The 57,445-nt window shown below is 71.0% G+C and carries 49 protein-coding genes, 3 tRNA genes and 1 pseudogene (2 of these 53 only partly in view); 33 read left to right on the top strand and 20 right to left on the bottom strand.

Annotated features, from left to right (window positions below; all coding sequences use genetic code 11):
* On the top strand, positions 1–1,585 hold the 3' portion of the coding sequence (locus AB0N78_RS11740; RefSeq protein WP_363390180.1) for a SpoIIE family protein phosphatase. The gene continues 719 nt to the left of window position 1, outside the view; 1,585 of the gene's 2,304 nt are visible here — the last part of the coding sequence; its start codon lies off the left edge, out of view; the stop codon is at positions 1,583–1,585.
* Between the two features lie 54 nt (positions 1,586–1,639).
* Here the strand turns inward: AB0N78_RS11740 and AB0N78_RS11735 are convergent, their stop codons facing one another.
* From AB0N78_RS11735 to AB0N78_RS11725, 3 genes are all read right to left on the bottom strand, one after another.
* Positions 1,640–2,266, bottom strand: a complete 627-nt coding sequence (locus AB0N78_RS11735; protein WP_363390177.1) for an FMN reductase — start codon at positions 2,264–2,266, stop codon at positions 1,640–1,642.
* A gap of 14 nt (positions 2,267–2,280) precedes the next feature.
* A complete protein-coding gene (locus AB0N78_RS11730; protein WP_363390174.1) occupies positions 2,281–3,456 on the bottom strand; it encodes an LLM class flavin-dependent oxidoreductase in 1,176 nt (391 codons plus the stop codon).
* Positions 3,457–3,525: 69 nt separating this feature from the next.
* Positions 3,526–4,824 carry an APC family permease gene (locus AB0N78_RS11725; RefSeq protein ID WP_363390171.1) on the bottom strand — a complete coding sequence of 433 codons (1,299 nt, stop codon included), beginning with the start codon at positions 4,822–4,824 and terminating at the stop codon, positions 3,526–3,528.
* A gap of 133 nt (positions 4,825–4,957) precedes the next feature.
* On the opposite strand from AB0N78_RS11725, the gene AB0N78_RS11720 reads away from it, so the two are divergent.
* From AB0N78_RS11720 to AB0N78_RS11710, 3 genes are all read left to right on the top strand, one after another.
* Positions 4,958–6,814, top strand: a complete 1,857-nt coding sequence (locus tag AB0N78_RS11720; RefSeq protein WP_363390168.1) for a PKD domain-containing protein — start codon at positions 4,958–4,960, stop codon at positions 6,812–6,814.
* Positions 6,815–7,208: 394 nt separating this feature from the next.
* Positions 7,209–15,707, top strand: coding sequence for an IPT/TIG domain-containing protein (locus tag AB0N78_RS11715; protein ID WP_363390165.1), 8,499 nt, complete (start codon positions 7,209–7,211; stop codon positions 15,705–15,707).
* Positions 15,708–15,869: 162 nt separating this feature from the next.
* The gene (locus AB0N78_RS11710; protein WP_363390163.1) at positions 15,870–16,508 is read left to right on the top strand and encodes a M15 family metallopeptidase; all 639 of its coding nucleotides are present in this window, start codon (positions 15,870–15,872) and stop codon (positions 16,506–16,508) included.
* A 199-nt stretch (positions 16,509–16,707) separates the two neighbouring features.
* Here the strand turns inward: AB0N78_RS11710 and AB0N78_RS11705 are convergent.
* Positions 16,708–16,995 (bottom strand): annotated as a pseudogene (locus AB0N78_RS11705) (metalloregulator ArsR/SmtB family transcription factor); the annotation flags it as partial.
* 95 nt (positions 16,996–17,090) lie between these two features.
* On the opposite strand from AB0N78_RS11705, the gene AB0N78_RS11700 reads away from it, so the two are divergent.
* Complete coding sequence (locus AB0N78_RS11700) at positions 17,091–17,243, top strand: hypothetical protein (protein ID WP_363390160.1); 153 nt, start codon at positions 17,091–17,093, stop codon at positions 17,241–17,243.
* A 71-nt stretch (positions 17,244–17,314) separates the two neighbouring features.
* A complete protein-coding gene (locus AB0N78_RS11695) occupies positions 17,315–17,950 on the top strand; it encodes a hypothetical protein (protein WP_363390158.1) in 636 nt (211 codons plus the stop codon).
* Between the two features lies 1 nt (position 17,951).
* On the opposite strand, the gene AB0N78_RS11690 is transcribed toward AB0N78_RS11695, so the two are convergent.
* The 4 genes from AB0N78_RS11690 to AB0N78_RS11675 all read right to left on the bottom strand — a co-directional run bounded on the left by AB0N78_RS11690 (position 17,952) and on the right by AB0N78_RS11675 (position 23,912).
* The gene (locus AB0N78_RS11690) at positions 17,952–20,270 is read right to left on the bottom strand and encodes a transglycosylase domain-containing protein (RefSeq protein ID WP_363390155.1); all 2,319 of its coding nucleotides are present in this window, start codon (positions 20,268–20,270) and stop codon (positions 17,952–17,954) included.
* Positions 20,271–20,370: 100 nt separating this feature from the next.
* Positions 20,371–20,754: an ATP-binding protein gene (locus tag AB0N78_RS11685; RefSeq protein ID WP_363390152.1), complete on the bottom strand. Its 384-nt coding sequence runs from the start codon at positions 20,752–20,754 to the stop codon at positions 20,371–20,373.
* A 39-nt stretch (positions 20,755–20,793) separates the two neighbouring features.
* On the bottom strand, positions 20,794–23,022 hold the full coding sequence (locus AB0N78_RS11680; protein ID WP_363390149.1) for an LLM class flavin-dependent oxidoreductase: 2,229 nt from the start codon (positions 23,020–23,022) through the stop codon (positions 20,794–20,796).
* Positions 23,019–23,912, bottom strand: coding sequence for an LLM class flavin-dependent oxidoreductase (locus AB0N78_RS11675; RefSeq protein WP_363390147.1), 894 nt, complete (start codon positions 23,910–23,912; stop codon positions 23,019–23,021). Before AB0N78_RS11675 ends, AB0N78_RS11680 begins: the two co-directional genes overlap by 4 nt.
* 88 nt (positions 23,913–24,000) lie before the next feature.
* On the opposite strand from AB0N78_RS11675, the gene AB0N78_RS11670 reads away from it, so the two are divergent.
* Positions 24,001–24,492: a MarR family winged helix-turn-helix transcriptional regulator gene (locus AB0N78_RS11670; protein ID WP_363390144.1), complete on the top strand. Its 492-nt coding sequence runs from the start codon at positions 24,001–24,003 to the stop codon at positions 24,490–24,492.
* 87 nt (positions 24,493–24,579) lie between these two features.
* Here AB0N78_RS11670 and AB0N78_RS11665 read toward each other — a convergent pair.
* The 3 genes from AB0N78_RS11665 to AB0N78_RS11655 all read right to left on the bottom strand — a co-directional run bounded on the left by AB0N78_RS11665 (position 24,580) and on the right by AB0N78_RS11655 (position 24,891).
* Positions 24,580–24,652: transfer RNA gene (locus tag AB0N78_RS11665), tRNA-Phe, on the bottom strand.
* Positions 24,653–24,700: 48 nt separating this feature from the next.
* Positions 24,701–24,774: transfer RNA gene (locus AB0N78_RS11660), tRNA-Asp, on the bottom strand.
* 44 nt (positions 24,775–24,818) lie between these two features.
* Positions 24,819–24,891: transfer RNA gene (locus tag AB0N78_RS11655), tRNA-Glu, on the bottom strand.
* Between the two features lie 99 nt (positions 24,892–24,990).
* Between AB0N78_RS11655 and AB0N78_RS11650 the strand changes: the two genes are divergently transcribed.
* Both AB0N78_RS11650 and AB0N78_RS11645 read left to right on the top strand, forming a co-directional pair.
* On the top strand, positions 24,991–25,335 hold the full coding sequence (locus tag AB0N78_RS11650; protein WP_363391433.1) for a metallopeptidase family protein: 345 nt from the start codon (positions 24,991–24,993) through the stop codon (positions 25,333–25,335).
* 9 nt (positions 25,336–25,344) lie between these two features.
* Positions 25,345–26,232, top strand: a complete 888-nt coding sequence (locus AB0N78_RS11645) for an LLM class flavin-dependent oxidoreductase (protein WP_363390141.1) — start codon at positions 25,345–25,347, stop codon at positions 26,230–26,232.
* Here AB0N78_RS11645 and galE read toward each other — a convergent pair.
* Complete coding sequence (gene galE, locus AB0N78_RS11640) at positions 26,220–27,179, bottom strand: UDP-glucose 4-epimerase GalE (protein WP_363390138.1); 960 nt, start codon at positions 27,177–27,179, stop codon at positions 26,220–26,222. The two genes, AB0N78_RS11645 and galE, sit on opposite strands and share 13 nt — an antisense overlap.
* A gap of 177 nt (positions 27,180–27,356) precedes the next feature.
* On the opposite strand from galE, the gene AB0N78_RS11635 reads away from it, so the two are divergent.
* Genes AB0N78_RS11635 through AB0N78_RS11610 form a run of 6 tightly spaced genes read left to right on the top strand, consistent with a single transcriptional unit; the run spans position 27,357 to position 32,373 of the window.
* Positions 27,357–28,460, top strand: a complete 1,104-nt coding sequence (locus tag AB0N78_RS11635; RefSeq protein ID WP_363390136.1) for a polyprenyl synthetase family protein — start codon at positions 27,357–27,359, stop codon at positions 28,458–28,460.
* Complete coding sequence (locus tag AB0N78_RS11630) at positions 28,457–29,335, top strand: squalene/phytoene synthase family protein (RefSeq protein WP_363390133.1); 879 nt, start codon at positions 28,457–28,459, stop codon at positions 29,333–29,335. The genes AB0N78_RS11635 and AB0N78_RS11630 overlap by 4 nt, the downstream gene beginning before the upstream one ends.
* Entirely contained in the window at positions 29,332–30,912 is a 1,581-nt protein-coding gene (gene crtI, locus AB0N78_RS11625) for a phytoene desaturase family protein (protein WP_363390131.1), read from the top strand. Before AB0N78_RS11630 ends, crtI begins: the two co-directional genes overlap by 4 nt.
* A complete protein-coding gene (locus tag AB0N78_RS11620) occupies positions 30,903–31,232 on the top strand; it encodes a lycopene cyclase domain-containing protein (protein ID WP_363390128.1) in 330 nt (109 codons plus the stop codon). The genes crtI and AB0N78_RS11620 overlap by 10 nt, the downstream gene beginning before the upstream one ends.
* Positions 31,229–31,519 (top strand): lycopene cyclase domain-containing protein, encoded by a 291-nt coding sequence (locus AB0N78_RS11615; RefSeq protein WP_363390125.1) that lies wholly within the window; start codon positions 31,229–31,231, stop codon positions 31,517–31,519. The genes AB0N78_RS11620 and AB0N78_RS11615 overlap by 4 nt, the downstream gene beginning before the upstream one ends.
* A complete protein-coding gene (locus AB0N78_RS11610) occupies positions 31,516–32,373 on the top strand; it encodes a prenyltransferase (protein ID WP_363390122.1) in 858 nt (285 codons plus the stop codon). Before AB0N78_RS11615 ends, AB0N78_RS11610 begins: the two co-directional genes overlap by 4 nt.
* A gap of 157 nt (positions 32,374–32,530) precedes the next feature.
* Here the strand turns inward: AB0N78_RS11610 and AB0N78_RS11605 are convergent, their stop codons facing one another.
* Positions 32,531–33,295, bottom strand: a complete 765-nt coding sequence (locus tag AB0N78_RS11605) for a 5'/3'-nucleotidase SurE (RefSeq protein WP_363390119.1) — start codon at positions 33,293–33,295, stop codon at positions 32,531–32,533.
* Positions 33,273–34,268, bottom strand: a complete 996-nt coding sequence (locus AB0N78_RS11600) for a PfkB family carbohydrate kinase (protein ID WP_363390116.1) — start codon at positions 34,266–34,268, stop codon at positions 33,273–33,275. The genes AB0N78_RS11605 and AB0N78_RS11600 overlap by 23 nt, the downstream gene beginning before the upstream one ends.
* Positions 34,269–34,390: 122 nt before the next feature.
* On the opposite strand from AB0N78_RS11600, the gene AB0N78_RS11595 reads away from it, so the two are divergent.
* The 4 genes from AB0N78_RS11595 to AB0N78_RS11580 all read left to right on the top strand — a co-directional run bounded on the left by AB0N78_RS11595 (position 34,391) and on the right by AB0N78_RS11580 (position 38,831).
* The gene (locus tag AB0N78_RS11595; RefSeq protein WP_363390113.1) at positions 34,391–36,082 is read left to right on the top strand and encodes a mechanosensitive ion channel domain-containing protein; all 1,692 of its coding nucleotides are present in this window, start codon (positions 34,391–34,393) and stop codon (positions 36,080–36,082) included.
* Between the two features lie 166 nt (positions 36,083–36,248).
* Positions 36,249–36,536 (top strand): hypothetical protein, encoded by a 288-nt coding sequence (locus AB0N78_RS11590; protein ID WP_363390110.1) that lies wholly within the window; start codon positions 36,249–36,251, stop codon positions 36,534–36,536.
* Positions 36,537–36,674: 138 nt separating this feature from the next.
* The gene (gene lysS, locus AB0N78_RS11585) at positions 36,675–38,156 is read left to right on the top strand and encodes a lysine--tRNA ligase (protein WP_363391430.1); all 1,482 of its coding nucleotides are present in this window, start codon (positions 36,675–36,677) and stop codon (positions 38,154–38,156) included.
* A 342-nt stretch (positions 38,157–38,498) separates the two neighbouring features.
* Entirely contained in the window at positions 38,499–38,831 is a 333-nt protein-coding gene (locus AB0N78_RS11580; protein ID WP_363390107.1) for an Lsr2 family protein, read from the top strand.
* Positions 38,832–38,889: 58 nt separating this feature from the next.
* On the opposite strand, the gene xylB is transcribed toward AB0N78_RS11580, so the two are convergent.
* Together xylB and xylA are read right to left on the bottom strand one after the other, a co-directional pair.
* The gene (xylB, locus tag AB0N78_RS11575) at positions 38,890–40,290 is read right to left on the bottom strand and encodes a xylulokinase (protein ID WP_363390104.1); all 1,401 of its coding nucleotides are present in this window, start codon (positions 40,288–40,290) and stop codon (positions 38,890–38,892) included.
* A 67-nt stretch (positions 40,291–40,357) separates the two neighbouring features.
* Complete coding sequence (xylA, locus tag AB0N78_RS11570) at positions 40,358–41,545, bottom strand: xylose isomerase (protein WP_363390102.1); 1,188 nt, start codon at positions 41,543–41,545, stop codon at positions 40,358–40,360.
* A gap of 72 nt (positions 41,546–41,617) precedes the next feature.
* Here xylA and AB0N78_RS11565 point away from each other — a divergent pair, with 72 nt between their 5' ends.
* From AB0N78_RS11565 to mshA, 4 genes are read left to right on the top strand one after another with little or no spacing between them, the layout of a single operon-like run.
* On the top strand, positions 41,618–42,841 hold the full coding sequence (locus AB0N78_RS11565; protein WP_363390099.1) for an ROK family protein: 1,224 nt from the start codon (positions 41,618–41,620) through the stop codon (positions 42,839–42,841).
* Positions 42,842–42,894: 53 nt separating this feature from the next.
* On the top strand, positions 42,895–43,935 hold the full coding sequence (locus AB0N78_RS11560; protein WP_363390097.1) for a lactonase family protein: 1,041 nt from the start codon (positions 42,895–42,897) through the stop codon (positions 43,933–43,935).
* Positions 43,932–45,305, top strand: coding sequence for a sugar porter family MFS transporter (locus AB0N78_RS11555; RefSeq protein ID WP_363390094.1), 1,374 nt, complete (start codon positions 43,932–43,934; stop codon positions 45,303–45,305). Before AB0N78_RS11560 ends, AB0N78_RS11555 begins: the two co-directional genes overlap by 4 nt.
* Before the next feature lie 6 nt (positions 45,306–45,311).
* Positions 45,312–46,556 carry a D-inositol-3-phosphate glycosyltransferase gene (gene mshA, locus AB0N78_RS11550; RefSeq protein WP_363390091.1) on the top strand — a complete coding sequence of 415 codons (1,245 nt, stop codon included), beginning with the start codon at positions 45,312–45,314 and terminating at the stop codon, positions 46,554–46,556.
* Here the strand turns inward: mshA and AB0N78_RS11545 are convergent.
* On the bottom strand, positions 46,553–46,990 hold the full coding sequence (locus tag AB0N78_RS11545; protein ID WP_363390088.1) for a nitroreductase family deazaflavin-dependent oxidoreductase: 438 nt from the start codon (positions 46,988–46,990) through the stop codon (positions 46,553–46,555). The genes mshA and AB0N78_RS11545 overlap by 4 nt on opposite strands.
* A gap of 88 nt (positions 46,991–47,078) precedes the next feature.
* Here AB0N78_RS11545 and AB0N78_RS11540 point away from each other — a divergent pair, with 88 nt between their 5' ends.
* Complete coding sequence (locus AB0N78_RS11540) at positions 47,079–47,819, top strand: phosphoglyceromutase (RefSeq protein WP_363390085.1); 741 nt, start codon at positions 47,079–47,081, stop codon at positions 47,817–47,819.
* 58 nt (positions 47,820–47,877) lie between these two features.
* On the opposite strand, the gene phoU is transcribed toward AB0N78_RS11540, so the two are convergent.
* Entirely contained in the window at positions 47,878–48,540 is a 663-nt protein-coding gene (gene phoU / locus AB0N78_RS11535) for a phosphate signaling complex protein PhoU (protein WP_363390082.1), read from the bottom strand.
* Between the two features lie 193 nt (positions 48,541–48,733).
* Between phoU and AB0N78_RS11530 the strand changes: the two genes are divergently transcribed.
* The 6 genes from AB0N78_RS11530 (at position 48,734) to pstB (ending at position 54,759) form a co-directional block, all read left to right on the top strand.
* Positions 48,734–49,936 (top strand): ATP-binding protein, encoded by a 1,203-nt coding sequence (locus AB0N78_RS11530; RefSeq protein WP_363390079.1) that lies wholly within the window; start codon positions 48,734–48,736, stop codon positions 49,934–49,936.
* Positions 49,933–50,652, top strand: coding sequence for a response regulator transcription factor (locus AB0N78_RS11525; protein ID WP_363390076.1), 720 nt, complete (start codon positions 49,933–49,935; stop codon positions 50,650–50,652). Before AB0N78_RS11530 ends, AB0N78_RS11525 begins: the two co-directional genes overlap by 4 nt.
* A gap of 138 nt (positions 50,653–50,790) precedes the next feature.
* Entirely contained in the window at positions 50,791–51,897 is a 1,107-nt protein-coding gene (gene pstS / locus AB0N78_RS11520; protein WP_363390073.1) for a phosphate ABC transporter substrate-binding protein PstS, read from the top strand.
* 85 nt (positions 51,898–51,982) lie between these two features.
* Positions 51,983–52,984 (top strand): phosphate ABC transporter permease subunit PstC, encoded by a 1,002-nt coding sequence (gene pstC / locus AB0N78_RS11515; protein ID WP_363390070.1) that lies wholly within the window; start codon positions 51,983–51,985, stop codon positions 52,982–52,984.
* 10 nt (positions 52,985–52,994) lie between these two features.
* Entirely contained in the window at positions 52,995–53,942 is a 948-nt protein-coding gene (pstA, locus tag AB0N78_RS11510) for a phosphate ABC transporter permease PstA (RefSeq protein WP_363390067.1), read from the top strand.
* A gap of 37 nt (positions 53,943–53,979) precedes the next feature.
* Complete coding sequence (gene pstB, locus AB0N78_RS11505) at positions 53,980–54,759, top strand: phosphate ABC transporter ATP-binding protein PstB (RefSeq protein WP_363390064.1); 780 nt, start codon at positions 53,980–53,982, stop codon at positions 54,757–54,759.
* Between the two features lie 72 nt (positions 54,760–54,831).
* Here the strand turns inward: pstB and AB0N78_RS11500 are convergent, their stop codons facing one another.
* Positions 54,832–55,332, bottom strand: coding sequence for a hypothetical protein (locus AB0N78_RS11500; RefSeq protein WP_363390062.1), 501 nt, complete (start codon positions 55,330–55,332; stop codon positions 54,832–54,834).
* 319 nt (positions 55,333–55,651) lie between these two features.
* Here AB0N78_RS11500 and AB0N78_RS11495 point away from each other — a divergent pair, with 319 nt between their 5' ends.
* The 3 genes from AB0N78_RS11495 to ispF are packed head-to-tail and all read left to right on the top strand — an operon-like array spanning position 55,652 to position 57,284.
* Positions 55,652–56,134, top strand: a complete 483-nt coding sequence (locus tag AB0N78_RS11495) for a CarD family transcriptional regulator (protein ID WP_013769765.1) — start codon at positions 55,652–55,654, stop codon at positions 56,132–56,134.
* On the top strand, positions 56,131–56,802 hold the full coding sequence (ispD, locus tag AB0N78_RS11490) for a 2-C-methyl-D-erythritol 4-phosphate cytidylyltransferase (protein ID WP_363391427.1): 672 nt from the start codon (positions 56,131–56,133) through the stop codon (positions 56,800–56,802). The genes AB0N78_RS11495 and ispD overlap by 4 nt, the downstream gene beginning before the upstream one ends.
* The gene (gene ispF, locus AB0N78_RS11485; protein WP_363390058.1) at positions 56,799–57,284 is read left to right on the top strand and encodes a 2-C-methyl-D-erythritol 2,4-cyclodiphosphate synthase; all 486 of its coding nucleotides are present in this window, start codon (positions 56,799–56,801) and stop codon (positions 57,282–57,284) included. Before ispD ends, ispF begins: the two co-directional genes overlap by 4 nt.
* Here the strand turns inward: ispF and AB0N78_RS11480 are convergent.
* On the bottom strand, positions 57,182–57,445 hold the 3' end of the coding sequence (locus AB0N78_RS11480; protein ID WP_363390055.1) for an EamA family transporter. It continues 744 nt past the right edge of the window; 264 of the gene's 1,008 nt are visible here — the last part of the coding sequence; the start codon falls outside the window, past its right edge; its stop codon occupies positions 57,182–57,184. The two genes, ispF and AB0N78_RS11480, sit on opposite strands and share 103 nt — an antisense overlap.

Here is a 57,445-nt window from a genome sequence, read left to right as displayed (position 1 = left end):
GGTGCCGGTGGTCCCCGCCCTGCCGCAGCCGCTGGACCTGACCTACGCCAGCCTGCGGTCGGTTTCCCCGATCCACTGCGAGTACCTGCGGAATATGGGTGTGCGGGCGTCGATGTCGATCTCCCTGCTCCGGGACGGGAAGCTCTGGGGAATGATCGCCTGCCATCACTACGCCGGTCCGCATGCGCCCTCCTACGGGGTGCGGGCCGCGGCGGAGTTCCTGGGCGTCGCGCTGTCCCTGCGGTTGATCGCCCAGGTCGACCAGGATGCGTTGGACGCCTCACGCCGGTCGTCGGTGATCTTGGCCCGGCTGGTCGCCGCCTCCCGGGACGAGGAGCGCCCGCTGGCCGAGGCGTTGACCGCCGACGACGATCTGCTGGACCTGGTCCCTGCGGACGGGGTGCTGGTCTGTGCCGACGGGGAGTTCGCTGGTCGGGGTCGGATCCCCGAGCAGGCTGAGGCGTTGGTGCACTGGGCCGCCGAGGCCGCGGCACGGGCCACCGACACCGCGGGCAGTCTGGTGCCGGGCGGGCCGTCGACGTCGACGTCGGCGGAGCGGGGCGGGGTGCTGGTGCTCGATCAGCTGCCCGCGGACGCCCCGCAGACCCCCGGGGTCGCTGGTGTGTTGGCCCTGGCGCTGCCGGACGGGGGCGCGGTGGTCTGGCTGCGGGACGAGGTGATCCGCACCGTCGACTGGGGTGGGGACCCGACCGGCAAGGAGCTGGTCCAGGAGGGTGACCGGTTCCGGCTGAGCCCGCGGCGGTCCTTCGACCTGTGGCGGGAGCTGGTGCGCGGCCGGTCGCTGCCCTGGGAGGACAGTCAGGTCAGCGCCGCCGACGAGCTGCGCGGGCACCTGGTGGAGGCGCTGTTCCGGCGTGGGCAGCGGGAGATCCGCGCGGCCCAGGCGGTGCAGCGCTCCCTGCTACCCGCGCGGATGCCGGTGCTGGACGGGTGGCAGGTGACCGCGCACTACCGACCGGCCGACGGGGGTCGGGTCGGTGGGGACTGGTTCGACGTGCTGCGGCTGCAGGACGGCCGACTGGCGGTGGCGGTGGGTGATGTCACCGGACACGGGCTGGCCGCGGTGGGGGCGATGGGTCAACTGCGTAACGCCGTGCGCGCCTACATGGCTGACTCGGCCTCCCCGGCCCGGGTGCTGCATCGGCTCGCCGGGTTGGCGCGGTGGGCGCTGCCCGGGCAGATGGCCACGTTGGTGCTGGTGGTGATCGATCCGGCCACCGGGCGCTACGAGTACTCCACCGCTGGGCACCTGCCCCCGATCCGGGTCGGCGCGGACGGCGTGAGCTGGTTGCGGGTGTTGGGGTCACCGCTGATCGGACTGTTGGACGGGCCGCCCGCGGAAGAATTCGGGACGGTGGCACCGGGCGAGCGGCTGGTGCTGCTCTCCGACGGGGTGATCGAGCGGCGGGGCGAGTCGCTGCGCGTGGCGATGGACCGGTCCCTGGGGGTGCTCGCGGGTGCGGAGCAGGTGGCCGTGCCCGGGGATGTGGACGGGCTGGTGCAGGCGCTGCGTGACCCGGAGTCTGACGATGACGCAACGCTGGTGCTGATCGCGCGGGGATGAGCACAGGCCGGGCCGCCCCGGGTGGGACAGCCCGGCCTGGCCGGGGTGGTGCGCTCAGTTGCCGTTCAGCAGCGCCGCGAAGTCCGGTGTCCCGGCGAACGGGTCTGCGACGGTCCGGGGTTCACGGGCGGCCACGGTCCGGGCCAGCTCGGCACCGGCCCGCTCGATCCGGGTGGGCAGGGTGTTCGGCTCCCCGGCGTTGGACCCGGCGGCCCAGTCGTCGGTGGCGGCGAACACGCTGGTGGTCGACACGTCAGCCCGCAGGTAGGTGAACAGGGGTCGGACCGAGTACTCCAGCGCCAACGAGTGCCGCGGGGTCCCGCCGGTGGCACCGAGCAGCACCGGCAGCCCGGTGATCGAGTCCTTGTCCAGGATGTCGATGAAGCTCTTGAACAGCCCGGAGTAGGTGGTGGTGAACAGCGGGGTGACGGCGATCAGGCCGTCGGCACCGGTCACCGCGTCGATCACCTCGGTCAGGGCGGTGCTGGCCACCCCGCCGGTGAGCATGGCGTTGATGATGTCGTGCGCGACATCCCGGAGCTCTATCACCTGCACCTGGGCGTCGGCACCCTCCCCGGCGAGTGCGGCCCGGGTGGACTCGGCCAGGCGGTCGGCGAGCAGGCGGGTGGAGGACGGCTGGGACAACCCGGCCGAGATGGCGACGATCTGACGTGCGGTCATGATGGTGATTCTCCTCAACGGGTCACCGCGTCAGCGGCGTCCATGTCGTCCTCGGCGGTCTTGCCGGTCCAGTGGTCGGCGGCCGCTGCCTGCTGCTCGTGCACCTGTCCGGCGGCCCGGGCGGCGGCGACGCGCTCGGCGTGGCTCGGCGGGTCGGAGGGCACGTGGGCCGGGCGGTCGGACTCCATCTCCTTGCGGAGCACCGGCACGACCTCACCGGCCAGGATGTCCATCTGCTCGAACACCGTCTTGAGCGGCAGGCCCGCGTGGTCGATCAGGAACAGTTGGCGCTGGTAGTGGCCGACCTCGTGCCGCATGGCGGCGTAGCGGTCGATCACTTGCTGCGGCGATCCGACGGTCAGCGGGGTCTGGTCGGCGAACTCCTCCAGCGAGGGACCGTGGCCGTAGACCGGCGCTACATCGAAGTAGGGGCGGAACTCGTTCACCGCGTCCTGGGAGTTCTTGCGCATGAACACCTGGCCGCCGAGCCCGACGATGGCCTGGTCCGCCTGGCCGTGGCCGTAGTGCTCGAACCGCTGGCGGTAGAAGTGGACCATCTGCTTGGTGTGGCTCATCGGCCAGAAGATGTTGTTGTGGAAGAAGCCGTCGCCGTAGAACGCGGCCTGCTCGGCGATCTCGGGGGAGCGGATCGAGCCGTGCCACACGAACGGCGGTACCCCGTCCAGCGGGCGCGGCGTGCTGGTGAAGCCCTGCAACGGGGTGCGGAACTTGCCCTCCCAGTTCACGACGTCCTCGGTCCAGAGCCGACGCAGCAGCGCGTAGTTCTCGATCGCGAGCGGGATGCCCTGGCGGATGTCCTGGCCGAACCAGGGGTAGACCGGACCGGTGTTGCCGCGGCCCATCATCAGGTCCATCCGGCCGTCGGAGATCACCTGGAGCATCGCGTACTCCTCGGCCAGGCGAACCGGGTCGTTGGTGGTGATCAGTGTGGTGGCGGTGGACAGCTGGATGTTCTTGGTGCGTGCGGCCAGGTAGCCGAGCATCGTGGTCGGTGAGGACGCGACGAACGGCGGGTTGTGGTGCTCACCGGTGGCGAAGACGTCCAGACCGACCTCGTCCGCGTGCTCGGCGATCGCCAGGATGTTGCGCACCCGCTCGGTGTCGTCGGGCACCCGGCCGGTGTGGGGGTCAGGGGTGATGTCGCTGACCGTGAAGACTCCGAACTGCATGGCGTGCTCCTGGGGATCAAAGTCGATGCGTTTGCATGTACTTGCGCCCCAACCAGCCCTGTCGAGGATCTATTCCCCGGCGCGGGAGAACCGTCGGGTCACCAGGTGCAGCACCAGTCCCACGGCCACCAACACCCCAGCCAGCGCCCAGTGCCGCGCCTCCTGCTGGGTGAGCAGCCCGACGCAGGTCGCCGCCGCGAGGACCGGGATCGGCGTCCACACCCGGAAGTGACTCTGCTCCACCCGGTCCCGGCGCAACACCAGCACGGCGATGTTGGTGCTGAGGAACACGAACAGCAGCAACAGGACCACTGTCGACGCCAGATCCACCAGCGATCCGGTGGCGGCCAACACCATCGCTACGCCGGTGGTGACCACAATCGCCACCCACGGGGTCTGGCGGCGGGGCAGTACCCGACCCAGCGCCGGTGGCAGCAGTCCCTCCCGGGCCATCCCGTAGGTCAACCGACTGGCCATGATCATGGTCAGCAGCGCCCCGTTGGCGACGGCGATCAGTGCGATCACGGAGAACAGGGTCAGCGGCACCCCGCCCGCGGCCTTCACCACCTCCAGCAGCGGGCCACTGGACCCGGACAGGGTCTGCGGGTCCACCACTGCCGGTGCCACGATCCCGACAGCGAGGTACACCACCCCCGCGGCGATCAACGCGCCGAACAGCGCACGCGGGTACAGCCGGCGGACATCGGTGACCTCCTCGGCCAGATTCGCCGAGGTCTCGAACCCGACAAAGGAGTAGAAGGCGATCAACGCTCCGCCCAGCGCCGCCATGGCCCAGGAGGTGTCCGCCGGGAGCTCGGTCAGTCGGGACAGATCTCCCTCGCCGCGGCCCAGGACCAGCGCACCGAGGACTACGACCAGCAGCAGACCACTGACCTCGATCACGGTCATCACCACATTGGCCCGCAGCGACTCCTTGATTCCGCGCGCGTTCAGGGCGGCGATCAGCGCCAGGAACACCAGGGCAGCCGGCACCCGTGGCACGTCCCAGAACGTGCCCAGGTAGTCCCCTGCGAAGGCCAGCGACAGTCCGGCAGCGGAGGTCACTCCCGCGGCGAGCATGCAGAAGCCGACCAGGAAGGACAACAGCGGACTGCCGAACGCCCGCTGCGCGAATACCGCCGATCCGCCCGCCTTCGGGTACTTGGTGACCAACTCCGCGTAGGAAGCTGCGGTGAGCAGTGCCATCAGCAGCGCCACGATCAGCGGCAGCCAGATCGCACCGCCGGATTCCACGGCCAACTCGCCCACCAGCGCGTACACACCTGCGCCGAGCACGTCGCCCAGGATGAACAGGAAGAGCAAGGGGCCCGTGACGGCGCGACGCAGCCCGGTGGGGGAATCGGTCATCGGAGCATGCTCGCGGCAATCAGGCGGTTCCGCGCGACGAGTCGGTCGGTCCGGGGCGATGCTGGGTGTGGACACCCGATCCGGCCGCCGAGGCGGTCGCACTCCGCGACATCCGCGATCAGGAAGCCTTGCCATGTCCGTCCCTCGATTCCGGGCGGTGGCCGTGTTGGCGTTGCTGCCGCTGCTGAGTTCGCCCGCGCCGGTGGGCAGTGCGGAGCCGGTGGTGGGCGGGCCCTCCGCTGTCGCTGCTGACCCTCAGGCGGTTGCCGACGGCCCCGGATTCCGCCTCGGGGCGCATGTCGACCAGGGCGCGGCCACGAATGCCGCCGAGGCTGTCACTGGTCTGGAGGATCAGCTCGGTCGACGCCTGGACCTGGTGCGCTGGTACTCGCGGTGGGATGACGCGCAACCATCGCCGTCGGTTGTGGCGGCGGTGGCGCGCGGTCGCTCGCCGCTGCTGTCGATCTGGCCCCTACGCCGGGACGGCACGGTGGTGTCCTGGGCGACCATCGCCTCCGGTGCGGTGGACGACCGGATCCGGGCGCAGGCCGCCGGGATCGCCGAGCTGGACACCACGGTCTGGTTGACGCTGCACCACGAGCCGGACATCGCGCAGGGCTGGGGTAGCCCGGCGGAGTATCGGGCGGCGTGGCGGCACTACGTGGGGGTGTTCCGGGCCGCCGGGGTCGAGGTGCGCTGGACCTGGGTGCTGACCCCGGGCAGCTTCGGCAGTGCGCAGACCACGGCGGGGGCGGACGCGTTCTACCCGGGCGACGACGTGGTGGATCGGGTTGGGCTGGATGCCTACAACTGGTACGGCTGCGCCCCGGACAAACCGCCGAACTGGCGCTCGCTGGCCACGGTGGCCGGGCCCTTCCGGCAGTGGGCGAGCGCGCGGTCGAAGATCCCGCTGCTGGCGGAGTTCGGGTCCGCACCCGACCCGGCTGATCCGACCCGGCGCCCCACCTGGCTGCGGGAGGCGGTGGACTGGTTGGCGGCGTGGCCGGAGCTGGAGGCGGCCGCACTGTTCGAGGGGGTGGGCACCTGCGACTGGCGAATCACCGGGGGTGACGCAGCGTCGGTGGCGGCGTTCTCGGCGGCGGTCCGGCAGGCAGCGGTGCGCGCGGTGCCGAGTGCCTGGCTGCGGCCGTCCACCACCATCGGGGCCGCGCCGCTGTCGGTGGCGGTGGACGGGGCCGGGAGCACCGGATCGGGGTCGGTGCCGGGGTCGGGGATCGCCTCCTGGCGGCTGGACTGGGGCGACGGCTCGACGCCGGAGACCGGCACCGGGCAGCCCGGGACGCTGCGGCACGTGTACCCGGCAGGGGACTGGACCGCGGTGTTGACCGTGACCGACGCCGCCGGGCGCACCGCCACCGACTCCCGCCGGGTGGTCGCCAGCGCCCTGACCGCGCTCAGTGGATCAGAGACGGTCGGCGGTGCCCCCGGTGCGTCGCCGAGTGTGACCCTGCGGGCGTGGGCCGATCCGCACGGGCTGCCAGGAACGCTGGTGCTGCGCTGGGGGCCGGAGGGCGGTCCGCTGCTCGGTCAGGTGCAGTGGACGCTGGCGGCGACCCAGTACGCCCAGGCCTTCACGCACACCGTCACCGGGCTGACCCCCGGGACTCGGTATGTCTGGACCGCTAGTGCGAGCACCGCCGCTGGGGCGGCCACCCTGACCCGGACCGTGGCCACGCCGGGGCCGCCAGCGATCCGGGCGCTCGCGGCCACCGGGGTCGGGCGGACGACGGCGACTATCCCGTTGCGGGTGCATCCACAGGGGCTGGAGACCCGGGTCTGGGTGGAGTGGGGTGCTGGATTCGCATACCGCAGTCCGGTGCAGACCCTGGCGCCGGCGAGCTGGGAGCGGGCGTCGACACAGGTGCTGGATGGCTTGCTGCCCGGGACCCTCTACCCGTTCCGGGTGGTCGCCAGCAACGCACTGGGCACGGTCACCGGCCCGGCGCAGTCGCTGCGCACCCTGCCCTGACCACCCGTTCGGTCGATCGAAACCGGGAGAATCGGACGGTTCGGGCGATCCGTGACTCAATCGTGACCTCGGATGGGTGGGGGGCGCTGACCTGGGGAAACGCTTGCCCGTGCGCATTGTCCGGTCCGGGAACTGTGTCCGTTTCATCCTGAATCGGGCGGGTCGACGGTGCGGGGCCATTGGCGTCGGGACTGAAACCTGGGTGAAATCTGCCCACTGATCAATCCGTAGCGATGAAGATCGCTTCGCAGGGGGTACGGACATGGTGGGTGTTGCGTCCACGCGCGCCTGGAAGGCGCTTTCCGCGGCGGTAGCCGTCGTTCTGGCATTCGCGTGGGTGGTGATCACTCCACAACCCGCGCGAGCGGCACCCGGCGACGCGAGCGCCAGCGGCGTGACCCTCGGGCTCAGCGCGAACCTGCTCGGCATCCCGCTGCTCAACCTGTCCGGCACCGTCGGCACCGCGGTCGCCCCCGCGGGCGGCGGCACCAGCTCCAGCGGCCTGCTCGATGTCGGAGCCGTCCTCGGTGCCGGGCTCGGTGTGACCGCCGGCGGCTCGGTGACAGACGTCACGGCCACCCGCAGCGCCACCCAGTCCTCAGCCCGGGCAGAGATCGCCGGGGTCAACGTCGGGCTGCTCGGCATCACCGCCGTCCAGACCGATGCGGTGTTCGCGCAGGCCACCTGCCCGGTCGGCGGCACCCCTACCGCCACGGCAGCGGTGACCAATCTCCGGCTGCTCGGCCAGGCGGTCACCCTGAACGCCACCACCCCCACGGTCAGCCTGTCGACCGGGGTCAACGTCGCCGGGCTGGTCGGGGCGCGGGTCGCCGCCACCGCGCAGCAGATCACCACCACCACCGCCACCGGTGCCACCGCCAGCGCCGTGGTCGTCAGCCTCACGCTGACCGCGACCATCGGTCTGCCCACCACACTGAACCTCGGCACCATCCAGCTCGCCAGCGCGAACTGCACCGCCCCGAACGCGTCGGCGACCAACCTCGCGCCCACCAGCGGGCCCACCCGCGGCGGCACCGCGGTCACCATCACCGGCGCCGGACTGCAGAACACCACCGGCGTGACCTTCGGTGGCGTCCCGGCGGCGTCCTTCACCCCCTCCGCCGACGGCACCACCGTCACCGCGGTCGCCCCGGCCTCCGAGACCGCCGGTGCCGTGCCGGTCACCCTGGTCCGGCCAACCGGGAACCTGACGCCCGGGAACTTCACCTACATCGCCCCGACCATCACCGCCGTCGCGCCACCGCAGGGCAGCACCGCGGGTGGCACCACCGTCACGCTGACCGGCACCGGCCTGCTCGGGGCCACCGGCGTCACCTTCGGCGGCACCCCCGGCACGCTGGTCGGCACCCCGACCGAGACCTCGATCACCGTCACCACCCCGGCCCGCACTGCCGGAACGGTGCCCGTGGTCGCCGTGCTGCCCGGTCTGGACGCGACCATCGCCGGAGGGTTCACCTTCGTCACCCCGACCGCGCCCACCATCGCCAGCTACACCCCGACCCAGGGTCCCGCCGGTGGCGGCACCACGGTCACCTTTACCGGCACCAACCTCGCGAATGTCAGCGCGGTGACCTTCGGCGGTAGCGCGGCCACCATCGTCGGCACGCCCACCGCCACCTCGCTGACCGTTACCACCCCGGCGCACGCCGTCGGCGCGGTGCCGGTGGTGCTCACCAACCCGGGCGGCAGCACCACCGCCGCCACCCCGTTCACCTACCTGGACGACGGCTCCGGTTCCACCTTCACCGGCGTCACCCCGACCACCGTCCCGACCTCCGGCGGCACCACGATCACCATCGCGGGCACCGGACTGGCCGGAGCCACCGGCGTCACCGTCGGCGGCGTGGTCGCCACCAACGTGATCGCCACCGCCACCAGCGTCACCGCCACCGTCCCGGTCTCCGAGACCGCCGGACCGGCCACGGTGTCCGTGCAGTTCCCGGCCGGTACCCGCACTGCGGGCACCGTGACCTACCAGGAACCGACCATCACCGCGGTCACTCCGGCCACTGGCCCGACCTCCGGTGGCACCACGCTGACATTGACCGGCACCGGACTGGCGCCGGTCACCGCAGTCACCGTCGGCGGGACACCGGCCACCATCGTCGGCACCCCCACCGCCACCACGATTACCGTCACCACCGCTGCGCACGCCGCCGGTCTGGTCGACGTGGTGGCCGTGCTGCCGGGAGCTGACGCCACCGCGGCCGGGGCCTTCACCTACCTGGACGACGGCACCGGTGCCACGATCACCGGCGTCGCACCGGCTACCAGCCCCACCTCCGGCGGTAGCACCATCACGGTCTCCGGCACCGGACTGGGCGGGGCCACCGCGCTGACGGTCGGCGGTGTCGCGGTGAGCGACCTGGTGGTCGCACCGGATGGCACCACCGTCTCCGGCACGATTCCGGCCAGCAACACCGCGGGCTCGGCGGCGGTGCAGCTGACCTTCCCCGCCGGCACCGTCGCGGCGGGCAGCATCGTCTACGTCGCCCCGGCGATCACCGACGTCACTCCCTCGCAGGGCCCGGATGACGGTGGCACCGATGTCACCCTGACCGGCACGGGCTTCACCGGTGCCACCGCGCTGCTGGTCGATGGCACCTCGGTGCCCTTCACCGTCGACTCCGACACGTCGATCAGCTTCACCACCCCCGCCCACGCGGCTGGGCCGGTGGATCTGACCGTGGTGCTGCCCGGTCTGGACGCCACCGCCCCCGGCGGCTTCGCGTACCTGCTGGACGGTGTCGCCGTCGTCGACGCGATCACCCCGGACGAGGGACCGACCTCCGGTGGCACCACGGTGACGATCACCGGGGAGAACCTGAGCACGGTCACCGAGGTGCTCTTCGACGGGGTCCCGGCGACCATCGTCGGCACCCCCACCGCGACCTCGCTCACTGTGACCAGCCCGGCACACCCGGAGCCCGGCCCGGTCACCCTGACGCTGACCAATGAGGGCGGCGACTCCTGGGTCCCCGGCGGCTTCACCTACCTGGCCGACGGCACCGGCGTCGACGTCACCGACATCGACCCGGCGCAGGTGCCCACCGCGGGCGGGATCACCGTCACCCTGACCGGCACCGGGTTCTCCGGTGCCACCGGGATCACCGTCGGGGGGCAGGCCGCGGGTGACGTGGTCGTCGCCGCGGACGGCTCGTCGATCACCTTCACCGCACCGCCCACCGAGGACCCGGGTGCTGCGCCGATCGTGATCGAGTTCCCGCTCGGCACTGCCGCTGCGGGTGACCTGACCTACATCGCCCCGACGCTGGACGACATCGACCCGGCACAGGGTCCGATCTCCGGTGGCACCACCGTCACCCTGACCGGCACCGGCCTGGAGCGCGCCACCGGCGTGACCTTCGCCGGGACCCCGGCCACCGACCTGACCGTGGTCGGCCCGGGCGTCATCACCGTCAGCACCCCGCCGCTGCCCGCAGGCACCGTCGACGTGGTGGTCCAGCTGCCCGGCGCGGATGCCACGGCGACGGACGCCTTCGAGTACCTGGACGACGGCTCCGAGGCGGATGTCACCGACGTCAGCCCGGCGACCCTGCCCACCTCCGGCGGCACGGTGACCATCACCGGCACCGGGCTGGGCGCGGCCACCTCGGTCACGGTCGGCGGCATCGAGCTCACCGACCTGGACGTCTCCGACACCGTGATCAGCGGTGTTCTGCCGCCCAGTGAGGTCGACGGCGCGCAGCCTGTGGTCATCGTCTTCCCGGCCGGGACCGTCGACGCCGGACAGATCACGCTGGTCGCTCCGGAGCTGACCACGGTGTCGCCGACCTTTGGCATCAGCTCCGGTGGGAACACGCTGACCCTCACCGGCACCGGCCTGACCGGGGTCACCGAGGTGCTGGTCGGCGGCACACCCGCCACCGTGCTGACCGCCACCGACACTGAGATCACCGTCACCGCACCGGCGCACGTCCCTGGCGTGGTCGACATCGCGGTCATCCTGCCCGGTGTGGACGCGGTGCTCACCGCCGCGTACACCTACCTGGACGACGGCACCGGGGCTACTGTCACCGGCATCGCCCCCACCGATGTGCCCACCTCCGGCGGCGTCCAGGTCACCGTGACCGGCACCGGATTCGACAACGTCTTCGGCGTCACCGTCGGTGGCGTGCTGGCCGATGACCCGCAGGTGAGCGCCGACGGCACCACCGTCACGCTCCTGGTCCCGGCAGCCGAGGCCGCCGGACCGGCCACCGTCACCCTGTGGTTCCCCGCGGGCACGGTGGTCGCCGGACAGATCACCTACGTCGGACCGACCGTCACTGCGGTCGATCCTGCGCAGGGGCCGACCTCCGGCGGCACCATCGTCACGCTGACCGGCACCGGACTGGGCACTGCCACCGGCGTCCTGGTCGACGGGCAGCCCGCCGATGTCCAGGACGTCACCGACACCACCGTGGTGATCACCACTCCGGCCGGGATCGCCGGTCCGGCGGACATCGTGGTGACCCTGCCCGGTGCGGACGCCACCGTCACCGACGGCTTCACCTACCTGGAGGATGGCAGCGGGGTGGAGGTCACCGACCTCAGCCCGACGACCAGCCCCACCGCGGGCGGCGGCACGCTGACCCTCACCGGCACCGGACTGGCCGCGGTCACCGGCGTCACCATCGGTGGCGTCGAGGCCGAGGACCTGACCGTGAACGGCGACGGCACCCAGCTGACCGTCACCATCCCGGCCTCCGAGGCCGCAGGTGATGCGCCGGTGGTGCTGATCCTCCCGGCCGGGACCGAGGACGCGGGCAGCATCGAGTACCTCGCGCCCACCGTCGCCGACCTGGACCCGATCGAGGGCCCGGCCGCCGGCGACACCACGGTCACGGTCACCGGCACCGGGTTCACCGGGGCCACCGGTGCGACCCTGGGCGGCGCCGCGGTGCTCGGCTTCACCGTGGTCTCCGACACCGAGATCACCTTCACCACCCCGGCCCATGCGCCGGGTGCGGTGGAGCTGGTCATCGCTCTGCCGGGCGCGGACGCCACCCTGGCTGACGCCTTCACCTACCTGGACGACGGCTCCGGTGCGGACATCACGGATGTCACCCCGGGCACCAGCCCGACCTCCGGCGGCGGCACGCTGACCATCACCGGCACCGGTCTGGCCGGTGCCACCGGGGTCAGTGTCGGCGGCGTCGAGGCCGAGGACTTCACCGTGAACGGTGATGGCACCGTCCTCACCGTCACCATCCCGGCCAGCGACACTGCCGGTCCGGCACCGATCGTGATCGCCTTCCCCGCCGGGGAGGTCGACGCGGGCGAGCTGGTGTACGTCGCCCCGGAGCTGACCGGCATCGACCCGGCGCAGGGTCCGACCGCCGGTGGCACCGAGGTCACCCTGACCGGCACCGGGCTCAGCGCCGCCACTGCGGTCACCTTCGGCGGCGTCGCCGGGGTGGACCTCACCGTGGTCTCCGACACCGAGATCACCGTGCTCACCCCGTCGCACCCGGCCGGTCCGGTGGACGTCGTGATCCAGCTGCCCGGCGCGGACGCCACCGTGACCGACGGCTACGAATACCTGGACGACGGCACCGGAGTGGTGGCCGAGGGCATCGACCCCGGCACCAGCCCGGTGGCCGGCGGCGGCACGCTGACCATCACCGGCACCGGTCTGGACGCGGTGACCACCGTGACCATCGGCGGCGTCGAGGCCACGGACCTGACCGTGAACGGCGATGGCACTGAGCTGACTGTCACGATCCCGGCCAGCGAGGTCACCGGTCAGGTGCCGGTCACCCTCACCACCCCGGACGGCGACGTGCTGGCCGGTGGACTGACCTACGTCGGCTCCACGGCCACCGAGGTCGACCCGGTGGAGGGCCCGATCTCCGGTGGCACTAGCGTCACGGTGACCGGCACCGACCTGGGCGCGGTCACCGCGGTCGAGGTCGACGGCCTGGCCGCCGCGGATGTGGTGGCCACCGACACCACCGTCACCTTCACCACCCCGGCCCATGCGGTCGGCCCGGTGACGGTCGTGCTGATCCAGCCGGGTCTGGACGTCACGCTGACCGATGCCTTCACCTACCTGGACGACGGCAGCCTGGCCACGGTGGACGGGATCGACCCGGACACCGTGCCGCTGGCCGGTGGGACCACGGTGACGATCACCGGCACCGGTCTGGAGAACGCCACCGGCGTCACGGTGGACGGTGTGCCCGCTGAGGACGTGGTGGTCGCCGAGGACGGCACCACGATCACCTTCACCGCTCCGCCGGGCACCTACCCCGGTGCCGTGCCGGTCGTGGTGACTTTCCCCGCGGGTGAGGTCGCCGCTGGTGATCTGACCTACGAGGACGACGGCAGCCAGGCGACTGTGGACGGGATCGACCCGGACACCGCGCCATTGGCCGGTGGCATCACGGTGACGATCACCGGCACCGGTCTGGGCAATGCCACCGGCGTCACGGTGGACGGCGTGGACGCCACCGATGTGGTGGTCTCCGACGACGGCACCGAAATCACCTTCACCGTGCCGCCGGGCACCGCCCCGGGCATCGTGCCCGTGGTCGTGGTCTTCCCGGCCGGTGAGGTCGCCGCTGGTGATCTGACCTACGAGGACGACGGCAGCCAGGCCACCGTGGACGGGATCGACCCCGACACCGTGCCGCTGGCCGGTGGCACCACGGTCACCATCACCGGCACCGGTCTGGAGAACGCCACCGGCGTGACCGTCGGCGGTGTGGCTGCTGAGGATGTGGCGGTGTCCGAGGACGGCACCACGATCACCTTCACCGCTCCGCCGGGCACCGCTCCGGGTGTGGAGCCGGTCGTCGTGATCTTCCCTGCGGGTGAGGTCGCCGCTGGTGATCTGACCTACGAGGACGACGGCAGCCGGGCCACCATCGGTGGCATCGACCCGGACACGGTTCCGCTGGCCGGTGGCATCACGGTGACGATCACCGGCACCGGTCTGGGGAACGCCACCGGCGTCACGGTGGACGGTGTGCCCGCTGAGGATGTGGTGGTCTCCGAGGACGGCACCACGATCACCTTCACCGCCCCGCCGGGCACCGACCCGGGTGCGGTCCCCGTCGTGGTGACCTTCCCCGCGGGTGAGGTCGCTGCGGGTGACCTGACCTACGAGGACGACGGTGCGGGTGCTGTGGTGGACGGGATCGACCCGGACACCGTGCCGCTGGCCGGTGGCACCACGGTCACCATCACCGGCACCGGTCTGGAGAACGCCACCGGCATCACCGTCGGCGGCGTCGAGGCCGAGGACGTGGTGGTCTCCGAGGACGGCACCACGATCACCTTCACCGCCCCGCCGGGCACCGAGCCGGGCAGCGTCCCGGTGGTGATCGTCTTCCCCGGTGGCCAGGTGCCCGCGGGTGACCTGACCTACGAGGACGACGGCTCGCTGGCCACCTTCGGGTCGATCACCCCGGCGCTGGTCCCGACCTACGGCGGCACCGAGGTCACCATCACCGGCACCGGCCTGCAGAACGTGACCGGCGCGACCGTGAACGACCAGCCCGCCACCGATGTGCAGGCCAGCGAGGACGGCACCACGGTGACCCTTGCGGTCCCGCCGTCGGAGATCGGTGGCCCGGTCGACGTCGAGCTGACCTTCCCGGCCGGCACCCGCTCCGCCGGGCAGCTGACCTACGAGCAGCCGGCGATCTACACGGTCGACCCGCCGCAGGGTCCGGACGACGGTGGCACCGAGGTGACCATCGTCGGCGGGAACCTCGGCCCGGCCACTCAGGTGCTCTTCGACGGGGTGCCCGGCACGGATCTGGTGGTGCAGCCCGCGCTGGGCCGTGCCATCGCCACCACCCTGACGGTCACCGCACCGCCGCAGGAGCCTGGTCTGGTCGACATCACCGTGGTCCTGCCCGGTGACGACGCTGAGCTGGCCGACGGCTACGGCTACCTGGCCGACGACGGTCCGACCATCGAGGCCATCGACCCGGCACAGGGCCCGACCGCCGGAGGCACCGAGGTCACCCTGACCGGCACCGGTCTGGACACCCTGACCGAGGTCACCTTCGACGGGCTGCCGGCGACCATCGTCAGCACCAGCCCCTCCACCGCCGTGGTCACCACCCCGGCACACCCGGAGGGTCCGGTGGACGTCGCCTTCACCAACGCCGACGGCACCACGGTGCTCCCGGGGGCGTTCACCTACACCGACGGGACCACCCCGGGCGGCGGTGAGGATCCGCTCACCGTCACCGGGTACACCCCGCGGGTCGGTCCGACCTCCGGCGGCCAGACGGTCACCATCACCGGGACCGGGTTCCTGCCCGGCGACACGGTCGTCACCTTCGACGGCATTCCCGGCACGGTGACGGTGCTGGACGGTGAGACGCTGCTGGTCATCACCCCGCCGCATGAGGCCGGTGTGGTTCCGCTGGTGGTCATCGCCGGGACGCAGGAGTCGGCACCGCTGCGCTACCAGTACACCGCCGACGCCACCCTGCCCGGCCCGCCGGTGGTGACCGGGGCCAACCCGGACACCATCCCCACCGGTGGCGGCATCACGGTGACCATCGGGGGCTCCGGGTTCATCCCCGGTCAGACCTCGGTCTACCTGTGCGGCGTGCTGATCGGTGTCGACCAGGTGACGGTGGCCCCGGACGGGACCGCGCTGACCTTCATCGCACCCCCGTGCGCCGCAGGTCCGCAGACCGCCACCGTCATCACCCCGGGCGGCACCAGCTCCCTGACCCTCACCTACGTGAACGGTCTTTCACCGTGGCGACTGGCCACCACCGGTAGCCAGACCGGAGGAACGCCCTGGGTGGCGCTGCTCCTGGTGGCTGCCGGGGCCGGTCTCCTCCTGACCCGGCGGACCGTCGTGCTCCGCCGGAACCGGTCAGCGGTCCCGCCCCGCTGACCCACCCCGGGGCCCCGCCACCCGCCGACCGGCGGGGCCCCACCTGGACCGCCGCTGCCCCGCTTCCGTCCGCACCCGGGAACGGGGCAGTGGCTTGTCCTGCCTCAGTCCGACCCGTTCCCCGCCGATGGGAAGGGCGGAGCACAGGAGGGCAGTCCTTTCATGACCGACGGCATCGCCGGTATCACCAGCCGGATCGCCGCCATCCAGGCGGACATCGCGGCACTCGGCACGCGGGTGACCAGCAGCAGCGGGGTTGCCTTCGCGCAGACCCTGGCGGCGCAGGCTCTGGCGGTCCAGGGCGTTGCTGTGCAGGCAGCCGGAACCGTTGATGGCACGCGGGTCGGCACCACGTTCGGTGCTGCGGGCCCGGCGGCAGGACCGAACGCCGACGCCACTCGCACCGTCGACGGGGTGCCCGCCGCCCTCGTCGGCTACGGCAACGGGAAGATCCCTGCGGACGCTCTGCAGCAGGTCGGCGACACCGGACACCGCCTCTGGGCACCCGCCGCGACGGCGCTGACCCGGCTGATCGCGGACGCCCGCACCCAGGGGGTCAGCATCGGCATCACCGACTCCTACCGCTCCTATGCGGCGCAGGTCGACGTCGCCGCCCGCAAGGGCCTGTACTCCGAGGGCGGCCTGGCCGCGGTCCCGGGCACCAGCGACCACGGCTGGGGGATGGCCGCTGACCTCAAGCTCGACGCCACCGCGCAGTCATGGATGCGGGCGAATGCCGCCCGGTACGGGTTCACCGAGGACACCCCGCGCGAACCGTGGCACTGGGCGTACACCGGCTGAGTCACTCCCGACCGTGATCGACCACCCGCCGCGCCTCCAGATCCCACGCCTGAAAGACTCGCTCACCACCACCCGTCGCGCGCTCCGCCGAAGAGTCAGTTCCTGAGGCGATTCGGGCGCTATGCGGCTCAGAAACTGACTCCTCGGTGCTCGTGGGCGGGGTGAGGGGGTCGTCGGTGGGGCGGAATGCTGCATTGCGGCGCTGGCGTTCGATCCACATGGTCAGCAGGTCGAGTTGCTCGACCTCCAGGTGTGCGGGGCGGCGCTGGGCGTCACGGCGACGGCTGACCAATCCAGCCTGCTCGAGGACGCGCAGATGCTTGGACACTGCCTGGGGGGTGATCGCGTAGGGCGCGGCGAGTTCTCCTGCAGTCGCGTCGCCGTTCGCCAGGCGGGCGATCAGGTCGCGTCGGGTGGGATCGGCCAGGGCGGCGAGCACGGCAGTGAGGGCGTCCACACAGTCGATCCCATCACCCACCGCGAGCATTGAGCAACCGCGCGGTTGAACAACCCGAAACGGAAATCGGACACGCGGGGGCGATGGGCGGAGGAGTGTCAGACCCCGGGCCTACCGTCGGAGTCATGAGCGCACATGTCTGCACCTACTTCGATGACGGCGACGGTGTCGAGCTGGTCTGTATCTGCGGCACCCGCGCCATGCTGCTGCTGACCGACGCCGGCGAGGAGCTGGTGCTGCTGGAGGACGAGGCCCCGGCGCTGAGCCGCACCGCCTGAGCACGCCGACAGGGGCCGCGGCTAACCTGACCTGGCCGCAGCAGTCCGCCATGCCGCGTGAAGGGTGCCCCGTGTCGACATCGAGGATCGAACGTCGCCGCCGACAGGTCGAGTCCGAGGTGGACGCGGTCGTCGCCGGTCTCGGTGGATCGATCGACGACCGCCGGGCCGCAGCGAATCTGCTCCAGCGCATGGTCAGACGCGAACTGCCGGGCGGGCTCGACCCGCTGCGCGAGTCATTCATGGGCGGGCCCGTGCGTGATCATGTGGCCCACGTGCTCGGTGACACCGAGGACCCCCGGACGTGCACCGATCTGCTGGCCGCCATCGGCTTCGCCCGGGATCGGCTGCTCAGCCACGCGACGTGGAGCGACCGCACTGCTCCGGGGGATCTGGACGAGTGGGACCGGTGGGTGCGGCCGCTGGCGCTCCGACACCTGGACGGCGAGGACTCCGTCGCGGTCCGCGCGGCCACCGTGCTCGCCCAGGCGGGTGCGGACGAGGGATGGCAGGGCTGGCAGGCCGTCTTGGCCCGATCACTGCGGGATCTGGCGCTCTTCGACTACGTCCTCGTCACCTGTCCGCCACCGGGGCAGGAACGGGCAGCCGCGCTCTCGGCGACTCTGGCGCACAAGCGCTCCCGGGTGCGCGCGTCCGGCACGCTCGCGGATATCGACCGGGTGCTCAGCCGCCTCGTACAGTCCTGACTCAGCCGGTCGGTGCGGCTCCACCGGCGGACAGCACCAGGCTGACGGTCGTCCCGGGCGGTGCAGTGCCAGAGGGTGACTGCTGGATCACCGTGCCCGCCGGTGCCGGGTCGGGATTCGCCCCGACCACCCGCGCCGGGAAGCCCGCCCCCTGCAACGCCGCGATCGCCGCGGTCTGGTCCTGGCCGATCACCCGCGGCACCCCGACCTGCTGACCCACCACCTGGTCCGGGTTGGGCGCGCCGAACGCGGGCACCGGCACGTTCTCCAGGGTGCGCTGCATGAACCGCTTCCAGGTCGGCACCGCCACCGAGGACCCGAACACGTTCCGGAAGTACTGCCCGTTGATCGTGATCCGCTGCATCGGCACCATGCCCTCGGCGTGCCCCACCCAGACCGCGGTCGACCGCAGCGGCGTGAACCCGACGAACCAGGTGTGCTCATTGCGTGAGGTGGTGCCGGTCTTGCCCGCGGCGGTGAACGGCGGCGGGCTGGTGCTGGCGGTGCCGTTCCACACCCCGCTCAGCGCGTAGGCCACCGCGTCGGCGATGGGCTTGTCGAGGGCCTGATGGCAGCCCGCGTCGGGCACTGGGAGGGCTGCACCCGAGGCGTCGGAGACCGCCAGGATTGCCACCGGCGAGCAGAACATCCCACCCGCGGCGAAGGCGGCGAAGGCGGCGGACATGCTCAGCGGTGCTACCGAGTCCGAGCCGAGCACATTGGCGGGCAGCACTTGGAACGGCCCCTCACCGGAGGACCCGCCCGCTCGGTGGATGCCGAGCGAGGTCGCGGTGTCGATGATCCCGCACAGGTTCAGCTGCGAAGCCATTGCCATGTACCCGGAGTTCACCGATCCGGAGGTGGCCTGCTGCACCGTCATCATCCCGCCGGAGCGCGGCCCCTCGGCGTTGGAGAACCGGTACTCGGTGGAGCCGTTCAGGCCGGTGCAGGGGGCGGTGAATTCGCTGAACCGGTAGGAGAACCGGGTGCCGTTGACCACCTGGCCGAGGTTGCGCCCCTCCTTGAGCCACTGGGTCAGCGTGAACGGTTTGAAGGTCGACCCCGGCGGGAATCCGCTGCCGCCGCCGTAGGCGAAGTCGGTGTTGTAGTTCACCGCGGTCTCGCGTTCACCGTGGTCCTCGGTGTTGTTGTAGACCCGGTTCTGCGCCATCGAGGTGATCCGGCCGGTGCCCGGCTCCACGGTGACCAGGGTGGAGGCGACGCCGGAGGGGTCATCGACTGGGATGCCGTTCTTGACCTCCTCGTCGGCGATGGTCTGTTCGCGCACGTCCAGGGTGGTGGTGATGGTCAGTCCGCCGCGGTACAGCCGCTCGACCCGCTCGTCGGGTGTCTCACCGAAGGCCGGGTCGTTGCGGATCACCTTGGTGACGTAGTCGCAGAAGAACCCCGCGCCGCGCACGGTCTGCTCCGCGGCCATGCAGCCGATCCGCGGCTCGCTGACCACCAGCGTGTCCGGTAGTGGGGTGGCGAGCCCGGCGGCGAGCTCCTCGGCGGTGATGTACTCCTGGTCCGCCATCAGGTGCAGCACCCGGTCTCGGCGTTCCTGGGATTCGATGGGGTTGCGCACCGGGTCGTAGGCGGTGGGGCTCTGGGTGATCCCGGCGATGGTGGCTGCTTGCAGGTAGTTCAGCTCCGCGGCGCTGGTGCTGAAGAACCGCTGCGCGGCGGCCTCCACACCGTAGGTGTTGATCCCGAACTGCGCGATGTTGAGGTACGACTCCAGGATCTCGTCCTTAGTCATCTCCTTCTCCAGCGCGATGGCCAGCTTTGCCTCGCGCAGTTTGCGCAGGTACCCCTCCGCGCCGTCGGCCTCCCGGGCAGCCTCCACCGCCGCCAGGTCGTCCTCGCGCACCGCGGCCTCGATCAGCACGTTCTTGATGTACTGCTGGGTCAGGGTGGACGCGCCCTCGGTGCGGCCCGGGTTAGTGACATTGCGGACCGCCGCGCGCAGCATGCCGGTCGGGTCGATCCCGCCGTGCTGGTAGAACCGCTTGTCCTCGGTGGCGATCACGGCGTTCTGCATCGGCTCGCTGACCGCCGCCAGCGGCACCACGATCCGGTTCTCCGCCCAGAACTCGGCGAGTTCGGTGCTGCCGTCCGAGGCGAGCATCACTGACTTCTCCGACAGGGGCTGCCGGACCAGTTCCGTGGGCAGATCCTCGAATGCCTGCACGGCCATGTCGGTGGTGTTGTCCGCCATCGCGACGGCCGGTGCGACCAACCCCGCGGCGAGGACCCCGCCGACCGCCGAGGTGGCGACCAGGGCCACGACGAGCGACACGGCGGTGAGCACGGACATGCGTCGCTGGGACGGTCGCGGCCTGACCATGAACCCACGCTAGGGGAGGACCGCAGTGGCTGCCTCGGGAACGTGGGTCACGATGGGATACCGGTCTGTCTCACTCCCGCGCGAGCACGAACCATACGCTCTTGCCCGCCGGTCCGTGATCGCTGACTCCCCACCGGGCACCCGCCTGCCCGAGCATGCCCAGGCCGCGGCCACCCGGGTCGCCCGGCCCGGCGGCGATCAGGCTGGGCGGCAACGGATCGTCATCCTGCACCTCGACCCGCACCCCGTCCGGATCGACCTCGACCGCGATGCTGACCGCCTCGGTCTGTGCGTGCCGCACCGCATTGGTGACCAGTTCGCTGACCAGCAGCTCCACCGTGGCGATTAGGTCGGCGGGCAGTTCGCGTCCGGCTAGTGCGCGCACCACCCAGCGGCGAGCGACCGGCACCGACTCCCGCCGGGCGGGCACGGTCCACCGTGCGGAGTTCTCCATCGACATCCCCCTGCTCTGCGCCGGGTCAGGCTAGCCAGCTCAGCCCTCGACCGCAGCGGAGTCCGCCACCGAGAAGTTGTGCCGGAACACGTCCTGCGGGTCATAGCGCCGTTTGAGCGCCTGCAACCGATCCAGAGTCGCGCCGGGGAACACGTCGGCCAGCCGCTCCGGACGTCGATCGGTCTCGAAGCTTGAGTAGATCCCACTGAAGTGCCCGGCCATCGCGTCCCAGATCCCGTCCAACCGGTGACGGCTGGCACCGAAGGCGACGACGGAGAAGTTCGCGTCCCGGTGCGCGTAGGCGGTGGCGTCGGCAGGCACATCGGCCACCGCCCCACCGGTTGCCCGGATTTGGAAGAAGAAGGTGTGCCCGCTGCGGACCAGCGCCGCCGCGTCCCGGGCGAACTCCGGGGTCAGGTGTCGGATCATCCCGGAGCGGCTGACCGGTTCCCCCTCGCCCTGGTGCTGCTCGTCCGGGGCGACCACCACGGCGCTGTACGGCAGGATCTGGACCATCTGCTGCACCAGCGGCGCGAGCCGGGCAAAGGGTTGCAGTCGGTCGATCACCACCTCCGGGTCCGCGCTGTCGACCATCGCCATCATCTGGGCGTAGATCCGACCACCCTGCGGTCGGCCCATCATCAGGAACGGAGTCAGGTCGCGCGGTGCCGCCTCCACCAGGGCGCCGTACTCGACCAGGAACGACTCCAGGTCACTGGCGTCGAACACCAGCTGCGCGAAGCCGACCTCGCCCACCGGGTCCACCTCGAACTCGAAGGCGGTCACGATGCCCAGATTCGCCCCCGCGCCCCGCACACCCCAGAACAGCTCGGGCTCCTGCGTGGCCGAGGCGCGCTGCACGGTCCCGTCAGCCAGCACGATCTCCACCGCGCGCAGATGGTCCAGGGTCAGCCCGTGTTCCCGACCGAGGAACCCGATCCCACCGGCGGTCGCCAGCCCGCCGACCCCCACGCCCCCGGAGTCCCCGGAGGTCAACGCCCAGCCATACGGTGTGAGCGCCTGTGCGACCTCGCCCCAGCGCGCACCGGGTTCGATCCGCACCAGTCGGGCCGTTTCGTCCAGCACCTCGATTCGGTTCAGTCGGCCGAGGTCGATCACGATGCCGCCGTCATTGGTGGACCGCCCGCTGATCCCGTGCCCACCGGAGCGCACCGCCAGCGGCACGTCCTGGGTGCGCGCCCAGCCCAGCGCGGCGACCACACCAGCGGTGTCCGACGGGCGCAGCACCAGCCCCGGACTGCCGCCACGCATGTACCCCGAGCGCACGGTCGCATACGCGGCGTCGCCGGGTTCCACCGCATCGGCGGCCAGCGCGGCGGGCAGACCGTCGTAGTCGATCCCGGACCGACGTGCCGCCCGCACCGCGGAGCTGCGCGGCTGCCGCACCACCGTTCCGGCCTGGGCCCGGCCCGCCGCGACCAGCTCCCGCACCTGCGCCGCGGTCTGCGCCCACCCGGGATGCTCCGGTGCCAGCAAGGTGCTGGCCTGCCCGGTCAGCACCAGGTCGGCCAGCTCCTGCGCCGGGGTCAGCGGGTCGACCACCCGCACGACCCGGACCTCCGCGGGTTCCCGCCCGGCCGCCCGCGCGACCTGAGCGAGGCGCGCCTGCGGGTTATCCGCCGCACCCTCGGGCACCCACCACAGATCAGCCGCCCGCCCCGCCACCTCGACGGCACCCTCGGTCGATGACGCCACCCCCAACACCGGCGTGTGCGAGGGTGCCGGGCCGCGTTGCGCACCCGCCGCCCGCTGGTGTGTCCCGGTCACGTGCAACGGTGTCGGGTCGGCTGCCGCCCACATCCCCCGGATGACGGTCATCGAGTCCCGCAGCGCCTCCGGGTCGGCCCCGGTCAGCGCCAGATCGACCCGTCCCCCGGCCAGCCGGTCTAAACCCGCCGCCGCCCGCGCGAGCACCGTGGCGGGACTCGCCTGCGCGTCCACCATGACTAGCAGCCGCACTGTCGAGGTCCGCGCCGCCACCCAGGCCGCCACCGTCCATGGGTCGTCCAGCGCCACGTGGGGCGTACCTCGGTCACCCGCTGCCAGGCCGCCAGCTCCCGGAACGCTTCCGCCCTGACGGCCCACTCCCAGGCCGCCCGCCCCCAGGCCATCCGACGCAGGGCCACCGATCGCCAGCAGATCGGCCCCGTCCCGTTCCGCCGCAGCCGCCCGCGTCCCCGGGTCGGTGGCCGCATCCGGGTCCAGCAGCACCCCGATCTGCACCGGCAGCCCCAGATCCCCACTCATCGCTCGGCCGCCACCAGCTCGCGCACCGCCGGGGCGATGTCCTGCCCGTAGGCCGCGATCAGCGCCGGGTCGTCGGCGGCCAGCACGAATCCGCTGATCCCGTACTCCATCGCCAGCACCGCAAGCTGCTCCACCCACTGCTCCGGTGGTCCGTCCAACAGCCGGTCACTGGCCCGGGTGCTGAGTTGCCCGGTGATGTTGAGCAGGCGACGCACGGCGGTCACCGGTCGCCCGGCGGCCTGCGCGGCGTCGTCGATCCGCTGGTTGCCCGCGGTGAGATCGTCCAGGCTCTTCAGGTAGCCGAGGGAGGGCAGCCACCCGTCGCCGACGGTGCCGGTGAGCCGGAGCATCCGTGGCTTGTACGCGCCGAGCCAGATGCCGATCGGGTGCGCCGGTGCCGGTCCGCGTTTGGCGCCGGAGATCGGGTAGTGCTCCCCGGGTAGGTCGAGCCGTCCGGTCTGCTCGGTGTCCCACAGCGAGCGGATCACGGTGATCGCCTCGGCCAGCGCGTCCACGCCCTGGCCGGGGGTGCGGCGCGGCCCGCCCATCGCGACGATCGCGTCCCAGAACGCCCCGGAGCCCAGACCGAGCTCGACTCGTCCGCCGGTGAGCCGGTCCAGGCTGGCCGCCGCCCGGGCCAGCACCGCCGGGGGTCGCAGCGGCAGATTCGCCACATTGGGTGCCAGCCGCACCGTGGAGGTCACCGCTCCGACCCAGCTGAGCAGCGTCCAGGTGTCCAGGAATCCGGGCTGGTACGGGTGATCCTGAAAGCTGACCAGGTCGAGTCCGGCCTGCTCGGTCTGCTGCGCCAGCGCCACCACCCGCTCCGGGGCGGCCGCCGTGGGGGTGAGGAACGTGCCGAACAGCAGGTCGTGTCCGTAATCGGTCATCGCGGAGGATCTCCAAGTCTGTTGTGCTGCCGATGATATGCAGGACAGATGATTGGCTCAACTGGCGGTTGCTGCCTACGATTCCGGGATGGATGCGCCGACCTCGGATCGCACGGACCTGGGCTGGTCCCTCGGTGTGCTGCTGCGCGGCTATCAGGTCGCGCTCGGCTCCGCACTGGACAGCCTCCCGCACGGCTTCCGTGGCTTCCAGGTGTTGCACGCCGTCGACGGGGGAGCCCACCCCAGTCAGCTCGCGCTGGCCGCACACCTCGGCATCGACCGCACCGTGATGACCTATCTGATTGACGACCTGGTCGCGGACGGACTGGTGGAGCGGCGGCCCAACCCGCAGGACCGACGGCAGCGCCAGGTGGTGCTCACCCCGACCGGCACCCAGCGGCTGGCCGAGTGCGAAGCGGTGGTCGGTCAGGCCGAGGACCATGCGCTCGCGGGGCTCGACCCGCAGGAGCGCGCAGCACTGTGCGGTCTGTTGCGGCGCGCGGCCCAGGGTGCCCGGGACATGGGCGTCGACCGTGACCCGTGCCGAGTGGTGCAGGACGCAGTGGCCGGACTGTCCTGATCCTGGGGGAGGTGACACCAGGCCTGACCCGCGGGCAGTGCTGCATGCAAAAGCCCCGCACCACGGGTGGTACGGGGCTTCTTGCGGTGGCTCCGACCGGCGTCGATCCGGTGACCTTTCGATTTTCAGTCGAACGCTCTACCAACTGAGCTACAGAGCCTTGAACGACGACGCCGGCCGCTCCTAGAAACGACCGGCGAGTGCCGAGCGACCCCGACGGGACTTGAACCCGCGACCTCCGCCGTGACAGGGCGGCGCGCTAACCAACTGCGCTACGGGGCCTCGTGGTGAGACCTTCTTGCTTCATCTTTCCACATGCACTGCCGTACCCCCAACGGGATTCGAACCCGTGCTACCGCCGTGAAAGGGCGGGGTCCTAGGCCGCTAGACGATGGGGGCGGGATCCGCCCCTGACGTCGAGGCGTCTTCAGACCGATATGAAGCTTACGTGCTCCGGGCCCGAAGTCCAAAATCGGCCATGATGGACCCGTGGTGGAGATGTCGCGGGAGGAGTTCGAGCAGGCCGTCGGGGACGGTCTCGACCTGGTGCCGGAGGAGTTGGCGGCGCAGATTGACAACGTCGTCGTGCTGGTCGAGGACGAGGCCCCGGCGGATGAACCGGAGCTGCTCGGGCTGTACGAGGGCACCCCGCTGACCGAGCGCGACGGTTGGTGGGCCGCCGGGTCGTTGCCGGACCGGATCACCATCTTCCGCAACCCCACCCTGGCCATCTGCGATACCCGCGAGGACGTGGTGGAGGAGGTGGCGATCACTGTCGTGCACGAGATCGCCCACCACTTCGGGATCAGCGATGAGCGGCTGCACGAGCTCGGCTGGTCGTAGCCTCGGCCCATGAGCACCCGCACCCGACTCGGCGTCGTCATCCTCCCGCAGCAGCGCTGGTCGCAGTCGCGGGCCCAGTGGCTCCGGGCCGAGGAGTACGGCTTCGATCACGCCTGGACCTATGACCACCTGGCCTGGCGGTCGCTGGCCGACGAGCCGTGGTTCGCCACCGTGCCGTTGTTGGCCGCCGCTGCGGCGGTCACCGAGCGGATCGGACTGGGCACCTGGGTGGCCTCGCCGAACTTCCGCCACCCGGTGCCCTTCGCCAAGGACGTGATGGGGCTGGACGACATCTCCGGCGGGCGGTTCCTGCTCGGGCTCGGGGCCGGGGGTGAGGGCTTCGACGCCTCGGTGCTCGGCCCGGCGCCCACCCGCGGGGAGCGCACCCGTCGGTTCGAGGAGTTCGTGCCGCTGCTGGACCGGCTGCTCACCCAGTCGGTGACCGATCACCAGGGCGAGTTCTACACCGCGCACCAGGCCCGGATGCTGCCCGGCACCCTGGCCACTCCGCGCACCCCCTTCATCGTCGCGGCCAATGGTCCCCGGGCGATGGCGGTGGCCGCGCGCTACGGCCAGGGCTGGGCGACCTACGGCCCGACCTTCGCGCCCGGTGAGGGTGACCAGGAGGCGTGGTGGGCCGGGCTGGCCGCGTTGGTCGAGCGGATGCGGGAGGTCGCCGAGCCGATCGGGCCGGTGCCGCCGATGTACCTCAACCTGGACGGAGCGCCGCGCTACTCGCTGGAGTCGGCGGAGCTGCTGGTTGAGGGTGTGCAGCGCGCGGCGGAGCTGGGGTTCAGTGACGTGGTGGTGCACTGGCCTCGGGAGTCCGGGATCTACGCGGGCTCGGAGGACGTCATGGCCGAGGCGCTGTCCCGGCTGGGTGGTCAGCGTGCCTGACGGGCCTGCCAGGCGCTGGTGACCATCTCGGTCAGGGTGTGCCGCATCTGCCAGTCCAGATCGCGCGCCGCCGCCTCACCCGAGGCCACGATCCGCGCAGGATCACCCGGTCGCCGCGCGGCGATCTCCGGCTCGAAGTCGATCCCGGTGCCCTCGGCCATCGCGGTCATGATCTCCCGCACCGAGACTCCATCGCCGGAGCCCAGGTTGTACACCGGTTGCAGCGGGCGCCCCTCGGTGAGCGCGCGGGCAGCCGCGACATGCGAGGTCGCCAGGTCGGCCACGTGCACGTAGTCGCGCACACAGGTGCCATCCGGGGTGGCGTAGTCGTCGCCGTTGATCCGGGGGGTGCGGCCCTCGGCCAGGGCATCGAGTACCAGCGGGAACAGGTTGTGCGGGCTGGTGTCGGCGAGTTCCGGTGTGCCGGAGCCGACCACGTTGAAGTAGCGCAGCGAGGTGTGGTGCAGCTCGTTGGCCCGGGCCTGGTCGCGCAGCAGCCACTCGCCGATCAGCTTGGACTCGCCATAGGGCGACTCCGGTGCGGTGGGGGTGTCCTCGGTGACCAGGTCGACATCCGGGGTGCCGTAGACCGCCGCGGAGGAGGAGAACACGATCCGACGCACCTGTGCCTCGGCCATCGCGGACAGCAGGTGCGCGGTGCCGGTGACGTTCTGCTCATAGGTGTGCAGCGGGCGCTGGACGGAGACGCCGGCGTATTTGAACCCGGCCAGATGCACCACGCCGGTGACGCTGTGGGAGCGCAGGGTGTCGGCTACCAGGGTCGTGTCCAGGATCGATCCGCGGATCAGCGGGACGCCGTCCGGGACGAACTCGGCGTGCCCGGAGGACAGGTCGTCCAGGACGACGACCTCGATCCCCACCTGCTGGAACGCTCGCACCACATGCGAACCGATGTACCCCGCGCCACCCGTCACCATCCACGTCATGACCTCACCGTAGCTCAGTCGTATGGTGTTTTGCGTCCGAACCTGAGCGGTTTTGTTGGTATGCGGTTCCGGTCGTGGAATCGGCTGGGCTGAGGCACAGTGCTGCGACCCGTCTGAACTGGCGGGACATCGGATACTCAGTAGGCTGAGGATCCGCCGCGCGCCAGGAGGGCCCCGATGCACCGCACCGAGACACCACCGGTCACCCGGCGTACGACGGGACCCCGCAGTGACGTCCTGGATCAGCGAGTCGAACGCGGGCTGGACCTGGTGCGTGCGCAGCTGACCGACCAGGTTGCTACTCGTCGCGCGCGGGCCCGGGACCTGGCCCCGGCGCATGCGTCGCTGTGGCGCTCGCTCGGCGATCAGATCGGGGGACGTCTGATGCGTCCCCGGCTGACGCTGGCCGCCTACCTCGGACTCGGTGGGCAGGAACCGTCGACCGTCGCACCGGTGGCTGCCGCCCAGGAGCTGTTGCACACCGCGATGCTGGTGCACGACGACCTGCTCGACCACGACGAGACCCGACGCGGGCGGCCCAATGTCACCGGCACCGCCCGGCACCGGCTCACCCGTGCCGGCATCACCGGCAGGGCCGCCGACGACCAAGTGCTCGCGGTCGGGGTGCTCGGTGGGGATGTGGCCCTGGCATCTGCCTTCGGGATGGTCGCCGCCGCTCCGGTGTCGCCAGAGGTCGCCCTGCGGGTGCTGCGCACCATGACCGAGTCAGTGGACACCACCGTTGCCGGGGAACTGCTGGACGTCACCGGCGCGCTGTCCGGACCGGCCGAGGTGGACGCGCTGCGGGTCGCCGAGCTGAAGACCGCGGTCTACTCCTGCTGCACCCCACTGGTGGTCGGCGGGCTACTGGCCGGTGCGGATGACGTCGCGCTGGGGGTGCTGGACCGCTACGGCACTGCCTTCGGGGTGGCCTTCCAGCTGCTCGACGACGAGCTGGGTGTGTTCGGGGACCCGGCGGTGATCGGCAAGTCGACGCTGAGCGATCTGCGGGAGGGCAAGCGCACCGAGTTGCTGCGCCTGACCTGCCTGCGCGCGGATGCCGCTGGCCGCGCCGTGCTGGACCGGTACCTGGGCCGCGCTGACCTGGACGAGGCTGGTGCGGCGCAGCTGCGTGCGGTGATCCGGGACAGCGGCGCGCTGGACCAGGCCCGCCAGGTGCGGGCGGCCGCCATCGACCGGGCCCGCACGGCGGTGCAGGAGGGTCTGCCCGCCGAGCTGGCCGGGTACCTCACCGGGTTGACCCGGATGCTGGTCGCGTGAACGCACGCAGTCGCGCCCAGGCGCTGTACCACCGCACCGCTGCCCGGACCTGTCATGACGTGCTGGCCGGGTACTCCACCTCCTTCGGGCTTGGCACCCGGGTGCTGCCGCCCGCCCAGCGCCGGCACATCGAGGCGGTCTACGCCCTGGTCCGGATCGCTGATGAGGTGGTCGACACCCGCGGCGGCGATGACGCAGCGGCTGCGCTGGATGAGCTGGAGGCCCAGGTCGCCCGCGCGCTGCACGCCGGCTGGTCGACCAACCTGGTGGTGCACGCCTTCGCCCGGACTGCGCGCCAGGTCGGGATCGAACCGGCCGAGATTGATCCGTTCTTCGCCTCCATGCGGGCGGATCTGACCGTGACGGTGCATGACGAGGAGTCCTACCGGCGCTACATCTACGGATCGGCGGAGGTGGTCGGGCTGATGTGCCTGGCGGTGTTCCTCAACGCCGACCGCCGACCCGGCGACCCGATCCGGCGTGCGGACCCGGCGACGGTGGAGGGTGCGCAGGCCTTGGGCGCGGCCTTCCAGAAGGTGAACTTCCTTCGGGATCTGGCCGCGGACACCGACGAGCTGGGCCGCCGCTACTTCCCCGGTGTGGGGGAGCAGGGGCCCGACGATCAGCAGTACGCGGCGATCCTGGCCGAGATCGAGGCGGATGTGGCCCGCGCCCGGCAAGCCCTGCCCGCGCTGCCGGCCCGCCCGCGCGCGGCGGTTGCCGTCACCCTGGGGTTCTACGACCGGCTGCTGACCCAACTGGCCGCTCTGCCACCGGAGCAGGTGCGAGCGCGCCGGGTCCGGGTTAGCACGCCGCGCAAACTGCTGGTGCTCGGCCGGACCCTGGCCGACGAGGTACGGGGAGGTACCCGATGAGCGGACGGGTGATCGTGATCGGCGGCGGCATCGGCGGGTTGGCCACGGCCGCACTGCTGGCCCGCGGTGGTGCCGAGGTGACGCTGCTCGAACGGTCCGACCAGGTCGGCGGTCGGGCCGGGACACTGACCCTGGACGGCTTCCGATTCGACACCGGGCCGTCGTTCTACTTCATGCCCGAGGTCTTCGACCACTTCTTCGCGCTGTTCGGCGAGCGCACTGCCGATCACCTGGACCTGGTGCGCCTGGACCCGGCGTACCGGCTGTTCCCGGAGGATGGTGCCCCGGTCGACCTCACCGCCGACCCGTGGCCGGTGTTCGAATCGCTGGAACCCGGCGCGGGGGAGCGGGTGCAGGCCTATGCCGAGGAGGCGTCGGAGGCCTACCGGACTGCGCTGGACCACTTCCTCTACACCACCTTCGCCCGCCCGGACCGGGCGGTCTCCGCTGATGTGCTGCGCCGCTCCGGCACGCTGGCCCGGCTGCTGACCCAGACCCTCGCCGAGCGGATCGAGGACGTCACCGAGCACCCGGTGATCCGGCAGATGCTCGGCTATCACGCGGTGTTCCTGGGCAGCTCGCCCTACCGGGTGCCCGCGCTGTACTCGCTGATGAGCCACCTGGACCTAGTGGACGGCGTGCTCTACCCGCGCGGTGGGATGTACACCCTGATCGAGGCCATCGAGCGGATCGCCCGGGCGCAGGGGGTCGAGATCCGGGCCGGTGTCGACGTGGTCGGCATCGAGGTCGACCCCGCCGCCCGCGACCTGCGACACCCCCGCCGCACCGGCACCGCCCGGGGTGTCCGTCTGGCCTCGGGAGAGGTGCTGGCTGCCGACGTGGTGGTCTCCGCCGCGGACCTGTTCCACACCGAGACCGCCCTGCTGCCCGAGCAGCACCGGACCCGTCCGGAATCCTGGTGGCAGGACAAGGGGCCGGGCATCTCCGCGCTGCTGATCATGGCCGGAGTCCGCGGACCACTGCCCGAGCTGGCGCACCACTCGCTGTTCTTCACCCGAGACTGGCCGGGCAACTTCGACGCGATCCTCGGCGACGACAAGCGTGTGCCCGAACCTGCCTCGCTGTACGTGTCCCGCACCACCGCCACCGACCCCGGTGCCGCGCCGGAGGGACACGAGACGCTGTACGTGCTGGTGCCCTTCCCAGCTGACCCGTCGATCACCGACCTGGACGGCTACGCGGACCGGTTCCTGGATCAGATCGGCGACTGGGCGGGAATCGAGGATCTGCGCTCGCGGATCGTCACCCGGCACCTGGTCGGTCCCGCGGACTTCGCCCGGGACTACTCCGCCTGGCAGGGCACCGCCCTCGGGATGGAGCACACCCTGGCGCAGTCGGCGATGTTCCGGCCCGGCAACCGCTCCCCGAAGGTGCCGAACCTGCTCTACACCGGCGCGGGCACCGTCCCCGGCGTCGGGCTGCCGATGTGCTTGATCAGCGCCGAGCTGGTGGCCAAGCGGCTGCTGGGCGAGACCTCGCCAACTCCGCTGCCCACCCCGCTGCGGCCCGGGTTCCTGGACGCCGCACGCCCGCGGGGTGCCTGGCCGTGGACCTGACCGGACTGGCCTACCTCGGGGCGCTGACCCTGTCGCTGGCCGGGCTCGCGATCATCGACCGCCGCTGGAAGCTCGCGTTCTGGCACGCACCCCGACGGGCCGCGCTGTGCCTGCTGATCGGCATGGTCGGCTTCCTGCTCTGGGACGTCGCCGGTCTGCTGCTCGGGATCTTCGCCCGGGGAGCCAGCCCGCACATGACCGGACTGCTGATCGCGCCGGAGCTGCCGGTGGAGGAGGCCGTGTTCCTCACCCTGCTCTGCTACGTCGCCCTGCTGGCCTGGCGAGGGCTGGACCGCTGGGCACACAGGAGCGACCGATGACGAACATCGTGATGAACCTGATCGTGCTGGTCGTGCTGGCCGCCGTCTGCTGGCGGGTGCTCCGACCGCTCCGGCCCGGCCCGTTGGTCGGCGCCACCGCGATCCTCTGCCTGCTCACCATGGTCTTCGACACCCTGATGATCGCCGCGGACCTGTACGTCTACGCCCCCGACAAGATCCTCGGTGTGTACCTGTGGGGCGCGCCGCTGGAGGACTTCGCCTACGCCATCGCCGCCTGTCTGGCGATGCCGACGATCTGGACCGTGCTGGAGGCCCGCTCCGTATGAAGGACCTGTTCGCCGCCTCGCGCCCGTTCAGCTGGATCAACACCGCCTACCCCTTCGCCGCCGGATACCTGATGGCCACCGGCGGCCGGATCGACGCGGCGCTGATCGTCGGCACCCTGTTCTTTCTGATCCCGTACAACCTGCTGATGTACGGGGTGAACGACGTCTTCGACTACGCCTCGGACCTGGCCAACCCCCGCAAGGGCGGCATCGAGGGCGCGCTCGCCGACCGCTCCGCCCACCCGCGGATTCTCTGGGCCGCCGCGCTCAGCACGCTGCCGTTCGTGATCGCGCTGCTGGCCCTCGGGTCGCTGGCCGCCGGGCTGACCCTGATCGTGGTGGTCTTCCTGGTGGTGGCGTACTCCGCGCCGGTGCTGCGGTTCAAGGAGCGGCCGATCCTGGACTCGGCGACCTCGGCGATGCACTTCGTCGGGCCGCTGCTGTACGCGCTGGTGCTGGTCGACTCGCCGCTGTCCGCCCGGACCACCTGGCCGGTGCTGGTGGCCTTCGTGCTGTGGGGGATGAGCTCGCACGCCTTCGGTGCGGTGCAGGACGTCCAGGCGGACCGAGCGGGCGGCATCGGCTCGGTGGCCACCGTGCTCGGTGCGCACTGGACCGTTGTCGCGGCGACCACGGGGTACGTCCTGGCCGCCGGGACACTGGCCGTGCTGCCCTGGCCCGGCTGGCTCGCCGCCCTGCTGCCGCTGCCCTACGCGGCGAGCACCGCCCGGTTCTGGCGGGTGACCGACGACGACTGCGAGCGAGCGAACGCGGGCTGGAAGACCTTCCTCTGGCTCAACCTGGTCACCGGCTTCCTGGTCACCATGCTCCTCATCGCCCTCGCCCTCACCTGACCCGCCCCCAGCCCAGCCTTCCCCACGGCGGCGTCGAGACTACGGAAATCGTCGCTGCGCGACGGTCCGGGCGTCGATTTCCGTAGTCTCGACGGGCCTGGCTCGGGCGGGATACGGGGATGAGGCTCGGGTGCGGGGGCTCGGGTGCGCGGGTGGGTCAGAGCGGAGCGTCGAGTTCGGGGAGGTCGGCGCTCGGGTCGAAGGCCGGGGCGTGCAGCAGGGTCAGCGTCGCCCAACCGCGGGCGAGCAACCCCGCGTCAGTGTCCGGCTCCTGCGTGGCCGAGTTCTCCTGGTAGGTCAGCATCAGATTGCCGTGCTCGACCTCCCTGATCCGGGCCTGCACCGCTCCGAAGGACGCCAACGGTGCCTTGCGCAGCCCGCGCACCCGCTCCGGCGGCAGATCCGGCACGTTGAGGTTCACCACGTGATCCGGTCGGCGCTCGCGGGTCAGCAACCAGCGCAGCACGTGCTCGGTGTACAGCTCAGCGGTGGCCCAGTGCTGGGGCCGGGCATCGGCCAGGGACACGGCCAACCCGCGGATGCCGTGCGTGTTCGCGGACAGCGCCGCGCCCACCGTTCCGGAGTGCAGCACCGCATGTCCGGTGTTCGCGCCCCGGTTCACCCCGGAGAGCACAAAGTCCGGCTTCGGCCCGAACCCGCCGTGCGCCGCGACAAAAGCGATCATCGCCGGGGCTGCCCGCACTGCGAAGGACGGCACCCCCGTGGGCAGTCCGGGCGCGTCCTTGCGGTCCACCACCAGCCGCCCGTCCTGCTCGGCGCCGAGCAGAGAGGCCGCCGCGCCGGAGGAGTCCCGGGCCGGGGCGGCCACCATCACCTCCGCGCCCACCGCCAGCCCGACCCGGGCCAGCACGGCCAGCCCCTCGGCTTCGATCCCGTCGTCATTGGTCACCAGCACCCGCACGGCGGTCCCTCCCGTCCTCGTCCACTTCGTGCACGCTGATCTGCTCCGCGAAGCGCTCGATCTGCTCCCGGTGTCCCGTGCCGAGTCCGCGCCGGGTCACGTTCAACGCCCCCGCCGCCGCCCCCAACCGGGCCGCCTCGGCCATCCCCAGTCCGCGCCCCACTGCCACCGCGATCCCGGCGGTCATCGAGTCCCCGGCGCCCCGGTGGTCCACGGTGGTCACCGACGGGGCCACCACCTCGCGGACGTGGGCGGCAGTGACCAACAACGCCGGCTCCGCAGCCCGGGACACCATGACAGCGCCGACCCCGCGCATCTCGTCACCCCGGGGTTCGATCAGCCGTCGCGCCCCGGCGGTCAACGCGGCCACCGAATCATCGGCGGCCAGCTCGGCCTCCACCAGCTCGCTGTGCGACATCTTCAGCACGTCGACTCCGGAGGCCACCGCCTGCCGGGCTGCGTCACCGGACAGATCGGCCACCGTCTTCACCCCGGCCGCCCGCAGATCACCGACCAGCCGACCGAAGAACGACCCGGGCAGCACCGTCGCCGGGAACGCCCCGGTGATCACGCAGACATCCGCGTCCAACGCCTCGACCAGCGCGGTGCCGTACAGGTCGTCGATCTCGTGCCGGTCCAACCGTGACGGCGGCATGAAGGCCAGCTCCTGGCGCTCGCCACCCCGTCGGTCGTGCAGATACGCGCCATTCGACCCCGCCGTCCCGATCGCCCGCACCCGCAGGTTCTCCTTCTCCGCCAGGTGGGACAGCACGGTGCCGGTCTCCCCGCCGAACGGCCCGCACAGCACTACATCCGCACCCAGGGAGTACGCCATCCGCGCCACCCACAGACCCTGACCCCCGGGATGCACGTGCAGTTCGGTGTCCTGGTCCTGCGCACCGGACTCGATGGTGAGGGTGAGGATCGGGGTGGGGGCGACGACACACACCCGCGGGGAACGACTGACGGCCACGGGCACCTCCGGGCATCGGGGAGGGCCATCGTGTCGTGCACACCGGTGCACCGCATGTGGGGATGCCGCGAAGGTCCGCCGCAGCGGTGGAGGCTCCTCGGCACCCGTGCTCCGATGGAGCGGTGACTGATGACGCTTCTGATGCCGGACAGGTGCTGGTCCCGCTGCTCGCGGTGGCCGGTGCTGTCATCCTCGCCCTGCTCGCCGCCTGGCTGGTCAAACTGCTGGTGCGGACCCTCGCTGCCAAGTCGGTGATCGCTGGCGACCTCGCCCGCCGCGCCCGGCATCCCCTGCGGGCGGTGTTGGTGGTGATCGCGATCTGGATCGCCCTGCGGGTGTCGGTTCCCGCGGCGACCTGGCGGGACTCCGACTGGATGGGCGCGATCGGGCATGTGCTGCTGATCGCGTTGATCGGCACCGGCACCTGGCTGATCGGGTCGCTGGCCTTCGTGATCGAGGATGCCGCGCTGAGCCGGTACCGGATGGATGTCCGGGACAACCGGCATGCCCGCCGGGTCCGCACTCAGATCCAGTTGCTGCGTCGGATCACCGTGGCGTTGTTGGTGGTACTCGCGGTGGCGGCGGTGCTGCTGACCTTCCCCGGGGTGAGCGCCTTCGGGGCCAGCCTGTTGGCGTCGGCTGGTGTGCTGTCCATCGTTGCCGGTCTGGCCGCGCAGAGCTCGCTGGCCAACGTCTTCGCCGGACTGCAACTGGCCTTCACCGACGCGATCCGGGTCGACGACGTCGTGATCGTCGAGGAGGAATGGGGCCGGATCGAGGAGATCACCCTCACCTACGTGGTGGTGCATGTGTGGGACGACCGGCGACTGATCCTGCCGTCGACCCACTTCACCCAGACCCCGTTCGAGAACTGGACCCGCCGCGCCGCGGAACTGCTGGGCACAGTCGAGTTGGATGTCGACTGGCAGGTGCCGGTGGATGGCATGCGCGCCGAGCTGAACCGGCTGCTGGCCGACACCGACCTGTGGGACCACCGGGTGGGCATCCTCCAGGTGACCGACGCCGTGGGTGGGGTGGTCCGGCTGCGCGCCCTGGCCAGCGCGGTCGACGCGCCGACGCTCTTCGACCTGCGCTGCTACCTGCGTGAAGGGCTGGTGGCCTGGTTGCAGGAGAACGCGCCGCAGGGGCTGCCCCGCACCCGATTGGAGACCATGACCACCCCGGCCCCGGTCCCGGCACCCGCCCCGGCCCCGGTGATCGAGCCCGCCCCGGAGACCAGGGGGATGTCCCAGGACGCGCGCCTGTTCACCGGCAGCCTCGAGGCGATGGAGCGCTCACGGTCCTTCACGGGTCCGGGTCAGGAGGTCTACGACGAGCGGGAGGAACACGCGGCCCGCTCAGCGGAGCAGGAACAGGTGTCGGACCAGGGCGAGGAGCAGCAGCAGGCCGAGGCCACCACCCCGCCCACTGAGCCCACCCCGCCCACTGAGCCCACCCCGCCCACTGAGCCCGCCAACGCCGCCGAGCCCACCCCACCGGGCAGGCCGCCCCACGCGACCGGCCGCACCGCCGGCTCCGCCCCGGCCGCGTCCAGCACCGACACCGACCGCCTGGTCCTCCCCGCGGAGCTGACCGCGGACACGACCTGGGACGACTCCCGCCATTCCGCCGCCGCCCCGGACGCCGCCGACGACGGCACCGCCGTGCTCCCCGCCGTTCCCGGCGACCCGGACCCCACCCCCGCCGACCCGGACCCCACCCAGGTTGACCAGCGAGAGGACACCCCACCGGCCCCGCCCCAGCGCCGCTCGGTCCGCTCGACCCCCATCGACCCTGACCCCCGCGGGCGCTGAGCGAACCGCATGCCATCCGTCCTGTCGACCGCGGGACACTGCGCGGACACCGTCGGTCTTGTCCAGCGGACATGAGCTTGCACAGCCGGCCCGGTCCCCGGACGGTGGAGTGGTCCGAAGGTCGACCCTCCCGGGACGGCCCGAACCGGCAACGAGAGGAGCACCCGTGCTCACCTTGACCGAGAACGCCAGCACCGCCGTCCGTGACCTCACCGAGCGGGCCGGGCTTCCGGACTCCGGCGGTCTGCGCATCGCCGAGTCCGAGCAGCAGGTCGGTAGCTTCGAGCTGGCCCTGGTGCCGGAGGCGGCTCCCGGCGACGACGTGATCGACGCGGGCGGAGCCACCGTCTTCGTGTCCTCCGCGACCTCGCCCGCCCTGTCCGACCTGCAGTTGGATGCCGACCCGACCGTCGCCGGCGGCCCGGGCTTCACGCTCACCCCGCAGCAGGTCTGAGGCACCCAGACCCGTCAGGCCCGGCGTCCGCCCCCTGGATGTCGGGCCTGACGTCTGTCCGGTGTGCTGCCGGTCGATAGGATCGCCCGCGTGACTGAGACCCCCGCCACCCCCGCTGCCCACGACGTTCCCGAGCAGATGCTGGTGCGGCGGTCTAAGCGTGACCGTCTGCTCGCCGAGGGGCATCAGGCTTATCCGGTGAGTGTGCCGCGCACCCACACCATTGCCCAGGTCCGTGCCGCCCACCCTGACCTGGAGGCCGGGCAGGAGACTGAGGACGTGGTGGGCGTCGCCGGGCGTGTGGTGTTCCTGCGCAACACCGGCAAGCTGTGCTTCGCCACCTTGCAGGACGGCGAGGGCAACCGGTTGCAGGCGATGCTCAGCTTGGCGAATGTCGGTGAGGAGCGGCTGGCGGCGTTCAAGGCGGACATCGACCTCGGTGACCACCTGTTCGTGCACGGCACGGTGATCTCCTCCCGCCGGGGCGAGCTGTCCGTGATGGCGGACGCGTGGCAGCTGGCCGCGAAGTCGCTGCGCCCGTTGCCGAACCTGTATGCCAAGGGTGATGAGGAGGCCCCGGAACTGTCCGAGGAGGTCCGGGTCCGCCAGCGCTATGTGGATCTGATCGTCCGCCCGGCAGCCCGGGACATGGTGCGTCGGCGCGCGGATGTGGTGCGCTCACTGCGGGAGAACTTCCACCGCCGGGACTTCATCGAGGTGGAGACCCCGATGTTGCAGACCCAGGCCGGTGGTGCCGCGGCCCGCCCGTTCATCACGCACATGAACGCCTTCGACATCGACCTGTACCTGCGGATCGCACCGGAGCTGTTCCTCAAGGAGGCGGCGGTCGGTGGTCTGGAGCGGGTGTTCGAGATCAACCGGAACTTCCGCAACGAGGGCGCTGATTCTTCGCATTCGCCGGAGTTCGCCATGTTGGAGGCGTACGAGGCGTACGGGACCTACGACACGATGGCCGCGTTGACCCAGAACCTGGTGCAGACCGCCGCGCAGGACGCTCTTGGCAGCACCGTGGTGACCCTGCCGGGCGGTGAGGAGTACGACCTGGGCGGCGAGTGGGCGCAGGTCAGCATGTATCCGGCGGTGTCGGAGAAGCTGGGCGTCGAGATCACCCCGGATACCTCGGTGGCCGAGTTGCAGGCATTCGCCGACCGGTTCGAGATCTCCCTCGACCCGAAGAACATCACTCACGGCAAGCTGGTCGAGAGCCTGTTCGAGCACCTGATCGGCGACCACCTGTACGCGCCGACCTTCGTGCGGGACTTCCCGGTGGAGACCAGCCCGCTGACCCGCGACCACCGCAGCATCCGGGGCGTGGTGGAGAAATGGGATCTGTACGTGCGCGGGTTCGAGCTGGCCACCGCCTACTCCGAGCTGGTCGACCCGGTGATCCAGCGGCAACGGTTCGAGGCGCAGGCGCTGCTGGCTGCCGCCGGTGACGAGGAGGCCATGCGGGTGGACGAGGACTTCTTGACCGCGATGGAGTACGCGCTGCCGCCCACCGGTGGCATGGGGATGGGCATCGACCGGTTGTTGATGGCGCTCACCGGTGCGGGCATCCGGGAGACGATCTTGTTCCCGCTGGTCAAGCCGCAGATCTGACCCCAGGCTTAGTCTGAGCTCATGAATCTGCTGCCCGCTCTCGCCGCACTCGTTCCCTCTGTCGGTGTTGGGATCATCTTTTGGGTGGCGATCCGTGCGTTGATGAACGCTGACCGCTCCGAGCGGGCCGCTTTGGCGCGTATGGATGCGGCGGAGCGGGGCTCAGTCACAGCTGTGACTGACCGCCAGTCATCACCGCGGGAATGATCGGGAATCGCCCGAGTTCGTGACAATCGGCCGCTCGCTTTGACGATGTTCGCGCATGCAGGCACAATCGCCGGGACAGTATGCCGCTTGGACAGGGGATATGGCGGCCGCACATGAATGACCCTGGAGGGCGTGATGGCACAGAAGGTTCAGGTTCTGCTCGTCGATGACATCGACGGTGGCACCGCTGACGAGACCGTGACTTTTGGTCTGGACGGCGTCAACTACGAGATCGACCTCTCCACGGCGCACGCCAAGGAGCTGCGGGACGCGTTCGGCACGTGGGTCGGGCACGCGCGCAAGATCAGCAACCGGGGCACCCGTTCCGGTTCGGCCGGTGCCTCGCGCCCGCGTCGGAACTCCGACGCCGGTGACGTTCGCGCCTGGGCCAAGGAGAATGGCTACGAGGTCTCCGAGCGGGGTCGTATCTCCGCGGAGATCCGCGAGGCGTACGCCGCCGCGCACTGATCCACCACGAACGGCCCGGCTCCCCGATGTGGGGGACCGGGCCGTTCGTCGTTCGTGGTCAGGGCCGGGTGGCGGTCAACTCCCGGACCGCGGCGTACTGCTCGCGCACCCGTGGCGTGGGCTCGGCCGAGTAGACCTCGGACTCCCCGGCGGCCGACCAGCCCGGCGCGGAGTCGTCGCCGCTCAGTACCCAGGCCGCCTGTCGGGCCGCGCCGTCCGCCACGTACTCGCCCGGCGTGGGCACGGTGACGTCCAGCCCGAGCACTGCCGGGGCGATCCGGCGTACCGCCTCGGACTGTGCGCCACCGCCGATCAGGAACACCCGCTCCACCGGCACCCCGAGGTCGCGCAGGGCGTCCAGGCCGTCGGCGAGCGCGCAGAGCATGCCCTCCACCGCCGCGCGGGCCAGGTGGGCCGGGGTGGTGTTCGCCAGCCGCATGCCGTGCAGCGCACCGGTGGCGTCCGGGCGGTTCGGGGTGCGCTCACCCTCCAGGTAGGGGATGTGCACCAGCCCGTCGGCACCGGCCGGGGCGGACAGTGCCAGGGCGGAGAGTCCGGGGTGGTCGACCCCGAGGATCCGCGCGGCCGCGTCCAGCACCCGGGAGGCGTTCAGCGTGCAGGCCAGCGGCAGGTAGGCACCGGAGGCGTCGGCGAAGCCGGTGACCATGCCACTGCCGTCCGCGGTCGGCCGGGCGGAGATCGCGCTGACCACGCCGGAGGTGCCGATCGAGATCGCCACGTCCCCGGTGGTCAGCCCCAGCCCGAGTGCCGCACCGGCGTTGTCCCCGGCACCGGGTCCGAGCAGGGCTCCGCTGGGGGTGCGGGCGGCTGCGTCGTGCGGGCCGACCACGGTGGGCAGGATCGCGTCGTGGCCGAGCGCCAGCTCCAGCAGGTCGCGGCGGTAGTCCTCGGTGAACGGCGACCAGTAGCCGGTGCCGGAGGCATCCGAACGGTCGGTGGTGAGGGTCGACAGGTCGGTGGAACCGGAGAGCTTCCAGGTCAGCCAATCGTGCGGGAGAGCCACCGCGGCGACCCGGGCGGCGTTCTCCGGCTCGTGGTCGCGCAGCCAGCGCAGCTTGGTCACGGTCAGCGAGGCCACCGGCACCGACCCGATGGCGTCGGCCCAGGCCTGCGGTCCGCCGAGCTCGTCGATCAGGTCGAGGGCGCTGGCCGCGGAGCGGGTGTCGTTCCACAGCAGCGCATCCCGGATCACCTCGCCATCGGCGTCCAGCACGACCATGCCGTGCTGCTGGCCGCCCACGGCGATGGCGTCGACGTCGTTCAGACCACCGGCGTCGGCGATGGCGGACTGGAGGGCGTCCCACCAGTGGGCGGGGTCGATCTCGGTGCCGTCCGGGTGGGACGCGCGCCCGGTGCGCACCAGGGCACCAGTCTCGGCGTCGCGGATGACGATCTTGCAGGACTGGGTGGAGGAGTCCACCCCGGCGACCAGTGCCATCACAGTTCCTTCAGTCGAGAACGGGACCCGGCGTGCGCAGTACGCCGGGTCCCGTCGGGAATCGAGGTCAGCGAGCGCCGAGCGCGTGCTCGAGTGCGAGCTGGTTCAGCCGCACGAAGCCGAAGCCCCGCTCCGCCACCGCGTCCACGTCGAAGTCCTCGTAGGCGCTGCGGTCGGCCAGCAGGTCGGCCAGGGTCTCGCCCTCACCCAGGGTCGGCTGTGCCAGCTCGAAGACACCGGCGGCCTCCAGGGCCTCCTGCACCTCGGGGTCGGCGCGGAACGCCAACGCCCGCTCCTTGAGCAGCAGGTAGGTGGACATGTTGGCCTTGGCCGACTCCCACACCCCGTCGAAGTCCTCGGTGCGCGAGGGCTTGTAGTCGAAGTGCCGCGGGCCGTCGTAGCGCGGGCCGCCGCCGGGGAAGCCGTTCTCGATCAGGTCGACGGTGGCGAAGGCGCTGAACAGGTCGCCGTGGCCGAAGACCAGGTCCTGGTCGTACTTGATCGAGCGCTGGCCGTTGAGGTCGATGTGGAAGAGCTTGCCCGCCCACAGTGCCTCGGCGATGCCGGAGGTGTAGTTCAGTCCGGCCATCTGCTCGTGACCGGTCTCCGGGTTCAGCCCGACGATGTCGCCGTGCTCCAGCTTGGCGATCAGGCCGAGCGCGTGTCCGATGGTCGGGAGCAGGATGTCGCCGCGGGGCTCGTTCGGCTTCGGCTCGATGGCGATCCGCAGGCCGTAGCCCTTTTCCTTGATGTACGCGGCGACGGTGTCGATGCCCTCGGCGTAGCGGTCGTGCGCGGCGTTCAGGTCCTTGGCGGAGTCGTACTCGGCACCCTCGCGGCCACCCCACATCACAAAGGTGTCGGCACCCAGCTCAGCGGCCAGGTCGACGTTGCGGATGACCTTGCGCAGGCCGTAGCGGCGCACCCGACGGTCGTTCGAGGTGAACGCGCCGTCCTTGAAGATCGGGTGGCTGAAGGTGTTCGTGGTGACCATCTCGACCGTGATGCCGGTGTCTGTCAGGGCCTGCTTGAAGCGGTCGAGGATCCGCTGACGCTCGGCGTCGTTCGAGCCGAAGGGCACTACGTCGTCGTCGTGGAAGGTCACGTGGGCGGCACCGAGCTCGGCGAGCTTGTGCACCGACTCGACCGGGTCCAGCCACGGGCGGCTGGCGCTGCCGAACTGGTCCTGGGCGTTCCAGCCGACGGTCCAGAGACCGAAGGAGAACTTGTCTGCGGGGGTCGGCGTGGCCGCCATGGTTCCTCCTCATTGAGACACGATTTGTTGTGCCAGCGAACTTATCCGCCCCGGCGCGGTAGGGTCAAGCGCATGAGAGCCCCCGGCACCCCCGCACGTCAGGGGACGCTGCGCGAGCACAACCTGCGTCTGGTGTTGAGCCACATCCTGGATGCGGCCGCTGGCGTCGACCCCACCGCGCCGTCGCGTGCGGATGTCGCCACCGCCACCGGCCTGACCCGCGGATCGGTCTCCGCGTTGGTCGATCTGCTGATCTCCGCGCGGTTGATCACCGAGCTCCCGCCGGTGTCCAGCGCCCGCGCCGGACGTCCCGCGGTGCCGCTGGTACCGGCCCGGGACACGGTCGCAGGTCTGGGCGCGGAGGTGAATGTCGACTACATCGGCGTGCGTGCGCTCGACCTGTCCGGACGGCTGCTCGGCCAGTGCCTGACCAGCGGCGACTTCCGCGGATCGGACCCGGCCCAGGTGCTCGGCGAGCTGGCGGCCCTGGTGCGGGAGCTGCGGGCCGAACTGCCGGGGGAGCTGCGGATCGCCGGACTGTGCCTGGCGTTGCCCGGTCTGGTCGACCGGGTGACCGGTCCGCTGCGCCAGGCCCCGAACCTCGGCTGGCGGGATGTCGACGTCACCGGCCTGCTGACCGCCCATCCCGGTGCCGACGACCTGGCCGTGCGGCTGGCCAATGAGGCGAATCTGGCGGCCCGCGCGGAGACCCGGGCCGGAGCCGCCGGTGACTCCTTCGTCTATGTCTCCGGTGAGGTCGGCATCGGCGCGGCCGTGGTGCTCGGCGGCGAGGTCTTCGCCGGACGGCACGGCTGGGCGGGGGAGATCGGGCACACCGTGGTCGAGCCGGAGGGGCCAGCTTGCACCTGTGGTGCCCGGGGCTGTCTGGAGCAGTACGCCGGCAAGGACGCGCTGCTGCGAGCGGCCGGTCGTCCGCTGACCGACAGTGCCGAGGATCTGGTCGCTGCCGCTGCGGACGGGGATGTCGCCGCGGCGACCGCGCTGCGCAGGGGCGGTGACGCGCTCGGCGTGGCACTGGCGAACTTCGTCAACCTGGTCGATGTCGAGCGTGTGGTGCTCGGGGGCATCTACGCCCCGCTGGCTCCCTGGTTGACCGCCCCGGTGATCGCCCAGCTGCGCACCCGGGTGCTCGCCGCCGCCTGGGAGGACGCCCGGGTGCAGGTGGCCGCCGGGGGTGCGCATGCGGCGATGACCGGTGCCGCGCTGGCCGTGTTGCGCACCGTGGTCGAGGACCCTGCCGCCTGGGTGCCGGATGCCGTGGGGCCGGTGTCCTAGCTGACATGGACGCGGTGCCGGACGCTGGGTGAGGGCACCGTAGGCTCCTCCCCGTGACAGAGCAGCGACGCGACCTGTGGGTCGGCACCTACCCCGTCGCCGGTGCGGGGAGCCCGGTCGGCCAGGGCGAGGGCATCTGGCGAATCGGGTTGGACCTGACCACCGGCACCCTGACTGAACCTCGACGGGTGGTGGCGACCCCCGCGCCGTCCTTCCTGGCACTGGACCGCGCCGCCGGGGTGCTCTACGCGGTCGGCGAGGACAGCCACGGCACGATCAGCGCCTTCCGGATCACCGAGGACAGCCTCGTGCCGCTGGGCACTGCGGACAGCGGCGGTGCCGACCCCTGCCACCTGCTGGTCGATCCGGACGGTCGCGCGCTCTACGTCGCCAACTATTCCTCCGGCACCGTGGCCGTGTTCCGGATCGGGGCGGACGGCCTGACCGGCACCGCGCCGGACCAAATCTTCGGTCACGCCGGCTCCGGCCCGGTCGCTGACCGCCAGGAGGGGCCGCATGCGCACTTCGTCGCGCTGGCACCCGGCGGTGAGCATCTGCTGGTGAGCGATCTGGGCACCGACCAGCTGCGCCGGTACCGCCGGGACACCGACACCGGTCTGCTTGCGGACGACGGGATCGCCGCCACCTTCGCCCCCGGCTCTGGTCCGCGACACCTGGTGTTCTCGGCCGACGGCAGCATCGCCTACGTCGCCTGCGAGCTGGACGACACCGTCACCGTGCTGGCCTGGGACCGCGCCACCGCCACCGGCACCGTGGTGCAGCACGTCCCCGCCCAGGAGTCGGGTTCCACCGAGGTCGACTCCTTCCCCTCGCACATCGACCGCGCCGGAGATCGCGTCCTGGTCGCCACCCGCGGACCCGACCGACTGGCCACCTTCGCTGCTGGCCCCGACGGTCAGCTCGCCCCCGCCGGACAGGCTGACCTGCCCGGTGACTGGCCCCGGCACTTCGCGCTGGTCGAGGGCCTGGTCGTGGTGGCCGACCAGACGTCCGACACCCTGACCGTGCTCCGGGACGGTGCCACCACCGACCGTGTCTCGCTGCCCGCCCCGGCCTGCGTGGTGATCGCATGAGCACCACCCGCACACCGCAGCGCCGGCTCGGCCAGATCGCGCTGATCGCCACCGCTGGTGGGTTGCTCTTCGGGTACGACACCGGCGTCATCAACGGTGCGCTGGACCCGATGTCCGCGGACCTGGGGCTCAGCACCTCCGCGGAGGGTGTGGTCACCGCCAGCCTGCTGGTCGGTGCGGCCTTGGGCGCGGTGCTGGCCGGACGGCTGGCCGATGCACTGGGTCGCCGCCGGACGCTGCTGATCCTGGCGGTGCTGTTCTTTGCCGGGGCGCTGGGATCGGTGGTGGCCCCCGGACTGGTGTTCATGCTGGTGATGCGGTTCCTGCTCGGGATCGCGGTCGGTGGTGCCTCGGTCACCGTGCCGGTCTACCTGGCCGAACTCGCCCCCACCGAACGCCGAGGTGCGCTCACCGGGCGCAATGAGATCGCCATCGTGATCGGGCAGTTGGCCGCGTTCACGATCAACGCGATCATCGGCACCGCCTGGGGTGAGCACGCCGGGGTGTGGCGGGCCATGCTCGCCATCCAGGCGCTGCCCGCCATCGTGCTCTTCGCCGGGATGCTCCGGATGCCGGAGTCCCCGCGCTGGCTGGTCGCCCGCGGCCGCGACGACGAGGCGCTGGCAGTCCTGGGCCAGGTCCGCACCGCCGACCGGGCTGCCACCGAGCTGACCGAGATCCGCGCGCTGGTGGATGCCGAGCGACACACCGCCCGGGCGGGCTGGGCCGACCTGCGACTGGGCTGGGTGCGCCGCCTGGTCCTGATCGGGATCGGTGTCGCGGTGATCAACCAGACCGGTGGGATCAACGCGGTGATGTACTACGGCACCCAGCTGTTGCAGCGCACCGGGTTCAGCGGCGATGTGGCCCTGCTGACCAACGTGCTCAACGGGGTGTTCTCCGTGATCGGCATGCTGGTAGCGCTGGCGATCATCGACCGGATGGACCGCCGCACCATCATGATGCTCGGTCTGGCCGGTGTGGTGCTCAGTCACCTGGCCGTGGCGCTGTGCTCCGCGCTGATCCCCGACGGCACCGGCCGCTCGGTGGCGGTGACCGTGTTCCTGGTGCTGTTCGTGTTCTGCAACCAGGCATCGGTGGGTCTGCTGTGCTGGGTGGTGCTGGCCGAGCTGTTCCCGCTGCGCCTGCGCGGATTCGCCATCGGGCTGTGCGTGTTCTTCAACTGGACGTCCAACGCGCTGATCAGTGGGTTCTTCCCGACCGTGGTCGAAGCAGCCGGGATTACGGCGACCTTCGCCGGTTTCGCGGCGATCAACGTGCTGGCCTGGTGCTTCGTGCGGTTCGTGCTGCCGGAGACCCGCAATCGGTCGCTGGAGCAGCTGGAACAGAGCTTCCGCACCGCGGGTTGAGCTGACATGCGCATCGCGATGCTGAGCGTGCACACCTCGCCGCTGGACCAGCCGGGCACCGGCGACGCGGGCGGGATGAACGTCTACATCGCCGAGCTGTCCCGCGCGCTGGCCCGCCGCGGTGCGACCGTGGAGATCTTCACCCGGGCGACCAGCTCGGCCCTGCCGGAGACGGTGCCGCTGGACGGCGACGACCGCCGGGTGCTGGTGCACCACGTGCTGGCCGGACCCTATGAGGGCCTGGACAAGAACGACCTGCCCGGCCAACTGTGTGCGATGACCGCGGGGGTGCTGCGCACTGGCGCGCACCGACCGGCGGACTGGTTCGACGTGGTGCACGCGCATTATTGGCTGTCCGGGCAGGTCGGCTGGTTGGCCGCCGAGCGCTGGGATGTGCCGTTGGTGGCCACCATGCACACCCTGGCCCGGGTGAAGAACGCCACGCTGGCCCCGGGTGACTGCCCGGAACCCGCCGGTCGGGAGATCGGTGAGGACCAGGTGGTCGCCGCCGCGGACGCGATGATCGCCAATACCGCGGAGGAGGCGCACGAGCTGGTCGAGCTCTATGACGCCGACCCCGCCCGGGTGCATGTGGTGGCACCGGGGGTGGACCTGCGCACGTTCACCCCCGCCCGCGACCACGACGAGCGGATGGCCTGGCGTCGGGAGCTCGGTCTGCCCGAGGACCGGGACATCCTGCTGTTCGCCGGCCGCGTCCAGCCGCTCAAAGCCCCCGATGTGCTGGTGCGCGCCCTGGGGGTGCTCCAGGCTCAGGGCCGTCCGGTGCCGCTGCTGGTGGTGCTCGGCGGTCCGTCGGGCAAACCCCAGGCGCTGGACGACCTGCGGGCGCTCGCCGAGTCCTGCGGGGTGCGCGAGCACGTGTGGTTCCGCCCGCCGGTGCCGCGCCCGGAGCTGGCCCGGTGGCTCGGTGCCGCCGACCTGGTGGCGATGCCTTCCCGCAGCGAGTCCTTCGGGCTGGTCGCCGTCGAGTCGCAGGCGGCCGGCACCCCGGTGGTGGCGACCGCGGTGGGCGGCCTGCGCTCGGTGGTGGTCGACGGGGTGTCCGGACGGTTGGTCCGTGGGCATGACCCGGCGCGGTGGGCCGCGGCCATCGCCGACCTGCTCGCCGACCCGCAGGTGCGCACCACCTGGCGCAGCGCTGCCCGGCGAGTGGCGGCGGGCTACGGCTGGGACGCCACCGCCGAGCAGGTGCTCAAGGTCTACGCGCTGGCCACCCAGCGCCGGGACTAGTCGATCGGCTCGGCCAGCAGCACCGGGATCACCCGGTCGGTCTTGGTCTGGTAGTCCGCGTAGTCCGGGTACGCCGCCACCGCACGCTCCCACCACTGGGCGTACTCCTCGCCCGTGATCTCCCGCATCCGGTAGGAGGCCTTGTGGGTCGCGTCCTGAATGTCCACCACCGGGTTCGCGATCAGGTTCGCGTACCAGGCGGGATTCTTGGGTGCGCCGCCGAGGGAGGCCACGATGGCGTACACCCCGTCGTGCTCCACCCGCATCACCGGGATCTTGCGGACCTTGCCGCTCTTGGCACCGAGCATCGTCACGACCACCACGGGCATCCCGCGCATCATCGTGCCCTCGGTCCCACCGGACCGCTCGATCGTCTCCACCTGGTCACGGACCCATGCCTCGGGGCTGGGCTGGTACTCGCCTGTGATCGCCATGCCTGGAGCAACCCTGATCCGGTCGGCGGTGTTCCGCGGGCCGAACGTCCCCCGACGATTCGTCACCGGGTGGGGCAGGATGGGACCCATGACCTACACCCTGGTGCTGCTCCGCCACGGCGAGAGCGAATGGAACGCGAAGAACCTGTTCACCGGTTGGGTGGACGTGGCCCTGTCGGAGAAGGGCGTTGCCGAGGCCAAGCGCGGCGGCACCCTGCTGACCGACGCCGGCGTGCTGCCGGATGTCGTGCACACCTCCCTGCTTCGCCGCGCGATCACCACCGCGAACTACGCGCTGGACGCTGCCGACCGGCTCTGGATCCCGGTCAAGCGCTCCTGGCGTCTGAACGAGCGTCACTACGGCGCGCTGCAGGGCAAGGACAAGAAGCAGACCCTGGCCGAGTTCGGTGAGGAGCAGTTCATGCTCTGGCGCCGCTCCTACGACGTGCCGCCGCCGGACATCGAGCTGGGTTCGGAGTTCTCCCAGGACTCCGACCCGCGGTACGCCGGTGAGCCGATCCCGCGCGCCGAGGCGCTCAAGCAGGTGCTCGACCGTGCCCTGCCGTACTGGAACTCGGACATCGTGCCGGACCTGCAGGCCGGCAAGACCACGCTGGTCGCCGCGCACGGCAACTCGATCCGCGCCATCGTCAAGTACCTGGATGACGTGGACGACGACACCATCGCCGGGATCAACATCCCGACCGGCATCCCGCTGGTGTACCACCTGGACGAGAACACGCTGAAGCCCACCAACCCGGGCGGCACGTACCTCGACCCGGAGGCTGCGGCGGAGGCCATCAAGGCCGTCGCCAACCAGGGTCGCTGATCCGACGATGAAGGCCCGGTCCCCGCAGAGGGGGCCGGGCCTTCATCGTGTGCCAGGGTCAGACCGCCGCGCTGGGGTCCCCCGCGAAGTCACCGGTCACCAGGAACGTGATCCGCTTGGCGATGGACACCGCGTGGTCACCGAAGCGCTCGTAGTACCGGCCGAGCAGTGTGACATCCACCGTCTGCTGTGGGGTGCCGGTCCACGAGGAGCCGAGCAGCACCCGGAACGTCTCCTCATGCAGATGATCCAGTCGGTCGTCCTCGGCCAGGATCGCCGCGGCGACCTCCAGGTCGTGGCTGTGCAGCACCTCGGTGGTCTTGGCCGCCACCCGGATCGCGGCCTCGTTCATCTCCGCGAACACCGCAGCCAGCGCCGGGTCCACCGCCGGATGCGGGTAGCTGCGGCGGGCCACCTGCGCCACATGCCGGGCCAGGTCGCCCATGCGCTCCAGGGTGGCGCTCATCCGCAGTGCGGAGACCACCACGCGCAGGTCGGTGGCCACCGGCTGCTGCTGGGCCAACAACAGCACGCAGCGCTCGTCCAGGTCGCGCTCCAGGGCGTCGATGGCGAGGTCGTCGGCGATCACGGACTCCGCGAGGGTCAGGTCCTGGCGCGCTAACGCGTCCCCCGCTGCGGTGATGGCGTGCTCGACCCGTCGGCTCATCGCCACCAGGTCGTCACCGAGCTGCTTGAGCTCGGCCTCGAAGATCTCCCGCATTCGTGCGTCCTCTCAGGCATGCGCGCGCACCGCTGTGCGCAGTTCGACAGGCCACCGTTCCATGACCAGGTGAACTGTCGGGTGAACGCCGGGTCGCCGCACGGTGAACGCCGATGAACACTCATCATCGTCGCCCGATGATCACGCGGCGACCGGTCCGCATCGCGCACGACTGCCCTCTACGCTGACGCACGTGGAGGGTCTGAACGGGCTGATCGTGCTCGCCGCCGGTGGTCTGGGACTGCTGGTCGGTATCGGCGCGATGCTGGCATTCCGGTGGAGCGAGCGGGTGCAGCGCACCGTGCCGCCTCAGCCGACCCCGGAGCTGGACGACGGGCTGGTGCGGGTGCTGGCTGTGCTGCGTTCGGCCGCGGTGGTGCTCGGAGACGACGACCGGGTGATCCGGGCCAGCCCGCCCGCCTTCGCTTACGGGGTGGTCCGGGACGGTGGCATCGCCCACCCGGCGATCCAGGACCTGATCACCGACGTCCGGCGCACCGGGGTGATCCGGGACGAGGAGCTGGAGCTGCCCCGCGGCCCGCTCGGTCCGGGCACCATCATGTTGCAGGTCCGGGTGGCCCAGCTCGGCCCCGGGCAGTTGCTGGTGCTGGCGGAGGACCGCACCCAGGCCCGCCGGCTGGAGGCGATCCGCCGCGACTTCGTGGTGAACGTCTCCCATGAACTCAAGACTCCGGTGGGGGCGATCTCGCTGTTGGCCGAGACGGTGCAGGATGCCGCGGATGACCCGGAGACGGTGCGCCGGTTCGCCGGGCGGATGATCAACGAGTCCCAGCGGCTGTCCGCCCTGGTGCACGAGATTCTGGAACTGTCCCGGTTGCAGGTGGCCGGTGCTCTGCAGGAGATCCAGGTGGTCGATGTGGACGCCGTGATCCGTGAGGCAGTGGACCGTGCCCGCACCGGTGCCGTGGCCAAGCAGATCGACCTGGATGTCGGCGGGATCAGCGGGGCGCAGGTGTTCGGCGATCCGACCATGCTGGTCCAGGCGGTGCGCAATCTGCTGGACAACGCCGTCTCCTATTCGCCGTCCGGCACCCATGTGGGGGTCGGCGTCCGCCACCAGGACGGTCTGGTGGAAATCGCCGTGGTCGACCAGGGCATCGGCATTCCCACGGACGAGCAGGACCGGGTGTTCGAGCGCTTCTACCGGGTCGACCCCGCCCGCAGTCGAGAGACCGGCGGCACCGGGCTCGGCCTGTCCATCGTCAAACACGTCGCCGCGGACCACGGGGGAGACGTGCGGGTCTGGTCGCAGCCGGGCCGGGGTTCCACCTTCACCATCCGCTTGCCCAAGGCAGCCTCACCGGAGGAGGTCGAGGCGCACACCGCGGCCCTTGACGACGCCGCCTCCACCGACCCGAAAGGCCTGAACCTGTGACCCGCATCCTGCTCGTCGAGGACGAGGAGTCCTACCGCGACCCGTTGACCTACCTGCTCACCAGGGAGGGCTACCAGGTGGCCACCGCCGCCACCGGCACCGAGGCGGTGGAGCTCTTCGACTCCGGTGGCGCTGATCTGGTGCTGCTGGACCTGATGCTGCCCGGGATGTCCGGCACGGAGGTCTGCCGTCACATCCGCCTGTCCTCCGACGTGCCGGTGATCATGCTGACCGCCAAGGACTCAGAGATCGACAAGGTGGTCGGTCTGGAGCTGGGCGCGGATGACTACGTGACCAAGCCGTACTCCTCCCGGGAGCTGTTGGCCCGGGTACGTGCGGTGCTGCGCCGCCGGGTGTCCGGCCCGGCCACCAGCGGTGACGATGACGATCTGGACGATCACATCCTGGTGTCCGGCCCGGTACGGATGGATGTCGAGCGGCATGTCGTCACGGTGAACGATCAGCCGGTGGGCTTCCCGCTCAAGGAGTTCGAGTTGCTGGAGCTGCTCCTGCGCAACGCGGGCCGGGTGCTGACCCGCGCCCAGCTGATCGACCGGGTGTGGGGCACCGACTATGTGGGCGACACCAAGACCCTGGACGTCCACGTCAAGCGGGTGCGCGCCAAGATCGAGCCCGACCCGGGCAACCCGGTGCTGCTGCTGACCGTGCGCGGACTGGGTTACAAGCTCAACGACGACGCCCGCACCGGGAGCTGAACACCCGGACGACGAGTGTTGAACCGTCGTTCACCCGGGGTTCACCCAGAGACGAATGACCGGTCACTTAGCGCTCCTACCGTCCTGCTCGGTCGCGCACCACCGAGGTGCGCGCGGACCACGACAGGACGGAACACTGTGAAGCTGAACCGCGGAACGGGCGCGCTCGCCCTCGCCGGCGTGCTGGCCCTCTCCCTGGCGGCATGCGGCTCCGACAACGCCACCGGTGAGGACACCACCTCCGGCTCGGACACCACCAGCAGCCTGAGCGGCGAGCTCAACGGCTCCGGCGCCTCGTCGCAGGAGTCCGCGATGGAGGCCTGGCGTGCCGGGTTCCAGAGCCAGAACCCCGACGTCACCGTCTCCTACGACCCGGTCGGTTCCGGTGGCGGTCGCACCGCGTTCCTGGACGGCTCGGTCGCCTTCGCCGGCACCGACTCCGCGCTGGACTCCGACGAGCTGACCCAGGCCCAGGATCGCTGCTTCGGCACCGGTGCGGTTGACCTGCCGGTCTACGTCTCCCCGATCGCGGTGGTCTTCAACCTGGACGGTGTGGACAGCCTGAACATGTCCGCCGCCACTATCGCCAAGATCTTCACCAACACGATCACCACCTGGAACGACCCGGCCATCGCCGCGGAGAACCCGGGCGTCGAGCTGCCGGACACCGCGATCACGCCGGTGCACCGGTCCGATGAGTCGGGCACCACCAAGAACTTCACCGACTACCTGGCCAAGGCTTCCGGTGGCGCGTGGACCGAGGAGGCTTCCGGTGACTGGCCGCTGGACGGCGGGGAGTCCGGTGCCCAGACCTCCGGCCTGATCCAGGCGGTGCAGGGCGGCAACGGCACCATCGGCTACGCGGACTTCTCCAAGGCCGGTGACCTCGGCGTGGTGTCCATCCAGGTCGGCGACGAGTGGGTTGCCCCCTCGGAGGAGGGTGCGGCCACCGCGCTGGACGCCTCCCCGCGGGACGACTCCCGCGGCGACGGTGACATCGTGATCGACATCGACCGTGAGACCACCGAGTCCGGTGCCTACCCGATGATCCTGGTGTCCTACCTGGTCGCCTGCCAGGCCTACGACACGCAGGACGACGTGGACCTGGTCCAGGCCTTCCTGACCTACGTTGCCTCCGCCGAGGGCCAGTCCGCTTCCGAGTCCGCCGCGGGTTCCGCCCCGATCTCGGACACGCTGCGCACCGACGTGCAGGCCTCGATCGACGCGATTGCGTTGGCCTCCTGACGACCGTCACCGACACCGGCCGGTCCACCTCATCCGGGGTGGACCGGCCATCGGCGCGACTACCCCTGCTCGCAATGGAGAACGCGTGACCAGCACCCAGTCCGGGACCGTCACCAGCAGTGACCCCGCCCGTGCCGCCAGCCGTCTGCGGCGGCGGAGCTCCGACCGTGGGGCCAGCCGGGTCTTCCGGTGGATCTCCACCGGTGCCGGCGTCCTGATCCTGGCGATCCTCGCCGCCGTCACCATCTTTTTGGTGATGCGCGCGATGCCGGCGATCACCGCGAACCCGGACGACCTGGCCGACACGATCAGCTGGTTCCCGAAGGACACCAGCCTGCTCGGCTTCATCGGCCCGATGATCTTCGGCTCGCTGCTGGCCGCCGGGCTGGCCCTGCTGATCGCCACCCCGCTGGCCATCGGCATCGGGCTGTTCATCTCGCACTACGCCCCGCGCAAGCTGGCCAACGCGCTGGGGTACATCGTCGACCTGCTCGCCGCGATCCCCTCGGTGGTCTACGGCCTGTGGGGTGGCCTGGTGCTCAGTCCGGTGGTCCAGCCGGTGTGGGAGTTCCTGGGCCGCTGGCTGGGCTGGTTGCCGTTCTTCGACGGGGCGGTGTCGCCGACCGGCCGCGTGATGCTGACCGTGGCAGTAGTGCTGGGCGTGATGATCCTGCCGATCATCACCGCGATCTGCCGGGAGGTCTTTCTGCAGACCCCGCGCCTGCACGAGGAGGCCGCCCTAGCCCTCGGTGCCACCCGCTGGGAGATGGTCCGGATGGCCGTGCTGCCGTTCTCCCGCTCCGGGATCGTCTCCGGCGCGATGCTCGGCCTCGGGCGCGCCCTGGGCGAGACGATGGCGGTCCTGATGATCCTGTCGCCCGGCTTCACCTACTCGATCCAACTGTTGGCGGCCGGCAAGCAGCAGACCATCGCCGCGAATATCGCCGCCCAGTTCCCGGAGGCGAACCAGACCGGTGTGGCGACGTTGATCGCCACCGGGCTGGCACTGTTCGTGATCACCCTGGCCGTGAACATGGCCGCCCGCGCGATCGTCGCGCGGCGCAAGGACTTCTCGGGAGCGAACTGACATGGCGACGGTGACCGAGAACACGACAGCACCACAGCCCTCGCTGGAGGAGCTGCTGCGCACCACCGACCCGGCGCGCCGCCGCAAGGACATCCTGATGCGGACGCTGATCACCAGCGCCTTCGTCATCACGATGATCCCGCTGGTGTCGCTGACCTGGACGGTCGTCTCCCGCGGCATCGGCCGTCTGGACGGGTACTTCCTGCTGCACTCCATGCGCGGGGTGTTCGGCGGGATGGACGCCGGCGGTATCTACCACGCCATCGTCGGCACGGTGGAGATCACGCTGTTCGCGGCGCTGATCTCCGTGCCGATCGGCCTGCTCACCGCGATCTACCTGGTCGAATACGGCGGCGGCCGACCGCTGTCCAAGGTCATCACCTTCCTGGTGGACGTGATGACCGGTATCCCCTCGATCGTCGCCGGTCTGTTCGCCTATGCGCTGTTCGCCCTGCTGCTCGGCCCCGGCGCGAAGATGGGCGTGATCGGCTCGGTGGCGCTGTCCGTGCTGATGATCCCGGTGGTGGTGCGCTCCTCGGAGGAGATGCTCCGCCTGGTGCCCAATGAGCTGCGTGAAGCCTCGCTGGCCTTGGGCGTCCCGCGCTGGCTGACCATCGTCAAGGTGGTGCTGCGCACCTCGGTGGCTGGGCTGACCACCGGCGTCATGCTGGCCATCGCCCGCGTGATCGGTGAGACCGCGCCATTGCTGATCACTGTCGGCGTGGTCGACTCGATCAACTTCAACCTCTTCGACGGTCGGATGATGACCCTGCCGGTGTACGTCTACCGGCAGTACGCGCAAGGATTGGTCGCCTGTAGCCCCGGCGACACCTCTTGCGTCGCGGACATCACGGTGCAGCGGGCCTGGGCGGCCGCGCTGACCCTGTTCCTGATCGTCATGCTGCTCAACCTGATCGGCCGGCTGGTGACCCGGTTCTTCGCCCCGAAGATCCGCTGACCCGCCAGCCCCCGACTCATCCCCGAAGGAATCTGCGATGGCACAGCGCATCGACGTCAAGGACCTGAACATCTACTACGGCACCTTCCGCGCCGTGGCCGATGTCAATATGACCATCGAGCCCCGCTCGGTGACCGCCTTCATCGGCCCCTCCGGCTGTGGGAAGTCGACCTTCCTGCGCACGCTCAACCGGATGCACGAGGTCATCCCTGGTGCCCGGGTCGAGGGCTCGGTCGCGGTGGAGGGTGTCGATCTCTACGGCGACGACATCGACCCGGTGGCTGTCCGCCGCCAGGTCGGCATGGTCTTCCAGCGCCCGAACCCGTTCCCCACCATGTCCATCGCGGAGAACGTGCTGGCCGGGGTGCGGCTGAACAACCGCCGGATCTCCAAGTCCGACGCCGCCGACCTGGTCGAGCGATCCCTGCGCGGCGCGAACCTCTGGAACGAGGTCAAAGACCGCCTGGACCGTCCGGGCTCCGGTCTGTCCGGTGGTCAGCAGCAGCGGCTCTGCATCGCCCGCGCCATCGCGGTCAAGCCCCAGGTACTGCTGATGGACGAGCCCTGTTCCGCCCTGGACCCGATCTCCACCCTGGCCATCGAGGACCTGATCGCGGAGTTGAAGAGCGAGTACACCATCGTGATCGTCACCCACAACATGCAGCAGGCCGCCCGCGTCTCGGAGAAGACCGCGTTCTTCAACATCGCCGGCACCGGTGAGCCCGGTCGCCTGATCGAGATCGATGACACCGCGACCATGTTCTCCTCCCCGCGCGAGCGGGCGACCGAGGACTACATCTCCGGCCGCTTCGGCTGACCCCGGCCCTGGCCCGGACGCACGACGGCCCGGCATCCCGTGACGGGGTGCCGGGCCGTGTCGCGCGGGTGCTCAGGACTGGAGGGTGGCCTCGTCCAAGGGCTCCGGGACCAGGTCGGTGTACTCCGGCAGGGTGCCGTCCAGCACCGGGAGCGGCAGGGTCTGCGCTCCGGCTGCGGAGGTGCTCAGGGTCAGGTCGGCGGTGGCACCGGGTGCCTTCGGGGTGACCAGCAGCACCTCTTCACCCTCGGTGCCGCCCAGCAGGACGGTCGTCCCGGCGGGCACCCGCACGGTGGTGGAATCTCCGCCCAGGGTGAGCTCGACCAGCGCGGCCTGGTCGCCACGGTTGGACAGTGCGCCCTGCAACGCGCCGGGCTCATCGATCCCGGCCGCGATCAGCAACAAGTTCTCCGCAGAGACGTCACCGAGGGCGGCTCCGACACCGTCGGAGGCGTCGTACTCCAGCTGGGAGGTGATCTGGTTGGTCACCGAGCAGCCGGACAGCGCGGCGGCGAGGGCGACGGCGGCGACCGCCGAGACGCGGCGGAGGGTGGACTGACTGCTGCGGGCCACGGTGGCTCCCTGGAGAGTGGATCGACGACTGCACCCAGAGCCTACGGCGAATGCACCGGTTGAGGTGACCGAGTGTCAGAATCCCGTACGTTCCCGCTGGTCAGCGGCCTGACTGCCAGCATGCCCGCAGCGCACAGCGGCCCCAGGCGGACTCTAATCACGAGCGGGGCTGCGATGGTCGAGTTCGGGCGCGTGTCGTCGGGCCGCGATTGTGCCGACGCGCTGACCTGCGCAAACACCGCTGGTCACCGGGAATCTTCACCAAGTCCGCCGGTTTCCGCGTGGTAAGATGGTCGTCCGCGAAAGGGGACACCTCCAGATGACTTTCACTGTTGGGGAGACCGTTGTCTACCCGCACCACGGAGCAGCGCTGATCGAGGAGATCAAGACCAGGACCATCCGCGGAGAGGACAAGATCTACCTCAAGCTGAAGGTCGCCCAGGGCGATCTGACCATCGAGGTCCCGGCGGAGAACGTCGACCTGGTGGGTGTGCGCGACGTCGTCGGCCAGGAGGGTCTGGACCGGGTGTTCGAGGTGCTGCGCGCCCCGTACACCGAGGAGCCGACCAACTGGTCCCGCCGTTACAAGGCCAACCTGGAGAAGCTCGCTTCCGGTGACGTGATCAAGGTGGCTGAGGTCGTCCGCGACCTGTCCCGCCGCGACGCCGACCGCGGCCTGTCCGCCGGGGAGAAGCGCATGCTGGCCAAGGCCCGGCAGATCCTGGTCTCGGAGCTCGCACTCGCCGAGCACACCGAGGAGGAGAAGGCCGAGGCCATCCTGGACGAGGTCCTCGCCTCCTGAGCACCGCCGCGATCCTCACCGCGGCCGGCAGTGGCCGACGGCTCGGACATCCCGAGCCGAAGGCGCTGGTGCGACTGCACGGGACGCCGTTGCTGCAGCACGCAGCACGGCGTCTCGCCATGTCCGGGGTGGTCGATCACCTGGTGGTCACCGCCCCCGCCGGGCACGAGGTGGCGTTCCGGACGCTGGTGCCGGATGCCGTCGTGGTGACCGGTGGATCCACGCGTCAGGAGTCGGTGGCCGCCGCTCTGGCGGTGCTGCCCCGGGTCGATCATGTCCTGGTGCATGACGCCGCTCGCGCGCTGGCCTCGCCGGAGCTGATCCGTCGAGTGGTCGAGGCGCTGGAGCAGGGACATCGCGCGGTCATTCCCGGCCTGCCGGTGGTCGACACCATCACCGCCGTTGACCCGACCGTCGCCGGTGCGGCCCCGGCGCTGGGCACGGTGCCGCGTGCCGGGCTGCGGGCGGTGCAGACCCCGCAGGGATTTGACCGCGCACTGCTCGAACGGGCGCATGCCACCGGGAAACGCCTCGCCGCCACGGATGACGCCGGGCTGGTCGAGGCGCTGGGGGAGCCGGTGTGGCTGATCCCCGGTGAGGAGTCTGCGGTGAAGATCACCACCCCGCGCGACCTGGCGCTGGCCGAGCTGCTGCTGGTGGCCCCATGATTCCCCGGATCGGTCTGGGGGTCGACGTGCACGCCTACGACCCGCACCCGGCACCCGGTGCGGTCCTCCGGCTGGCCGGGCTGAGTTGGCCGGGGGAGCGCCCGCTGGCCGGGCACTCGGATGCGGACGTGGTGGCCCATGCTGCCGCGGAGGCGCTGTTGTCCGCGGCGGGCCTGGGTGACCTGGGAGCGGTGTTCGGGGTGGACCGCCCGGAGTGGGCCGGTGCGGCCGGTGTCGAGCTGTTGGCCGAGGCCGCGCGGCAGGTGCGGGCGGCCGGGTTCGAGATCGGCAATGTGGTGGTGCAGGTGGTGGGCAACCGGCCGCGAATCGGTCCCCGGCGGGCCGAGGCGGAGGCGGTGCTCTCTGCGGCGGCGGGTGCTCAGATTGCGGTGTCAGCCACCACCACCGACGGCGTGGGGCTCACCGGTCGCGGCGAGGGGATCGCAGCGCTGGCCACGGCACTGCTGCTGCCCTCTGCCTGACTGGGGCCTGCTGCCTGACGGGTACCCGCTGCCCGGGGTTGCGCTGTCGCGACCAGCACGCCCGCGATGATCACCGCGCCCAGCGCCAGCTCCGCGACGGCGGGTCGCTCGTCGAAGGCCACCCAGCTCGCCGTGAACCCGACCACCGGGACCAGCAACGA

The organism is Cellulomonas sp. NPDC089187 (genome assembly GCF_040685135.1).
In the GTDB taxonomy this organism is placed as follows: Bacteria; Actinomycetota; Actinomycetes; order Actinomycetales; family Cellulomonadaceae; genus Cellulomonas.
The sequence above is the reverse complement of the archived record's forward strand: the minus strand, read 5'-3'. Positions and strand labels throughout refer to the sequence as shown.

What these genes read in the sequence shown, in the direction of transcription:
- AB0N78_RS11735 (WP_363390177.1), bottom strand. Translation starts at nt 2,266, where the DNA reads ATGACCGCACGTCAGATCGTCGCCATCTCGGCCGGGTTGTCCCAGCCG.
- AB0N78_RS11730 (WP_363390174.1), bottom strand. Translation starts at nt 3,456, where the DNA reads ATGCAGTTCGGAGTCTTCACGGTCAGCGACATCACCCCTGACCCCCAC.
- AB0N78_RS11725 (WP_363390171.1), bottom strand. Translation starts at nt 4,824, where the DNA reads ATGACCGATTCCCCCACCGGGCTGCGTCGCGCCGTCACGGGCCCCTTG.
- AB0N78_RS11720 (WP_363390168.1), top strand. Translation starts at nt 4,958, where the DNA reads ATGTCCGTCCCTCGATTCCGGGCGGTGGCCGTGTTGGCGTTGCTGCCG.
- AB0N78_RS11710 (WP_363390163.1), top strand. Translation starts at nt 15,870, where the DNA reads ATGACCGACGGCATCGCCGGTATCACCAGCCGGATCGCCGCCATCCAG.
- AB0N78_RS11700 (WP_363390160.1), top strand. Translation starts at nt 17,091, where the DNA reads ATGAGCGCACATGTCTGCACCTACTTCGATGACGGCGACGGTGTCGAG.
- AB0N78_RS11690 (WP_363390155.1), bottom strand. Translation starts at nt 20,270, where the DNA reads ATGTCCGTGCTCACCGCCGTGTCGCTCGTCGTGGCCCTGGTCGCCACC.
- AB0N78_RS11685 (WP_363390152.1), bottom strand. Translation starts at nt 20,754, where the DNA reads ATGGAGAACTCCGCACGGTGGACCGTGCCCGCCCGGCGGGAGTCGGTG.
- AB0N78_RS11680 (WP_363390149.1), bottom strand. Translation starts at nt 23,022, where the DNA reads ATGAGTGGGGATCTGGGGCTGCCGGTGCAGATCGGGGTGCTGCTGGAC.
- AB0N78_RS11675 (WP_363390147.1), bottom strand. Translation starts at nt 23,912, where the DNA reads ATGACCGATTACGGACACGACCTGCTGTTCGGCACGTTCCTCACCCCC.
- AB0N78_RS11670 (WP_363390144.1), top strand. Translation starts at nt 24,001, where the DNA reads ATGGATGCGCCGACCTCGGATCGCACGGACCTGGGCTGGTCCCTCGGT.
- AB0N78_RS11650 (WP_363391433.1), top strand. Translation starts at nt 24,991, where the DNA reads ATGTCGCGGGAGGAGTTCGAGCAGGCCGTCGGGGACGGTCTCGACCTG.
- AB0N78_RS11645 (WP_363390141.1), top strand. Translation starts at nt 25,345, where the DNA reads ATGAGCACCCGCACCCGACTCGGCGTCGTCATCCTCCCGCAGCAGCGC.
- galE (WP_363390138.1), bottom strand. Translation starts at nt 27,179, where the DNA reads ATGACGTGGATGGTGACGGGTGGCGCGGGGTACATCGGTTCGCATGTG.
- AB0N78_RS11635 (WP_363390136.1), top strand. Translation starts at nt 27,357, where the DNA reads ATGCACCGCACCGAGACACCACCGGTCACCCGGCGTACGACGGGACCC.
- crtI (WP_363390131.1), top strand. Translation starts at nt 29,332, where the DNA reads ATGAGCGGACGGGTGATCGTGATCGGCGGCGGCATCGGCGGGTTGGCC.
- AB0N78_RS11615 (WP_363390125.1), top strand. Translation starts at nt 31,229, where the DNA reads ATGACGAACATCGTGATGAACCTGATCGTGCTGGTCGTGCTGGCCGCC.
- AB0N78_RS11610 (WP_363390122.1), top strand. Translation starts at nt 31,516, where the DNA reads ATGAAGGACCTGTTCGCCGCCTCGCGCCCGTTCAGCTGGATCAACACC.
- lysS (WP_363391430.1), top strand. Translation starts at nt 36,675, where the DNA reads ATGCTGGTGCGGCGGTCTAAGCGTGACCGTCTGCTCGCCGAGGGGCAT.
- AB0N78_RS11580 (WP_363390107.1), top strand. Translation starts at nt 38,499, where the DNA reads ATGGCACAGAAGGTTCAGGTTCTGCTCGTCGATGACATCGACGGTGGC.
- xylB (WP_363390104.1), bottom strand. Translation starts at nt 40,290, where the DNA reads ATGGCACTGGTCGCCGGGGTGGACTCCTCCACCCAGTCCTGCAAGATC.
- xylA (WP_363390102.1), bottom strand. Translation starts at nt 41,545, where the DNA reads ATGGCGGCCACGCCGACCCCCGCAGACAAGTTCTCCTTCGGTCTCTGG.
- AB0N78_RS11565 (WP_363390099.1), top strand. Translation starts at nt 41,618, where the DNA reads ATGAGAGCCCCCGGCACCCCCGCACGTCAGGGGACGCTGCGCGAGCAC.
- AB0N78_RS11555 (WP_363390094.1), top strand. Translation starts at nt 43,932, where the DNA reads ATGAGCACCACCCGCACACCGCAGCGCCGGCTCGGCCAGATCGCGCTG.
- mshA (WP_363390091.1), top strand. Translation starts at nt 45,312, where the DNA reads ATGCGCATCGCGATGCTGAGCGTGCACACCTCGCCGCTGGACCAGCCG.
- AB0N78_RS11545 (WP_363390088.1), bottom strand. Translation starts at nt 46,990, where the DNA reads ATGGCGATCACAGGCGAGTACCAGCCCAGCCCCGAGGCATGGGTCCGT.
- AB0N78_RS11540 (WP_363390085.1), top strand. Translation starts at nt 47,079, where the DNA reads ATGACCTACACCCTGGTGCTGCTCCGCCACGGCGAGAGCGAATGGAAC.
- phoU (WP_363390082.1), bottom strand. Translation starts at nt 48,540, where the DNA reads ATGCGGGAGATCTTCGAGGCCGAGCTCAAGCAGCTCGGTGACGACCTG.
- pstB (WP_363390064.1), top strand. Translation starts at nt 53,980, where the DNA reads ATGGCACAGCGCATCGACGTCAAGGACCTGAACATCTACTACGGCACC.
- AB0N78_RS11495 (WP_013769765.1), top strand. Translation starts at nt 55,652, where the DNA reads ATGACTTTCACTGTTGGGGAGACCGTTGTCTACCCGCACCACGGAGCA.
- ispF (WP_363390058.1), top strand. Translation starts at nt 56,799, where the DNA reads ATGATTCCCCGGATCGGTCTGGGGGTCGACGTGCACGCCTACGACCCG.